Source organism: Brucella thiophenivorans (assembly GCF_002252445.1).
Taxonomy (GTDB): domain Bacteria; phylum Pseudomonadota; class Alphaproteobacteria; order Rhizobiales; family Rhizobiaceae; genus Brucella; species Brucella thiophenivorans.
Map to the genome: position 1 here is coordinate 172156 of NZ_NNRJ01000019.1, position 55417 is coordinate 227572.

Below are 55417 nucleotides of genomic sequence, written 5' to 3' on the forward strand. Positions count from 1 at the left end.
GTGATCTATGATCGCATGCACACTCGTGAAATTTCGGCCTTTGGCGGTCTCGTAAACCGGATGCCGAAATACGCGGTCGCCTTCCTCATCCTGACGATGGCGAATGTCGGTCTTCCGGGTACGTCTGGCTTTATCGGCGAATTCCTCACGCTGTTCGGTGTCTTCCGCGTCAATACGTGGGTAGCGCTGTTCGCAACATCGGGTGTGATCCTGTCGGCAGCCTATGCGTTGTGGCTCTATCGCAACGTGGTGTTTGGTGCGCTGACCAAGGAAAGCCTCAAGGGTATTCTCGATCTCACTCCGCGTGAGAAAGTGATCCTGTATCCGCTTGTAGCTCTCACCATCTTCTTCGGTGTGTACCCGGTTCCGGTCTTCGATGCGACCGCGAGCGCCGTGCATGCACTGGTCACCAATTATGACGCAGCGCTGGCAAATGCCGCTAGCGCTACGCTGGCGCAGTAAGTAAAGGCGTAGGCTTGATGCAAACCGACCTGATTGCTTCCCTGTCTCTCGCAGCTCCCGAGGTTCTCCTCGCGCTGAGCGGACTGGCATTGCTCATGATCGGCGTGTTCTCCGGAGAGCGCGCCTCAACCCTCGTCAATGGCCTTGCTGTTGCTGTTCTGATTGCAGCACTCGCACTCGTCGTTATCTTCCCACACAATGGCAGCGCCTTCGGCGGTGCTTTCGTCAACGATGCTTTTGCACGCTTTATGAAGGCACTGACGCTGATCGGCTCGATCGTGACACTCGTCATGTCTGTCGGTTTTGCGCGTGAAGAGAAATTCGACAAGTTCGAATTCCCTGTGCTGATCGTGCTTTCGACGCTCGGTATGCTCATTATGGTGTCGGCATCGAACATGCTGACACTCTATATGGGTCTCGAATTGCAGTCTTTGGCGCTTTATGTGCTTGCAGCCTTCAATCGTGACAGCGTTCGTTCGACAGAAGCTGGCCTGAAATACTTCGTTCTTGGCGCGCTTTCGTCCGGCATGCTGCTTTATGGTATCAGCCTTGTTTACGGCTATACCGGTCATATCGGCTTTGCAGAAATTGCCAGCGCCATTTCCGGTGGTGAGCGTCAGCTTGGCCTGGTGTTCGGTCTGGTTTTCATCTTGGCCGGTCTGTGCTTCAAGATTTCTGCCGTTCCGTTCCATATGTGGACGCCAGACGTTTATGAAGGTTCACCAACGCCAGTAACCGCGTTCTTTGCGGCCGCTCCTAAGATGGCTGCAATGGCGCTTATCGTTCGTGTTGTGGAAGGTGCATTTGCTCCTGTCACCCAAGACTGGCAGCAGATCATCACCTTTGTTGCAATCGCCTCGATGGTGCTGGGTGCATTTGCTGCAATCGGTCAGCGCAACATCAAGCGCCTGATGGCTTACTCGTCGATCAGCCATATGGGCTATGCCCTTGTTGGTCTGGCTGCCGGTACAGTTATCGGTGTTAAGGGCGTAGCTCTTTACATGGCAATCTATCTCGTCATGACGCTCGGTAGCTTTGCTTTCATTTTGTCCATGCGGACAAAGGAAGGCAATGTCGAGAAGATCGAAGATCTTGCAGGACTGTCGCGCAGCAATCCAGTGATGGCCGTGATCATGACGATCATGCTGTTCTCGCTTGCTGGTATTCCGCCGCTCGCTGGCTTCTTCGGTAAGTGGTATACCTTCGTTGCAGCCGTTGAAGTGGGTCTTTATCCGCTAGCAATCATCGGTATCGTGGCTTCGGTTGTGGGTGCGTTCTACTATCTGCGCATGATCAAGATCATGTGGTTCGATGAGCCGGTGACGACATTCGTTCCAGCAGCAATAGAGCTGCGTCTGGTTCTGCTCGCTTCGGGTGCATTCGTTCTTTTCTATGCGCTCATCGGCGGCTGGCTCGGCGGTTTGGCTGAAACAGCAGCCAAGACATTCTTCTGAGCAAGACAATGAATAAGGCCGCAGGCGAAGACATGGGTTTCACGCTGGCCCCTGCGGCTTTATCTCAAGGTTACAGACTGGAAGCTTTTCCGGTCATCGGTTCCACCAATGCTGAGGCGCTTGATCGCGCCAGTGCAGGTGATGCCGGACATATCTGGTTCGTTTCTCCAAGACAGGAAAGCGGACGTGGGCGTCGTGGTCGCACATGGACCGCACCAGAGGGCAATCTTGCCGCGACGCTCCTACTTGTTGATCGTTTCGATCCCAAAATTGCCGCCACTTTAGGTTTTGTCGCAGGTCTTGCACTTGCCGATGCTGTCGATGCGGTTTTGCCGGAAGCCACTGCATCGCGCGTCAATGTTGCGCTTAAATGGCCCAATGATGTGCTGGTTGATGGTGCAAAACTCTCCGGCATTCTCCTCGAAACTACTCTGCTGCCCGATGGTCGCTTTGGCCTTGCAGTTGGCATGGGCACAAATGTTGTAGCCTTCCCGGAAGGTCTGCCATATCCGGCAACATCTTTGCGCGGACTTGGCGCACACACCGATGCTACAACGCTCTTTCTGGCGCTGTCGGATGCATGGTGCCATTATCATACGATGTGGGATCAGGGGCGGGGATTGGATGAAATCCGTCTGCGCTGGCTCAAGCGTGCGCATGGTCTAGGTCAGGAAGTCGCAATGCGGCTCAATGGTAGGATTGTCGAGGGTGTGTTTGAAACAATCGATAGTGATTGCAGGCTTGTGATCCGGGAAGACGACGGAACACGCACGCCTGTGACAGCGGGTGACGTTTTCTTTGGCACCGCAGCCTCGATTAAATCCCAGCCCTGATTCTAGAGTTGAACATATGTTTTGGCGGCGTTTCAAATAATTAGATTGAACGAATTATGCATCACTGCGCTGTTCCGGGCTTGCAAAGCATCGTTAGGCAGTTCAACAGGAGCATAAATATATTTTAATAGAACAAGGAGGCATTATGCCCCGCTCACCATCCACGCAATTTGTCTTCCTGCCTTTGGGCGGCGTTGGCGAAATCGGCATGAACCTTGCCATGTATGGCTTTGGTCCTGAAGACAAACGCGAATGGATCGTGGTCGACATGGGCGTAAGCTTTGCTGGACCGGAGCATCCGGGTGCGGATTTGATCCTGCCCGACATTCGCTTTCTTGAAGCCGAAAAACACAATCTGCGCGGTATCATCATTACCCACGCGCATGAAGATCATTATGGCGCATTGCTTGATCTTTGGCCGCGCCTGAAAGTGCCCGTCTATGCAACGCCATTCACCGCTGGCCTGCTTGAAGCCAAGCGCCAGTCTGAATTTGGCGCACCGGAAATTCCAGTAACTATCTTCAAGGCTGGTGAGACCTTTGAAGTCGGTCCGTTTAAGATCGAAACTATCGCCGTCACCCACTCGATTCCTGAGCCAGTTTCACTCGCCATCACCACTCCACTTGGCACAGTTGTGCATACGGGCGACTGGAAGATGGATCCCGATCCATCCATGGGGCCATTGATTGACGAAGCGCGTTTCCGCGCAATTGGGGATCGGGGCGTTCTGGCGCTGATTTGTGACTCCACCAATGCGATGCGCGAGGGTGAATCGCCTTCCGAGCGTCAGGTTGGCGACAGCCTGCGCGAGCTGATTGAAAATGCCCGTGGTCGCGTTGCGATCACAACTTTCTCATCCAATGTCGGTCGTATCCGTTCGATCACCGAAGCCGCACGTGACGCTGGCCGTCAGGTGCTCGTTGTTGGTCGCTCGATGAAGCGGACAATCGCGGTGGCTACCGAGCTTGGTTATATGGAAGGTCTGCCCGAGTTCCTCAGCGAAGACGATTATGGCTATATTCCGCGTGAAAATGTCGTGATGATCCTCACCGGCAGTCAGGGCGAGCCGCGTGCGGCGCTTGCCAAGCTTGCGCGTGATGAAATGCGCAGCATTGCTCTCTCGGCAGGTGACACGGTTATTTTCTCGTCGCGTCCTATTCCCGGCAACGAAAAAGCCATTCTTGAAATCAAAAACAAGTTGATTGATCAGGGTATCAAGCTGATCAGCGACGAAGATGCGCTTGTGCATGTTTCGGGCCATCCGCGCCGCAGTGAATTGAAGCGCATGTATTCATGGGTGCGTCCGCGCATTCTCGTGCCGGTGCATGGCGAAGCAGCGCATCTTGTCGCGCAAGGATCGCTCGGTTCCATGGAGGGCATTGAAGAAATCGCGCAGGTTCGCGATGGCGATATGTTGAGTCTGGCTCCCGGTAAGGCAGAAATCATCGACAAAGCGCCAATCGGTCGCATCTACAAGGATGGCAAACTGATCGGCGATGAAGATGAAATCGGCATGGTCGAGCGCCGCAAGCTTGCCTATGTTGGCCATGTCGCCGTTTCAGTGCTGCTTGACCGCGATTTCAAAATTATGGATGAACCTGATCTCGTCTCTTTCGGCGTGCCAGAAGAGGATAGGCAGGGCGATCTCATCGAAGACATCCTGCTTGATGCCGCAATTGAAGCCATTGACAGCATCCCGCGTGCGCGACGTAAGGATCTTGAAGTGGTTCGTGAATCGGTTCGCCGTGCGGTTCGTTCTGCGACAAATGAAGCATGGGGCAAAAAGCCGGTAGTGACTGTATTCGTCAACCGCATAAAGTAGCTCTGTTTTCGGGAGGAGGAAACAAGATGCTTGAACGCCTGAACCATGTGGCAATCGCTGTGCCTGACTTGAACGCGGCTGCGGCACTTTATAGTGCGCAACTGGGTGCGAAAGTCACGGCACCGCAGGCTTTGCCCGAACATGGCGTAACGGTTGTCTTCATCGATGTTGGTAATACCAAGATCGAATTGCTTGAACCTTTGGGCGAGGGATCGCCCATCGCAAGCTTTCTTGAAAAGAACCCATCAGGCGGTATGCATCACCTTTGCTACGAGGTTGCTGACATTATCGCGGCGCGTGACCATCTTAAAGCCGAGGGCGCGCGCATTTTAGGCAATGGCGAACCAAAGATCGGAGCGCATGGCAAGCGTGTTTTGTTTTTGCATCCCAAAGACTTCAATGGGACACTGATCGAGCTTGAGGAGGTGTGAGATGACTATCGTATCTGGTATCGCGATGTACTTTATCTTCTGGTGGATAACCTTGTTTGCGATTCTACCTGTCGGATTACGTACGCAGGCTGAAGAAAACAACGTGACATTGGGAACTGTGGCCAGTGCACCTGCCAAACCGCGAATTGGTCTCGCATTCCTCCGTACAACTATCGTCGCTACGGTGATTTTTGGCATTTATTATTATGTTACAAATGTGCATGGATTTAGTCTTGATGACATTCCACACTTCTTCCCTGACTTGAAATAAGGCTGCCTAATTTTTAAGCATTTTTATTCTGTTGGCTATATCAGCAAACTTAACGTGAATCTAAAATTGAACATTTCGATATAACTATTTGAACTAAAAGAAAATTAGAGATACAGAACACTCTAATTTTGAAGATATTTGCGTTAGATTTATATATGCAAGACATGGCTTATAACGGCACAGCGTAAAAGCTATTCATCGAAAAAATAACCTTCAGTTTCATAGGCTTATCGTAAAATATGTAAGATCGTGTCACAAAATCACATTAAAGCCAAAAAAAAAGCAAGGCTTGCGCCTTGCTAGTTGAATACGCGTTCGACCCGTTTCCATTTTACTGGCGGCAGCGAAAAATCGCGCCTGGATCCATCCTCCCAAGACTTTGACCGCGTTAAACAACGGTTATATTCCGCTGTCAGGCTTATTGATGAAAAAAATAGCGGACTGCACAGGTTTTGTCACCAAAAATCTTATGCAATGTCATATTTCCTTCGTAATTTTTTCTCCTTTAATGTAGCCAATACATAATACATTGAAACTTAATGTAAATTCTTCAAGTCTCGCGCGGAGATACTCAGTATACCAGTGTCCTCCATGGCTGTGGACGGAAAAAATGCTTGCGATCAAAGCGCGGCGAGGCGGGTTTTCAACAGCTGTATAACCCGTTATGAAACCGGCAAGTTTGCTTAATTTTTGCCTGATTCTCCACACACTCGGTTGCTACTCAGGCAATCTCTCTCTTGATCGGTGGTCACGATGCGTCTGTCGCAGTATTTTTTGCCCATTTTGAAGGAAAACCCAAAGGAGGCAGAAATTGTCTCTCATAGGTTGATGCTGCGCGCGGGCATGATCCGTCAGCAGTCGGCAGGCATTTATTCATGGCTCCCGCTGGGCTTGAAAGTGCTCAACAAAGTCTGCGATATTATTCGTGAAGAGCAGAACCGTGCAGGCGCAAACGAAATTCTGATGCCGACCATCCAGTCCGCCGACCTTTGGCGTGAAAGCGGTCGTTATGACGCTTACGGCAAAGAAATGCTGCGCATTCAGGACCGGCAGGAGCGCGAAATGCTCTTTGGCCCGACTAATGAGGAAATGGTCACCGATATTTTCCGGTCCTATGTGCGTTCTTATAAGGACCTGCCACTCAATCTTTATCATATTCAGTGGAAATTCCGCGATGAAGTGCGTCCGCGTTTCGGCGTGATGCGTTCGCGTGAATTTCTGATGAAAGATGCCTATTCGTTCGACCTCGATTATGAGGGCGCGAAAATGGCCTACTATCGCATGTTCGTGTCTTACCTGCGCACCTTTGCGCGCGTTGGTTTGCAGGCCATTCCGATGCGCGCTGACACCGGCCCGATCGGTGGCGATCTCAGCCACGAATTCATCATTCTAGCTGAAACCGGCGAAAGCCAGGTCTATTGCGACAAGGCTTATCTCGATCTGGCCGTTCCGGGCGCAGATACGGATTTCCGTAATGATGAACAGCTGACGGACATCGTCAATCGATGGACAACGCCTTATGCCGCGACCGATGAGATGCACGATGAAGCAGAATGGTCGGCGGTGAAAGCCGATGATCAGGTTTCGGCGCGTGGCATCGAAGTTGGTCATATCTTCCATTTTGGCACGAAATATTCCGAAGCTATGGGCGCAAAGGTTCAGGGACCGGATGGTAAAGACCATTTTGTTTCGATGGGCTCTTATGGCATCGGCCCTTCGCGTCTGGTTGCAGCAGCAATTGAAGCCTTCCACGACGATGCAGGCATTATCTGGCCAAAGTCGATTGCACCGTTCGGTGTTGGTATTGTGAACATGAAGTCAGGCGATGAAGCTTGCGACCGCGTGAGTGAACAGCTTTATGCGGCCTTCACCAAGGCTGGCCTCGACCCGCTTCTCGATGACACCGACAACCGTGCGGGATCGAAATTTGCGACGATGGATCTCATCGGTCTGCCATATCAGGTGATCGTTGGACCACGCAGTGTTGCAGCAGGCGAAGTTGAAATTAAAGACCGCAAGACCGGTGAGCGTCAGAACCTCACAGTTGAAGCAGCAATCAACCTGTTAACGGCTTAAACATGAGCAACGCGGCGGCAGCAAAATCGGACGGCAAGCAGAAGGCATTCAATAAGGTGCCTTCTTCTGGGCCATTCTCAGCCTTTGAGCGCATGATCGCTTGGCGTTATTTGCGGGCGCGTCGCCGCGAGACATTCATTTCGGTGATTGCGGGATTTTCGTTTACTGGAATCATGCTGGGCGTAGCGACACTCATTATCGTCATGGCGGTGATGAATGGTTTTCGCGCTGAGCTTCTAAGTCGTATTCTGGGTATCAATGGCCATCTTATCATGCAGCCGATTGATCGGCCGCTTGATGATTACGCAAGCCTGATAACCCGTATCGACGGCATTTCCGGCGTGCAGTTTGCTATTCCTGTGGTCGAAGGACAGGCCCTTGTTCAGGGCAATATTGGTGCCGGAACCGGCGCATTGGTTCGTGGTCTTCGCGAAGAAGATTTGAATAAACTCAAGCTGATTTCAACCAATGTCAAACAGGGCACTTTGCAAGGCTTTGATCAAAGCGGTGGTGTGGCAATCGGCACGCGCATGGCTGAAAATCTCGGCCTTTCGATTGGCGATACGCTGCGTGTGATTTCGCCTGATGGCGATGTGACGCCGTTTGGCGTTAACCCACGCGTCAAAGCTTACCCGATTGAAGCGATTTTCGAGATTGGCATGTCAGAATATGATGCGTCGATTGTAATCATGCCGCTTTCAGAAGCGCAGCTATTCTTCAATCAGGAAGGCAAAGTGCAATCGCTTGAAATCTTTGTCAATAATCCGGACAAGGTGGATGCTATGCGTGCACCTGTCGAGGAGGTTGCGGCACGCCAGATTTCCATGGTCGACTGGCGACAGCGCAACCAGACGTTCTTCTCGGCCTTGCAGGTTGAGCGAAATGTCATGTTCATGATCCTGACGCTGATTGTCCTTGTTGCAGCCCTTAATATTATTTCCGGCCTCATCATGCTGGTGAAGGATAAAGGCCGCGACATCGCGATCCTCAGAACCATGGGGGCGACGCGCGGTGCCGTTATGCGCATATTCTTGATGACGGGGGCTGCAATCGGCGTCACCGGTACACTGGCAGGTGTCGTTTTAGGCGTTGTCGTATGCCTCAATGTTGAGCGTATTCGACAGTTCTTCTCCTGGCTCTCCGGCACGACGCTTTTCAACCCGGAACTTTATTTCCTGAGCACACTGCCAGCCAAGATGGACGTTGGTGAAACGATTTCCGTCATTGCCATGGCTCTGATCCTTTCTTTTATTGCCACCATTTTTCCGGCCTGGCGCGCTGCCAAACTCGATCCGGTTGAAGCACTGAGGTATGAATAATGGCGGCTGAAGTCATTCTGCGTCTCGAAAATGTCAGCCGCGCCTATAAGGAAGTAGACCGCGAACTTGTTATCCTCAAGGAGGCGAGTTTCACGTTGCATCGTGGGGAAATGGTTGCGCTTGTCGCCCCGTCGGGTGCCGGTAAGTCGACGCTTCTGCATACGGCAGGTCTACTGGAGCGCCCGGATTCTGGAGACGTCATTCTTGATGGCCGCTCGTGCGGTGCTTTATCTGAGGATGAGCGCACAGCTATTCGACGCAATGATGTTGGTTTTGTTTATCAGTTCCATCATCTTCTGCCGGAATTTTCGGCACTTGAAAATGTGATGATGCCACAGATGATCCGCGGCCTACCGCAAAAGGCGGCATCCGCACGTGCGCAACAATTGCTCGACTATATGAAGATCGGACCGCGCGCATCGCATCGCCCGTCCGAACTCTCTGGCGGAGAGCAGCAGCGCGTGGCGATTGCGCGTGCGGTTGCCAATGCACCTCTGGTGCTGCTGGCTGATGAGCCGACGGGCAATCTAGATCCAACGACATCGTCTTATGTCTTTGGCGCTCTGGAGGCGTTGGTACGCCAATCAGGGCTTGCGGCGATGATTGCGACGCACAATCATGAATTAGCAAGGCGTATGGATCGTCGCGTGACCTTGAAAGATGGTAAGGTCGTCGACCTCTAATAGCATCTCATTGAGGTGCTACGTGTCATCTTACGCATCGTAGCAGGATTAGAAATCAGTTCAGTGAACCGATTTCTCTGCGCAGAAGCGTCGCACTTTTGCTGGAACTGCTCTAGTGCCTTGATGTGACGAACGTTTTTCCTTCTCTCGTATCTACTGAACGTCGGTGGCTTAGCTGCCTGCGATTGAATGTTTATATTTCATAAACCTTAAATATACGCGTGGCCGAATTAGGGTGTTGACTTTAGAACATAAATGGAACAAAAAATAAACATACGTGAACAAAGAGGAGTTATCTCAATGACCGATCTCGTCTACGACGTTTTGTCCTTCGTCTCAGTCAGCCTGTTCGTTGCAACTTTTGCCATTTGGGTGAGTGCAATCTGATGACGTGAACGGTGTTCTTCTGTGAACCCTGATAGCAGTAACGGCGCTCTCTCTGGACATCGTTACCGTATTCCCCGAAAATGCCATTATGGGCGATAAGAGTCGCCCGTTACCTTGTGCAAATGTCATATCGTGACGGGCACTCGGATGGCGCTTAAAACATGATTTTGTTATCATGCTTTTGTGGTGCATTTCGCTCTGCAAAGATCGGGGAAATAGTATGAATGATACAGCAAGCACTGAAGCGGGCGGCGTTAAGTCGTCACCTCGTTTCATTCATCTGCGCGTACATTCTGCCTATTCCTTGCTCGAGGGCGCATTGCCTGTCGGCAAGATCATCAAACAAGCGATTGCCGATCAAGCACCGGCCATCGCGATAACGGATAGCAATAATCTGTTCGGTGCTCTGGAATTCGCCCAAAAGGCATCCAAAGATGGCCTGCAGCCTGTTATTGGCTGTCAGTTGGATGTCGGTTTCAGTGATCACAACGACAACAGCCGCAGCGCCAATCGCCGATTGGTTCTTGATCTGGCACCTGTGGTTCTGCTTGCTTCGACCGAAGAAGGCTATGCCAATATCGTTCGACTTGTCAGTCGGGCTTTTCTCGACACACCGGCGGGCGATCCCGTTCATGTCGATGCAAGCTGGTTGTCTGGCCTGTCCGAAGATGTAATTCTTTTATCCGGTGGACCACTTGGCCCAATCGGGCGTGCATTCGCTGCTGATCGTGCAGACCGCGCCGAGACGCGGCTTGGTTTTTTGAAGGAAGCGTTCGGCGATCGGCTTTATGTCGAGTTGCAGCGTCAGGCGGGTTATGATCGCGCGCTGGAAGCAAAGACTGTCGAACTCGCCTACGCACTGGATTTGCCGCTTGTTGCAACCAATGAAGCCTTCTTCCTCAAGGCAGAGGATTTTGAAGCGCATGATGCACTGCTCGCCATTGCAGAGGGACAAATCCTTTCCAATGATGATCGTCGTAGACTTACGCCGGATCATCATCTGAAAAGCCGCGCAGAAATGGTGGAGCTTTTTGCGGATCTGCCTGAAGCGCTCGACAATACGATTGAGATTGCGGAGCGTTGCAGTTGGTTCACCCAGACGCGTGATCCGATTCTGCCACGATTTACCGGAGATTCGGATGACCCGGCAGCAGCTATTCAGGCCGAAGCTGATGAATTGGCACGTCAAGCGCGTGAAGGTCTCAAGATGCGGCTTGAGACGGCTGGTCTGGCTGAAGGATATACGGAACAACAATATGCCGAGCGTCTTGATTACGAGATTGGCATTATCACACGCATGAAGTTTCCGGGTTACTTCCTGATCGTTGCGGACTTTATTCAGTGGGCAAAACAACAGGGCATTCCCGTCGGGCCAGGCCGTGGTTCCGGTGCTGGCTCGCTTGTTGCTTATGCGTTGACTATTACCGACGTAGACCCGTTACGCTTTTCGCTGCTGTTCGAACGCTTCCTCAATCCGGACCGCGTATCGATGCCCGATTTCGATATCGACTTTTGTCAGGAGCGCCGCGAAGAAGTCATTCGTTATGTGCAGGGCAAATATGGACGCGATCAGGTAGCGCAGATCATCACCTTCGGAACGTTGCAAGCGCGTGCTGTGCTGCGCGATGTGGGACGTGTTCTTGAAATGCCTTACGGGCAGGTGGATCGTCTTTGTAAACTCGTGCCGCAAAATCCGGCCAATCCGGTTTCTCTGGCACAAGCAATTGAGACAGAACCCAAAATTAATGAAGAACGCGAGAAGGAACCGGTTGTTGGTCGTCTTCTCGATATGGCGCTCAAGCTTGAAGGGCTTTATCGCCACGCATCGACTCACGCCGCCGGTATCGTCATCGGTGACCGTCCGCTTTCTGAACTGGTGCCGATGTATCGCGATCCGCGTTCGGATATGCCGGTTACCCAGTTCAATATGAAATGGGTTGAACAGGCGGGGCTGGTTAAGTTTGACTTTCTGGGCCTAAAAACCCTGACCGTGCTTGAAACAGCTGTCAAGCTCGTGGCCCGCAAAGGCATCGAGATTGATTTGACGCGTCTGCCACTGGATGATGAACTGACCTATGAAATGCTTTCGCGTGGCGAAACGGTCGGCGTGTTTCAGGTGGAAAGCGCGGGCATGCGTAAGGCGCTGCTTGGCATGCGCCCGGACCGCATCGAGGACATTATTGCGCTCGTAGCGTTGTATCGTCCGGGTCCGATGGAAAACATCCCGACCTATAATGCGCGCAAAAATGGTGAAGAGGAAATTGCTTCTATTCACCCGAAGATTGATGGCCTGATTAAGGAAACGCAGGGCGTTATCGTTTATCAGGAACAGGTGATGCAGATCGCGCAGGTACTTTCCGGCTATTCGCTCGGTGAGGCTGATTTGCTGCGCCGCGCGATGGGCAAGAAGATCCGCGAGGAAATGGATAAGCAGCGCGTCCGTTTTGTGCATGGTGCGATTGAAGGCGGTGTCGAGAAGGCACAGGCGAATATGATCTTTGATCTGCTCGCTAAATTTGCTGACTATGGCTTCAACAAATCCCACGCCGCAGCCTATGCAATTGTTTCTTATCAGACCGCTTATATGAAGGCGCACTATCCGGTCGAGTTTCTGGCTGCATCGATGACCTATGATATGTCGAACGCCGATAAGCTTAACGACTTCCGCCGCGAGGCAAATCGTTTGGGTATCGATGTGGTCACACCATCGGTTATGACCTCATTTCGTCCATTTGAAGTGGGTGAGCGCAAGATTTTTTATTCGTTGGCTGCAATCAAGGGGGTGGGCGAGGCCGCGGTTGATCACATCGTCAGTATGCGCTCTGAAAAGCCGTTTGAAAGTCTTGAGGATTTTTGTGAACGAATTGATCCGAAAACGGTCAACCGCCGTGTGATGGAAAGCCTGATCAACGCCGGGGCTTTTGATTGTTTTGGTCGTGATCGTGCTGCGATGAGTGCAGGTATGGATCGCATGATGGGCTTCGCGCAGCGTACACAAGAAAATGCGGCTAGTGGCCAGTCGGATATTTTCGGGCTTTCTGGCGCCCCAAAAGAACAGTTGATCTTGCCGCAAGCCGCTCCATGGCTGCCATCTGAAAAGTTGCATCGCGAATTTCAGGCTGTGGGTTTTTATCTTTCTGCACATCCGCTGGATGAATATCGTCAGGTGCTTGATCGCATGCGCGTTCAAAGCTGGGCTGATTTTTCGGCAGCTGTCAAACGCGGTGCCAACGCTGGTCGTCTGGCGGGAACGGTGACAACACGGCAGGAGCGCAAGACGCGCACTGGCAATAAGATGGGCATTGTGCAATTATCGGATGCCAGCGGCCAGTTTGAGGCCGTGCTTTTCTCCGAAGGCCTTGCGCAATATCGCGACCTGCTCGAAAGTGGCAAATCGGTCGTGATCACGGTTGCCGCAGAAAACCGTCCGGAAGGGATCGGCCTGCGTATTCAGACGGTGCAATCGTTGGAAGATCGCGCTTGTGCAATGCAAAAAGCACTTCGGCTTTATCTTCGATCTGCCGAATCTTTGAAATCCATCGTCTCGCATTTCAATACGCGCGGCGATGGCGAAGTGAGCTTTATCGTGATCAAGGAAGACGGGCAGCGTGAGGTTGAGATCGAACTTCCGCATCGCTATCGCGTCAGCCCGCAGATCGCGAGCGCTATGAAGGCTATTCCGGGTGTTGTGGACGTGGAACTGGTTTAGTTCAAAAGCCGGCGAATTCTAATTGGCCGGCTTTTTGCGATTCAGAGCGCATTTCGATTTGATAGTATCAGATCAGCGCTTTAATACGCGGCCGTAAAGCGCTTGCGGATATGCTTGTTCTGTTCGGCTTCGTCCACAATCGCTACTGCTAGATCATCGACAGAAATCTTGCTTTCGCCCTTGTCATCAAAAACGGGTTCGTCAGCGCCAAGACGATATTTTCCTGTGCGTTCGCCGGGTTCGAGCATGATTGCTGGAGAAACAAACGTCCAGTCGAGGTCGTTTTCTTCACGCAGATCATTGAGAGCCTGACGAGCGCCCAGCGCGCCTTCTTTCCACTCTTTCGGGAATTCTGGTGAGTCTACGAGCTGATGCCCCTTGATTTCAAGGCTGCCAGCGCCGCCAACTGCGATAAGGCGCTTAACGCCAGCTTTTTTCGCAGCTTCATTGATTGAGCGGCTGCCCTTGATATGGTTGTCGCGAATATTCGCGTCGGTCCAGCCGGGATTGTATGCCGAAATAACAATGTCATGGCCTGCAATCTGCTTAGCAAGCGCATCGGTGTCGAACACATCGACTGTTACAGCTTTAACATTATCGAGCTTTGCCACCTTATCTGTATTTCGGACGAGGGCTGTGACGCTGTGGCCACGCGATTGCGCTTCCTTGAGGACTGCTGCGCCTACAAAGCCGGTAGCGCCAATAAGTGCGATTTTAGTCATTTCATGTTCCTTTCAAATCGACCATTGAAGTGATGTTTAATAATCAGGTTCTTTATGGTAACTAGGTAGCCGATGCGATGAACCTTGTGAAGAACGCACTTTTTCATGATTAGGGTACATGGAAGTAACTGCATATTCGGCAAGGTGGCTTGGAGAGCATTGCGGAAATTGTGAAACGGTTCCCGGGCACCATGCGCGTTAAAACAAAAGAATTTGAACGCTGATCGGATAGGCGCTCTAAGGAAAACAAAATGAAAATCGCGGCTCAACCGGATGCGAATACGCCACTCTTGTCATCGACGGACGCCTTCCAGTCAGATCAGGAATGTGAAGGCTCATGCCCCATTCGCGAAGTGCTCGACAGGGTAGGCGATACATGGAGCATTCTAGTGGTACTCAATCTGCAAATGGGATCAATGCGGTTCAATGCATTGCGCCGTTCGGTTGAAGGCATCTCACAAAGAATGCTGACCGTTACGCTGCGGTCTCTTGAACGCGACGGGCTTGTCGCGCGGCATGTCCGCCCGACATCGCCGCCAGAAGTCACGTATTCGCTGACCGATCTTGGTCATTCACTTGCCGTTCCGATTGATGTTCTGGGACAATGGGCGGTCAAAAATCGTGAGCAAATGCGCAATGCGCGTCTACGCTTCGATGCAGCGGTGGATAGATAAGGAACTCGATGTTGAAATGACCGTTAACCCTTTCATCAAGGGAGTAACGGACATGACAGCAAAATCAAAAGCACAGCAAAAAGCAGCCGGTTCAGCACTTTCCGCAAAGCGCGGTGAGATAAAGAAGAGTAAACTCGTTGGCGCTTCAAAAGAAATGTATGAATCGATGACCGAGAGCGAACTGGAAGAGTTTGCGGAGACAAAGCACAAAGGTCTTCCAGAGCATGTGCCAGATAAAAAGAGCAGCTGACGCTTAATCAGCTGCGCTCTGATTGGTCTGTCGGGTACCTATTTCGTACCTTTAGAGGATGCAAACTCGATTGCTTTGAGTTTGCCGCCAGTAATGCCGCAGCGTAAGGTAATCGTATCCCATTGCGCTCCGCCATTTTTACGCCGTGCTTCGCCGGGAACAGAGATTACTGCCGAAACTTTTCGGGCGTCTTGTATGCTGAATTTGGCCGATTTGTCGTTGGTTGTAGCGGTTGAAATATCGTCTTTGGTAAAGCCAAGGCGATCATATTTCTTGCTCTTTTTTACGTAATCATAGGCACTAGCAACGCAATCAGCGACTTGTGGTGATGCCTGCTGATCTTTGACCAGTGTCTGATAATTGGCGGTAAAATCTTTTGAGCGCTTTGGCACGCCATCTGCATGGGCTGCACCTGCCACACCAAAAGCGATAATTACAGACAGTATAATCTGGGGCGACTTCATGAATTGCTTCCTTAAAAAATCCACCGCGCAAAACGGCGATGAGCAAAATCGATAATGAAGATACATTATAAGGCAGTTTTTTGTTCCCAATCCGCTTGTAGAATATATCACTGGCAGATTCGGGCAAGACAGGATTTTCCATGGCATCCCTGATCGAGATGCATGTTTGTAAGGTGTGCTGCATCACCATCCGGGCCGATTACAGTCATGAAAAGCTTGCAGCTCGCGTCATGAACCGCACGCCAGAAAGCCTTTTCCTTTTCTGATCCATTCCAGCCGCTTTCAAGCTCTGTCTTGGAGCCATCAGAAAATTTGAACGACATGATGTCCAGCGCATTGGCAAAGGCATGTTCTGAAACACGCCCCTCAGATGCGCCATTGACGTTGCGACACTGATAATCGGAGCCTGTGCCAATTTCTGTTATTTTGACGCTGTCGCCATAGACCTTGCTGGCAGCGCCACTGACATCTGTCGACCATTTGGCAAGCGTAAAAGCCATTGCGCAATTTGTTGTCACTGGATTTGCGAATTTCAAAGGCCGTGTCTTTCCAATCGCGGTCAGCGACAGTGGCGATTGTGCACTGCATTGCGGACCGTCATTAATTGGTGGTGAGAGCGTTCCCTGCACCTCGCCTTCCATCAGTGCCGGGCAGGATACCTGATAAATGCGCTCGCTCTTCTTTGGTTCAGGCTGTTCAACCGCAGGCTTGGCTGGTTGTGTGGACTGCTCAGGCTTTTTTTCGGGGACAGGGGCAGTGTCTGCCGGTGTTGGTGCTGGTTCAGGGGTCGGAGTTGGTGGCGATGTCGGCTTTTGTGAGGAAACCTCTTCGCGTCCGGGTGCGGGTGTTGGGATGGGAATCGCTGTGGTGGGCGCAGACTGTTCCTTTGATTGTTGCTGTTTGGTATTGCGCTTCTTCTTGGTGCGTTTTTGAGGCGTGGTCTTCTTTGCATTGCCACTCAGCACTCTTTCAATAAGATTCTGGGCATTTGCGGTAGAACTCCCGAACCAGTTTTCTCCGGGCACGAATATGAGCGCAAATGCGAGGAGACAGGTGGTCATAGCTTTTTGAATGAAAGACAAAGAAACGGCCATGTTCACCTCTTTTGATAATGAGCGCTATGTTCTAATGTGTGAGATGCACTTGTCGTTCCTTCACGCTTGATGGCATGCGTTTATAAATGGCCAAATAGCGCAAAATCCGGGCTTTAGCCTTGACAAGATGACACACTAATGACTAAAAGCCGCCATCGCTGGAGCTTCAACGCTCCGGCGTTTCATTTGACGTGTCCCGTGGATGAAGATCGCAGCTGCGCGCTTCATTCTGTCAGTCTTTGGAAATCAAGGGCAGAGGAGGGCGCGTTTCCTGTCTGCACCGCAAGGTGCATCAACTTTTTAAAGGAAATGCGATGAGCAAGCGCGAATCCGCTAAGTACAAAATCGATCGCCGTCTTGGCGAAAACATCTGGGGCCGTCCGAAGTCCCCTGTAAACCGTCGTGAATATGGCCCAGGCCAGCACGGTCAGCGCCGTAAGGGTAAGCTGTCCGACTTCGGTGTACAGCTCCGCGCAAAGCAGAAGCTCAAGGGCTTCTACGGCGACATCTCGGAAAAGCAGTTCCGCAAGACCTATGATGAAGCAGCACGCCGCAAGGGCGACACCGGTGAAAACCTCATCGGCTTGCTCGAATCGCGTCTGGACGCTGTTGTGTACCGCGCAAAGTTCGTTCCAACGATCTTTGCTGCACGCCAGTTCATCAACCACGGTCACGTGAACGTAAACGGTCGCCGCGTCAACATTCAGTCGTTCCGCCTCAAGGCTGGTGACGTTGTTGAAGTTCGCGAAAAGTCGAAGCAGCTCGTTGTTGTTCTCGAAGCTGTTTCGCTCGCAGAACGTGATGTTCCTGACTACGTTGAAGCAGATCACAACAAGATGGTTGCGACCTACTCCCGCGTTCCAACTCTTGCTGACGTTCCATACGCAGTCCAGATGGAACCAAACCTCGTCGTCGAATTCTATTCGCGTTAATTCTGAGCTTTCGTTCAGAAATAAAAATAAATGGCCGCCCTTGGTTTTCCCAGGGGCGGCTTTTCTGTATGTAGATTTAAATTCCTCTTATTCGCAGGAAGCACTATGAACGCTTTCGATCCTAGTATTGCGGAAGATTCGGGCACGGATGGTTGTCATCCTCTTTTCCGCGATGTGCCAGCTTCCGTCGAATTCAACAAGCTGCGCAAACGGCTGCTGCGTCAGACGCGTCAGGCGATAGACGATTTTGCAATGGTAAAGCCCGGCGAGCGCTGGATGGTTTGCCTGTCAGGCGGTAAGGATTCTTATGGTCTTCTGGCGCTGTTGCTCGATTTGAAATGGCGTGGCCTACTTCCCGTTGAGCTGATTGCAGTCAATCTTGATCAGGGACAGCCGAATTTTCCAAAGCATGTCCTGCCCGATTTCCTGAATCAGTATGGCATTGAGCACCGTATCGAATATCAGGACACTTATTCGATCGTGACCGAAAAGCTGCCCGAAAACAGCACCTATTGCTCGCTTTGCTCGCGCCTGCGTCGTGGAAATCTGTATCGTATTGCGCGCGAAGAAGGCTGCTCGGCAATTGTTCTTGGGCATCATCGCGAAGATATTCTCGAAACCTTTTTCATGAACCTGTTTCATGGTGGTCGTCTTGCGGCGATGCCGCCAAAGCTCCTCAATGATGAGGGCGACCTGATGCTGTTTCGTCCGCTGGCTTACGCTGCGGAAGAAGATATGGAAAAATTTGCGAACGCAATGCAGTTTCCAATTATTCCTTGCGATCTCTGCGGCAGTCAGGAAGGGCTTCAGCGCAATGCCATGAAGGCGATGCTATCCGATATTGAAAAGCGGATGCCTGGCCGCAAGGACACGATGATCCGCGCCATGACCAATGTGCGTCCGAGTCATCTGCTTGATCGAAAGCTGTTTGACTTTGCGGGTTTGATGGCAAATTCCGATGTGGAGAATGACAGTGCAGTTTGATGAAAAGCAGATCGATTGGTTGGCTGACCTTCTGGCGGAGGCAGCAAATCAGGAGATCATGCCGCGTTTTCGGCAGTTGGGGCAGGGCGACATTCGCCAGAAAACCTCTGCTGCTGATCTTGTCACTGAAGCGGATGTGAATGCGGAACGCTATATCACCGCGCAACTCAGGGAGCTTTTTCCAAGCGCCCTCATCGTTGGTGAAGAAGCCTGTTCCGATGATGAGAGCCTGTTGAATGGGCTTGGAGAAGCCGATCTCGCATTCACCATTGATCCGGTGGATGGCACATTTAATTTCGCATCCGGCGTTCCGCTTTTCGGCGTGATGCTTGCCGTTGTTTCCAAAGGCGAAACGGTTGCCGGTATTATTTACGATCCGGTAGGCCGCGACTGGATACTGGCTGCAAAGGGCAGCGGTAGCCGTATTCGCCAGGCTAATGGCTCAACAAGCCCTGTGAAGATTGCGGATGCTGCGGATATTTCGCAGATGACGGGTTCTGTTTCATGGCAATATACTGCCGAGCCGATCCGCTCACGTTTGGCGCGCAATCATACGAAGTTTTTGTCCCAGATCGGTTATCGTTGCGCTGCGCACGAATATCGCATTATCGCAACCGGTGGCGCGCATTTCGCGTGTTACAATAAGCTGATGCCATGGGACCACTTGCCCGGTGCACTTATCCATCAGGAAGCGGGTGGCTATCTCGCGCGATGGGATGAAAGCCCTTATCTGCCATCGCATACGGGCGGCGGACTTCTGGTGGCACCTGACAAGGAAAGCTGGAAAGAAATTCAGGCAGCCCTTTTTGCAGAATGAAAAAAGCCCGGAGATGTCTCCGGGCTTTTACTTTTTAATATTTAGGTCGGCTTGTTATGGGGCTTAAATAGCTTGCCGCGTTCAGCAATCAACACGCAGATAAATGCGATGAAGCCGAGCACACAGTAGCCTACCGCAACGGGTGTTGTGGTTCCATCAAATGCCTGACCGATGACCGCGCCGAGTGCTGCACCAATCACCGTCTGGGCAAAGCCAAGTACAGATGAAGCCGTGCCTGCCACTTCACCGAGCGGTTCCATGGCGAGTGCATTGAAATTGGAAACCACAAGGCTGAACGAGAACATGATGGTCATGTAGATCACCATCAGGATCCAGAACGGCACAGGTCCGGTAAAGCTCAACGAAAGTACGACCCACAACAAGCTGAAGCCGACGAACACTAGCAACATAGTCTGAGAAATGCGGCGCATTCCATAACGCCCAACCAGGCGCGAATTCAGAAATGACGCAAGGGCGAGTGTCATTGCCACGGCTGCAAAAGCGAGCGGGAACATTGTGCCAAGATCATAAATGCCGACGAAAATCTGCTGTGCTGAGTTGATGTAGCCAAACAGTGCGCCGAGAATGAACGACGTCCCAAACATGTAGAAAAGCGCCACACGATTGGAGAGGACGATACCAAAACCTCCTATGACGCTTTTCACGGTCAGCGCACGGCGGTGATCGACGGGCAGGGTTTCTGGCAGGCGTATATAGGCCCATATACCCACAACAGCGGCCATAATAGCCATAGACAAGAAAATCAGGTGCCATTCCCCAAACAGCATAATCAACTGTCCGGTGGCCGGTGCAATGACCGGAAGGATCATGAACACCATCATGACGAGCGACATCACTTCCGCCATCTGACGTCCGGCAAAGCGGTCGCGCACGACGGAGACGGCGATAACCCGTGTCGAGGCAGCACCCAGACCTTGCAGTACGCGCAGGATAATCAACGTTGTAAAATCAGTCACAAAGGCAGCACCAAGTGCGGCAAGGATATAAATCAGCAGGCCAGCAAACAGGGGCGCGCGTCTGCCGAAACGGTCACTTAATGGGCCGTAGAAAAGCTGAGAAACACCAAAACCAAGCAGATAAGCCGTGATTACATATTGAACGTGATTTTCCGACACAATGCCAAGGCTTGCGCCAATCTGCGGCAGGCCGGGCAACATAATGTCGACAGCCAACGCATTGATGGCCATGATTGCAGCAATAAGTGCAATAAATTCGCCACGCGGACGTATAGCTGTCTGTTGGTCCGACGAACCCTTTTGAATATCAAGCGGCATTAAGGAAGTCCTTGATCGAGCAACGCACCGGCAAACGTCTAGGCGATGCAATAGGTAGCGCATTTCCAGCAAAAGTGTGAAGCGGTTTTGCGTAGGATAATGCTTAAAAACAAAGGGATAGAGCGGTTTCTACGATTTCGCTTCAACAGGAACTGCTCTACAGTTTTAAAAAGTAGGCCAGAAAGTTAAAATGACCAGTTATGTGCCAAAATATCAGGCAATATAAAAAGGCGCCATTGAACGGCGCCTTTTAGAAAAGGTGAGCTGTAAAAGCCGTTTTAAGAGTAATTAATCCTCAAGCGGCTTTGGTAGCAATACCTTTATCGGCAAAAAGTGTCTGCAATTCGTTCGACTGGAACATTTCGCGCACGATGTCACAACCGCCGATGAACTCACCCTTTACATAAAGCTGTGGGACGGTTGGCCAGTTGGAATAATCCTTGATCCCCTGACGGATTTCGTCGGAGGCCAGAACGTTGACGCCCTTATAGTCGACGCCAATATAGTCGAGAATCTGCACGACCTGACCGGAGAAACCGCATTGTGGAAAACCTGGGGTGCCTTTCAGAAACAGCACGACATCATTGGTTTTCACTTCATTGTCGATAAAATCGTTAATTCCGGTCATTTTATTTCCTTTCAGGACACCGGTTCAAATCCCGGCCCGCGTAGGGAGAGGTTGTGCCTCTATATAGGTGGCTGTAACTTGGTAATCACCCTCTAAAGGTGAAAGCAAGTCAAATTAGCGCGAAAACCGTGAACTGTGGGGGCAACATCTTGCCGCAGGAAGATAATCACTGAGCAAAAAGTGGGTTTTCGCGCTTGTTACACTTATTCCGGTATGCTGGTCTGAAGTGCTAATGCATGAAGCACGCCACCCATATTCCCCTTAAGCGCATCATAGACCATCTGGTGCTGCTGTACGCGCGACATGCCGCGGAAGCTTTCCGCAACCACTTCGGCAGCATAATGATCTCCGTCACCGGCAAGGTCGCGGATCGTCACCTTTGCGCCGGGAATACCTTCGCGTATCAGTTTTTCGATCTCATGAGCGTCCATAGCCATGCAAACTCTCCTGCCGTTTTGGGCTTTTTCATATTATAGAATCGTAACGTACCAACATGATACGCCAATTCTCAACTATTTAACGTTTAAATTGCTCTCAAGCAAACCGCCCGGCGCGGGGTTTCCGGGCCGGGCGGCAATTCGTATCAGCTAGTCACAGATGATCAGTTATCGACCGCTGCTTCACCGCTCATGAAGTTCGGGAACCAACCTTCAAAAGCAGCCGTAAGATCTGCAACCGAAACATCGACTGTCGAACCGAATGTCAGACGGTCGCCGCCGACCGTGCCGAGAAGACGGAATGCAATACCAGCGCCTTCCGCATTGAGTGCGATCAGCTTCGCCATTTCAGGCGTGGCCGAGACGACATAACGTGCCTGATCTTCACCGAAAAGCGCTGCATGTGGCAGACCGTCACCAGCATCCAGCGTTGCACCTTTGCCCGACTTGATTGCCATTTCAGCAACCGCAATCGCAAGACCGCCATCGGACAGATCGTGACAAGCCGTCACCTGACCGTTGCGGATCACCGAGCGAACAAACTCGCCCGTACGCTTTTCAAGTGCGAGATCAACGGTCGGTGCCGGACCATCAGCGCGATCAAACAGATCACGCAGATAGATCGACTGACCAAGATGTGAACCGTCAACGCCAAGCAAAACCAACGTGTCGCCATCCTGCATGCCGCCGATCTTGGCCATTTGCGACCAATCCGGGATTAGGCCGACACCGGCAATGGTCGGGGTTGGCAGGATCGCCTGACCATTGGTCTCGTTGTAAAGCGAAACATTGCCCGAAACGATCGGGAAATCGAGTGCACGGCAAGCTTCACCAATGCCTTCAATGGCCTTGACAAGCTGTCCCATGATTTCCGGCTTTTCAGGATTACCGAAATTGAGATTGTCGGTTGAAGCGAGTGGTTCTGCACCCGTTGCCGTGATGTTGCGCCAGCATTCGGCAACAGCCTGCTTGCCGCCTTCAAATGGATCCGCTTCGCAATAGCGTGGCGTCACGTCAGAAGAGAAAGCCAGCGCCTTGGTAGCATGGCCTTCGACGCGGACAACGCCGGCGTCGCCACCTGGGAGCTGCAACGAATTGCCCTGAATGAGTGTGTCATACTGCTCATAGACCCAGCGGCGTGATGAGCCATCAGGCGAGCCTATGAGCTTCAAAAGCGCTTGGGAATAATCTTCAACCTGTTCGACATTGCTGGCAGGCAGCGGAGCGTGCTTGCCCGGCTCCATCCACGGACGATCATATTCAGGAGCCTCATCACCCAGTTCCTTGATCGGCAGATTGGCGACTTCTTCACCCTGATGAATGACACGAAAACGCAGATCATCGGTGGTTTTGCCAACGATTGCGAAATCAAGGCCCCACTTGCGGAAGATTGCCTTGGCTTCTTCTTCCATTTCGGGCTTGAGAACCATGAGCATACGCTCCTGGCTTTCCGACAGCATCATTTCATAAGCTGTCATATTCACTTCACGAACCGGAACATGGTCGAGAATAAGTTCAATACCAAGATCGCCCTTGGCGCCCATTTCAACAGCCGAGCAGGTCAGACCAGCCGCACCCATATCCTGAATAGCGATAACCGCACCCGAAGCCATTAGCTCAAGGCAGGCTTCCAGAAGGCACTTTTCGGTGAATGGATCGCCAACCTGAACGGTAGGACGCTTTTCTTCAATTGATTCGTCGAATTCGGCTGAGGCCATTGTGGCACCGCCGACGCCGTCACGTCCCGTCTTGGCACCGAGGTAGACAACTGGGAGTCCAACGCCCTTGGCTTCCGACAGGAAAATGCCGTCATGCTTTGCAAGGCCCGCCGCAAATGCATTGACGAGGATGTTTCCATTGTAGCGCTTGTCGAAGTTGACTTCGCCGCCAACAGTCGGAACGCCAAAAGCATTGCCATAACCGCCGACGCCCGACACAACACCTGACACGAGGTGGCGGGTCTTTGGATGATCAGGCTCACCAAAGCGAAGGGCATTCATGGCTGCGATCGGGCGCGCGCCCATGGTGAAGACGTCACGCAGAATGCCGCCAACGCCAGTTGCCGCACCCTGATAAGGCTCAATGTAAGACGGGTGATTATGGCTTTCCATCTTAAAGACGACGCAATCGCCATCGCCAATGTCTACAACACCGGCATTTTCGCCGGGGCCCTGAATAACGCGAGAGCCAGTTGTCGGGAGCGTACGCAGCCACTTCTTCGAGGACTTATAGGAACAATGTTCGTTCCACATGGCCGAGAAGATGCCGAGTTCCGTAAAACTTGGTTCCCGTCCGATCAGGTCGAGAATACGCTGATATTCATCGGGCTTGAGGCCGTGGGATTGGATGAGTTCCGGCGTGATGTCGCGCTTATTGGAAATAGTCATGGAGATGAGGAACCCCGTCGCAGGCTGCGGTACCCGGAAACTTCTGCCGAAGGGCGGACACCTAAGGTTTTAAGGCGTCTCTTTAACCTAACTCTGTTAGAAGCGCGACAGGAAAATGCCGATTTCCCGGCTCAAATGCTGCCTTCATAGCCAGCTCGTTCATTTTCCAGCAATTGCCGCAATGTTTCGAAGCCATTTTCGACATGTTTGCGGTCAGTGGGAGATGAAAAAGCAATCCGAACCCGGTGGTCTGTCCGGTCAACACGCCCGGCTTTGAACTCATCTTCATCGTCAATGAGAAGCCCGTTTTCATAAGCAGCCGCCTTGAATGTTCCCGCAAGCCATGGTTCTGGCAGTTTCAGCCAAAGAATGGGCACATAAGGTGATGACACAAGATCGTAACCTTTAAAGATTTTGCGTGCGAGTTGTTCCCGCCATTCTATCTCTGTTGAACATTGAGCTAGCAATTTCTCAGCCTGTCCTGAAAGCACCAATTGTGCGGCGGTTTCAGCAAGCAAAAACGAAACGCCCCCCGTCATCAGCTTATGCGTGACACGCAGACGTTGGGCACAATGCGGAGGGCAGGCGACCCAACCGCAGCGCAACCCGGCGGTGACTGCTTTTGAAAGGCTACCCAGCAGGAAGGTGCGTTCAGGCGCGATGTCAGCGATTTTCGGTATGTTTGATCGCGTCATTACCCCGTATGTGTCGTCTTCAATAAGCCAGACATTGTGCCTCGCTGCGATCTTGGCAATTGCTACCCTGCGCTCATAGGGCATGGTCGCAAGTGTTGGGTTGTGAATGCTTGGCATAAGAAATGCCATGGTTGGGTGCTGCTGATTGCAAACTCGCTCAAATTCTTCAGGGATCATGCCATGTTCATCGCTCGCAGCAATTGCGATGCGTCGCCCGGTAATTCGAACGGAGCGGCTGATCTGAGTATAGGTCAGATCTTCAAAAACAATCCTGTCGCCAGGTGCGGTGAAGGCTGTGATTGCTGCAATAGCACCTGCATGGGCACCGTTGGTGACAACGATATTGCTTGCGTCAGCGGGAGCGTGTTCCTGATTGAGCCATTGCCGGCCGGCCTCAAGCCAATGATGCGGGAAATGCCGTGTGTAATTGACAATTTCATGGGGGAAGTTGCGGATAACAGACGCAATCAGCGGCTCAAGCACCGTGTTTTGCCCAACGTCGGGAGCGGCGGTTGTGTCAAAACGTCCTTTATCCAAGGGTGCATCCTGAATGCGTGTGCCTGCAATACCGTCGCTGGAATAGGCGGCAGACGCATTCTTAGGGTCGTGCTTTGCAAGCACGTAAGTACCGCGACCCACTTCGCCCGTTACAAGCCCACGCTCATGGGCCAGCGCATAGGCGCGGCCGATTGTACCGATTGTCACCTTAAGATCGAAAGCCAAGTTGCGTTGCGGCGGTAACTTCTCCCCTGCAGGCAAAGAATTGTCCGTGATTGCTTCTTCAATCGCATCGGCGAGCTGAAGATAAAGCGGGCCGGTCTTTCCGGTGATGTCGGGGAGCCAATTTGTCATGGTCACAATATAAGCATTGTATCGATATTCGAGTCAATTGTATTTACCGCATGCAGATAAATTACCTCAAAAATGGCGCATTAGCCAGTAATGAAGGTTTGTTGCTATGGCATTTATACCCGTTAATCAGGATGAAATAGATACAATTGCTACAATCCGTGTGCGGGAGCGGTGCGTCGCCGCTGTTTCACGCTCGCTTTGGCAGCGATTTGCGGATTGGTTCGCCTTGCGCCTTATGTTGCGCCGCAGCCGCATCGAATTGATGGACCTGACAGATGAACAACTTCTCGATATAGGCATAACGCGGTCTGCGGCAGACAAGGAAGCACGTAAAGTGCGCTTCCATATCCGTTAATGTCATAACGCCTTAATCAGCAGTCTTTTTCACCTTCTGCCCAGCGATTAATGTCCTTGGCAATGCGGCTGCCATTGCTTTGCTGCATCATCGGGCCAAAAGCCTCTATCCGCGCCGGGTTACCTTCTGCTTGCACGACAAGCAGGGGGCGCCCCCCCAGATTACGCGCAGGCACGACCAGAAAACGTGGACGTCCGGTGAAAGAGTTTAGTTCAGGGGCCAGTGCGTAGCCGCGGAAATCCTTGTCTTTTGACTTGAACCAGCAGCTATTGGCACCCACAGCAATGCGCTCCATCGTGGGAAGCGCTGCTTTGTTGGTATTAATGGAAACTGGGCCGGGGGCAGGCTTTGGCGCACAGGCGGCAAACAATGCCAGCGCCGGGAGTGCTGCAAGCGCGATGGTTTTAATCTTCAAGGAAGGCTCCATAAGAGCATTTCCGGCAAGGGTAGCCTGCCGGAAATGCATAGAAACTGGATTAGATAGTTGGATCAGGCGAGTTGCGGCATAAAAGCCTTCAGCCCGTCATTCATCTCATTCCAGATGAGTTCGAACACCGGGTCCTGCTTTGCTTTCACTGCATATGTGTCGAATTTGGGGTATGCATTGAGCAAATCTGCCTTGCCTGAAAGCTTCTCAAGCGGCTCCAGAAGGAAGCGTATTGGCAGAAGCCATGCATCGGCAAGCGTTGGCGCATCGCTAAGGGCAAAGCTCTTGTCGGAAAGGCGCGATTCGACCACGCTTAGCCCTCTGTTCAGCTTCGCAAAAAGCCGATCGATCGAAGCGTCGTCTCGTTCGGATTTGCTCAAAAGAATAAACAGCTTCATTGCCGGTCCAAGCACTTCCAACTCAGCCACGCGTGCCAAAAGCCGGATCAATGCGCGCTCGCGCGGGCTACCGGGCAGAACGGGCGTTTCTGGAAAATGATCTTCCAGATATTCGGCGATGACGGCTGCTTCATAAAGGGTCTCGCCAGAGCCTGTAATCAGTACAGGTACGCGCTTGAGCGGGGTTACCTGCGCAAAGTCTGCCGGATATGGATAGGGTAGGTTGATGGGTTTGAACGGCAGTTCCTTGATGTAAAGAATGCTGCGTACAAAAGCGGAATAGGGGGAGAGTAGGCGGGAATATAATTGCATCGATCGTTCCCCGATTCGGTTGCCGTAGGAAGTATTCGCTTAGAGCGCGATGCAGCTATATGGCTGCACAAAAGACGCTCTAAATTATGTATCTACGCATCATGCTTACCAAAAATCGAATCTAATTTTTGGGTCGATGCTGGCAAGCTGACACGAATTTCTGCATGACGCCAGTGGATTGCGTTTTGTGACAGAACTGAACCAATCACAGCAGGCGCAACAAAAAACGGCCTCCGCTTAAGACGAAGGCCGTTCATGATGTGAAAATGGAATCGCTTGTTTAAGCTGCAATTCCCAAAGCACCTGCAAAAAGCGCACGGCCATCATCGCCGCCATGTGCACCTTCAATCAGGTTTTCAGGATGCGGCATCATGCCAAGCACATTGCCGCCTGCGTTGACGATTCCTGCAATGTCGTTGACCGAACCGTTGGGGTTTGTGCCTTCAGCATAGCGGAACACAACCTGACCTTCGCCTTCGATACGCTTGAGCGTTTCCGCATCGGCAAAATAGTTGCCATCGTGATGCGCGACCGGGCAGCGAATAATCTGGCCCGGCTGATAACCACGTGTGAACGCAGTGTTTGCGTTGCTGATTTCGAGCTTCACTTCACGGCAGACAAATTTCAGCGAGGTATTGCGCATCAAGGCACCCGGCAACATTCCGGCTTCGACGAGAATCTGGAAACCGTTGCATACACCGATAACCATCACGCCCTTGTCGGCCTTCTCGCGAATGGCCTGCATGATCGGCATACGCGCTGCAATCGCTCCGCAACGCAGGTAATCACCGTAGGAAAAACCGCCGGGAATCAGGATCAGATCCACATCGTCGGGAATGCTGGTATCCGTTTGCCAGACGGTGACAGGTGCTTGTCCGGAAATCTTGGTGATGGCCGCAATCATGTCGCGGTCACGGTTGAGGCCGGGGAGAAGAACGACAGCTGCTTTCATGGCGTTTTATGTCTCTTTGAATCTGAGGGCCTCAGAGCGCGTGGTGCGTTCTGAAAGCGCGCAAAAAATACCTGCTGAGCGCAGTGCGTCAGGCGATGACGATTGCGTAGTCTTCAATAACCGTGTTTGCGAGCAGCTTCTCGCACATGGCTTTGATTTCGGCTTCAGCTTTAGCTTTGTCCGAACCTTCGACTTCAAGATCGAAGACTTTGCCCTGGCGGACAGAATTGACGCCTTCGAAATTCAGGCTGCTGAGCGCGCCGACAATAGCTTTGCCCTGCGGGTCGAGAACGCCGTTTTTGAGTGTAACGGTGACGCGTGCCTTGATCACTGAGTAGTTCCTACTGATCTTTAATCACTAACAATGAAAACAGCCCGGAACGCGAGTTGCCGGGCTGTGCGGATTTTACTTCACAAGGGTCGGACCTGCGGGACGCGGCGTTTCGTTCTCGTTCATGATTCCGAGACGGCGCGCCACTTCCTGATAGGCCTCAACCAGTCCGCCCATATCGCGGCGGAAGCGGTCCTTATCGAGCTTGTCATTGGTGTTGACATCCCAAAGGCGCGCTGAGTCTGGCGAAATTTCGTCAGCGACGACGATACGCATCATGTCGCCTTCGAACAGACGTCCGCATTCCATCTTGAAATCGACAAGCTGAATGCCAATGCCCAGAAATAGACCTGTGAGGAAGTCGTTGACGCGAATGGCGAGAGCCATGATGTCGTCGATTTCCGCAGGGCTGGCCCAACCGAAAGCAGTGATATGCTCTTCGGTGACCATTGGGTCATTGAGGGCGTCTGCTTTGTAATAGAACTCGATAATCGAGCGAGGCAGAACAGTGCCTTCTTCGATGCCGAGGCGCGTGGACAGCGAACCCGCCGCAACGTTACGGACAACGACTTCAAGCGGGATGATTTCCACTTCCTTGATCAGCTGCTCACGCATGTTGAGGCGGCGGATGAAGTGGGTTGGAATACCAATGCGATTAAGCTGGGTAAAAATGTGCTCGGAGATGCGGTTGTTCAACACGCCTTTTCCGTCAACAACTTCATGCTTCTTCGCGTTGAACGCGGTCGCGTCATCTTTGAAGAACTGGACAAGAGTACCGGGTTCAGGGCCTTCATAAAGAATCTTGGCCTTGCCCTCGTAAATACGGCGGCGACGGTTCATGGCTTTTCTCGGATTTCCAAAAATGTGATGATCGGCATTTGCCGCTATTCTCGCGGGCTACGTATAGCAATTGTGGGCTTTTAACAATCCTGCTTTGTACCCGTTCCCCCGTTTTAAACGTTTCAGAGCCAGATAAATCAAGAAAGTGACTTTTGGCTCTTGTATAATCTTGCGCCCCTTGCCAGCTTTAGGCAAGAGAACGGTTGACGATCTCACATAACTTGATGTCCTGCATAACTTAATTTTCTGGGAGTTGTATGAATGGCCACTGGCATGGATGATCGCCGCAATGCTTTCGAAAGCAAATTCGCACTCGATGCTGAATTGCGTTTTAAGGCTGAAGCCCGCCGCAACAAGATTCTCGGTCTCTGGGCGGCAGAACTTCTCGGTAAGCATGATGCGGATGCAGACGCCTATGCGCGTGAAGTTGTTGCCGCTGACTTTGAAGAAGCAGGCGATGAAGACGTATTCCGCAAGCTGCGCGCTGATTTTGACGCCACCAGCGTGAGCATTACGGATGCAACCATTCGTGAAAAGATGTTCGCTTTCCTTGAGGAAGCGATCCAGCAGGTTCAGAAAGACTAACGTAATAAAGGGCGGAAATGCAAAATGCGTTTCCGCCCTTAGTTTTTGTAACGCAGGGGAATAAGCATGTCTTTGTCTTCGCGTCTTCGTGCCGGAGAAACAATTCTTTCCGCTTGGTCATCTTTGCCGGAAGCCCTTACCGTCGAAGTTCTGGCGCATAGCGCATTTGACGCTGTAACACTCGATATGCAGCATGGCGGCCACGACGAGCAGAGTGTGTTGCGTAGTCTTGGACTGATCCTGAATGCAGGCAAGCCGCCAGTCGTTCGCATTCCAGTCGGACGCTTTGATATGGCAAGCCGGGCGCTCGATTTCGGTGCGCAGGCCGTGATTGCGCCAATGATCAACTCTGTCGAAGATGCACGCAAATTTGCAGCCTCAATGAAATATCCGCCAATCGGCGAGCGTTCATGGGGCGTGTTCCGCGCTAATGCCGATTACGGCACGCCGGGCTCGAACGATTATCTCGTTACTGCAAATCAGGACACGCTGGCTTTTGCGATGATCGAAACGCGCGATGCCTATGATGCGCTGGATGCAATTCTCGATGTGCGTGGCATTGATGGCGTTTTTGTTGGTCCTGCCGATTTCTCTATTGCGTGGAGCAATGGCCGCGAAGCTAACCCGGATTCCGAAGCCATAGTTGAACCTATCAGCACTATTGCTCGTAAGGCTGCTGCCGCTGGCAAGTTCGCTGGAATCTATTCGCCATCAGCAGAATTTGCACGGCGCTATATCCCGCTCGGCTTTCAGTTTTTAACGCTTGCCAGTGACGGCGGCTATATGCGCCTTGGTGCTAAAACACTCGTTGATGCCATTCGCGCATAAAAAATAAAGCGGCAGATGTTTCGTCTGCCGCTCCGCAAGGTTATCTGAATCTATTTCATCAGCAATTTATATAACACTTTGATTTAATGCGATTTTGGCGGCTGAAGTTTAGTCATAAACTCAGCAAATACCATCGAGCCTTCTGGCCATGGTCCATGCCCTGACTCCGAATTGATATGCCCCGCATCACCAGCATCAATCAGCAATGCGCCCCAATCTTTTACGATCTCTTCGGCTGCTTCATAGCTGGAGAAGGGATCATTGCGGCTGGCCACGGTGATCGTCGGAAATGGCAGACGTTCACGCGGATAAGGGCCGAATGTCATCAGGTGCTTGGGCCTGATCTTCTCATTCGAGACATCTGGGGGAGCAACAAAGAATGCACCTGCCACCTTATGCTGGATATGCGGCATTGCATGGAGTGCGGTTGCGACACCCAGCGAATGGGCCACAAGCACGATTGGCTTTGTCGCTTCATTGGCGGCTTTAACCAGTTGCGCTACCCAATCGTCTTTGACGGGCTTGGACCATTCAGCTTGCTCAACGCGTCGCGCCGTCGAGAGTTTGCTCTCCCAACGGGTCTGCCAGTGATCAGGGCCGGAATTGGTGTAACCGGGAATGATGAGAATATCGGAATCTTTAACTTTCATGATCCCTATTTAGAGCCGTTTCAAAGCATCTTCAAGGTGAGCTATAGCGCTGGCGGGTGAACGCAGATGATGCAAATGATGCAAATGATGAACAGCTTGTTCGCAGATCGCTATCTTGTGAAACGCTCTCTAAATTGTGATCTTTAGCGGGAAGATAACACCAAAGAGGATCTTGCGACTATGGCCATCAGCAGAAGAACGATACTCGGAACTGCGGGTGCTGCCGTCATGAGTAATATTCTTTCCGCACGTGCGGAAACGCCGTCGAAGGAGAATGAAATGATTGAAACTGAAAACAAAGTAGCCAATCAGAAAGTGGCTTCAAATGCTCTTTTACCATTTGCAATGACGACTCCTGTTCGGGTGGCGCGCATTGGTTTGAAGGCGCGTGATGCTGAAACTCTGGCCGAATACTACCGCGATGTTGTCGGCCTTCGCGAGATGACGCGCCGTGGGGCTTCGATTGTGCTTGGTGCTGGTGATCGCGAACTGATGGAAATCGAACAGTTTTCTGCTGCGAAAGCAGATGACCCTCGCAGTGCTGGTTTATATCACACGGCATTTCTGCTGCCGACACGCGGCGATTTGGCGCGCTGGTCGCGCCGCGCCATCGACAAGCAGCTGCCCGTTGCTGGTGCATCAGATCACAACGTCAGCGAAGCGATTTATCTCACCGATCCCGAAGGCAATGGCATCGAAATCTATTCTGACCGCCCGCATAAGACATGGCAGTGGAATGGTGACCGCGTTGTCATGGGTACGGAAGCGCTCGATGTGAAAAACCTTCTCGACGTTATTGATCGCGAAGGTGGTGAATGGAACGGTGCACCACAGAATACGGTTGTCGGCCACGTTCACCTGCGCGTTGGCAATGCGAAGGATGCCGAAGCCTTCTGGAACAAAGAACTAGGCTTTAATACCGTGCAGACCTATGGCGATAAGGCTGTGTTCCTATCGACGGGCGGTTATCACCATCACATCGGTGCAAATGCATGGCAGAGCTCAGGTGCTGGCTTGCGCGATAAAGACCGGACGGGTCTCGCATGGGTTGAAATGGAAGACACACGTGGTGGCAATAACCACGTCTTTGAAGACCCATGGGGCAATGTGATCAACACGATCAAAAAGAGCGCCTAAGTTAGAATAGAAAAAGCCCCATGTTTACAAAAACATGGGGCTTTTTTCGGACTCAATTTATGAAGGCTAATATTTAGCCGAAGACGCGTTTGAAAATCGTATCGACGTGTTTTGTGTGGTAGCCGAGGTCGAACTTTTCGCGGATCTGTTCTTCTGAGAGCGCAGCACGCACTTCCTGATCAGCCAGCAGTTCTTCGAGGAAGTCAGCTCCCTGTTCCCAAACGCGCATCGCATTGCGCTGTACGAGACGGTAGGAATCTTCACGCGAAACGCCAGCCTGTGTGAGCGCCAGCAGTACGCGCTGCGAATGCACGAGACCGCGGAACTTGTTCATGTTCTTGAGCATGTTTTCCGGGTAGATCACCAGCTTTTCGATGACGCCAGCCAGACGGTTCAGCGCAAAATCAAGAGTGATGGTGGTGTCTGGGCCAATCGCACGTTCAACGCTTGAATGCGAAATATCACGTTCATGCCAGAGAGCGACGTTTTCCATAGCAGGCACAACCGACATACGAACCAGACGAGCGAGACCAGTCAGGTTTTCTGTCAGAACTGGGTTGCGCTTGTGTGGCATTGCCGACGACCCCTTCTGGCCGGGCGAGAAGAACTCTTCTGCTTCCAGAACTTCCGTGCGCTGCATGTGGCGGATTTCGATTGCAACATTTTCAATCGACGAGGCGATAACGCCAAGCGTTGCAAAGAACATGGCGTGACGGTCGCGCGGGATAACCTGCGTGGAAACTGGCTCTGCTTCGAGGCCGAGCTTTTCGCAGACATATTCTTCAACGCGTGGATCGATATTGGCGAATGTGCCGACAGCACCCGAAACTGCGCCGGTCGCGATTTCGGTGCGTGCCGCAACGAGACGGGCGCGGTTACGCAGCATTTCCGCATAGAAACGCGCGAAGGTCAGCCCCATCGTGGTTGGCTCGGCATGGATGCCATGGCTGCGGCCAATACGAACTGTATCTTTGTGTTCAAACGCGCGTGTCTTGAGCGCTGCAAGAACACGGTCCATGCCGACGAGAAGCAAGTCAGATGCGCGAACAAGCTGTACATTGAGCGTGGTATCAAGCACGTCTGACGAGGTCATGCCCTGATGTACGAAACGACTGTCCGGGCCGATAAACTCAGCAAGATGCGTTAGGAACGCGATAACGTCATGCTTGGTAACGGCTTCGATTTCATCAATGCGCGCAACGTCGAATTTCGCAGCATCGCCCTTTTCCCAAATGGTCTTTGCAGCTTCCTTGGGGATTACGCCCAGTTCGGCAAGCGCCTCACATGCATAGGCCTCAATTTCAAACCAGATGCGGAATTTGGTTTCGGGAGACCAGATGGCGACCATTTCTGGTCGGGAGTAGCGCGGGATCATGGGCATATCCTGTTTTGGCGGCCCGTCTTGCGGGCTGCAAGTCTTGGGTAAAGGGAATGCGCGGTGTTTAGCAGAGCATGGCGCTCTGCTCAACGCACAAAAGCCGCTTATCTTGCTGCTTCTGCGGCTTCGCGAATGGCTTTGATGTTGGCGGCATAGCTCTCGACAGAGTTGCCTTTGTAAACAGCAGAACCCGCAACGAGAATATTGGCACCGGCTGCAACAACCGATCCGGCAGTCTCAGGCGTGATGCCGCCATCGACTTCAATGTCAATCGGGCGGTCGCCAATCATGTCACGCACGCGCTTGATCTTATCCAGCATCGGCGCGATGAACTTCTGACCACCAAAGCCCGGGTTGACCGTCATGACGAGAACGAGATCAACGTCATCAATGACGTTGGTCAATGCTTCGACAGGGGTTGCCGGATTGAGCGCCAGACCAGACTTTTTGCCCAAAGCGCGGATGCTCTGGAGCGAACGGTGTGTATGCGCACCAGCTTCTGCGTGGATTGTAATGAGATCGCAGCCCGCATCCGCAAATGGTTCAAGATATGGATCGCAAGGCGCGATCATCAGATGAGTGTCGAAGAAAGCCTTGGTGCGTGGACGAATTGCTTTCACAACCTGCGGACCGAACGTGATATTCGGCACGAAATGACCATCCATGACGTCGATGTGAATCCAGTCGGCACCGGCTTCAAGCACGGCATCAACTTCTTCTCCCAGGCGCGCAAAGTCGGCGGAAAGGATGGATGGGGCGATTGCGATAGGACGCATGGTTGTCTCCCTTGGCAAGCATTTGCCTTATTCAAACAAAAAAAGCGTCCGGCCAGTTCTGACTGAACGCATATATTGAGTTTAGCCCCAGCGCTTGTGGAACCACATCCACTGGCCGGGATATTCACGCACCCATCCTTCAACGGTATCGTTGAGAAGCTGTGCGGTTGCAGCGATATCAATCTCGCCTTTGTCGTCGCGTGGCAATTCCATGCGCTCTTTCAACTCAAGGCGGTAACGGCCACCGGGAAGGCGGATACAGCGCGCCGGATAAACATCGCAATCATACTGACGCGCAAGCTTTGCCAGCAGTGGATTGGTTTTCACCGGACGATTGAAGAACGTCGAAGGTACGCCACGCTGGAACTTCTGATCCACCAGCATGCCGACATTGCCACCATTATCCAGAACACGCGCTAACGACCATGCAGCTCCGGCCTTGGAAGGCACCAGATGGCCCATATTGGTCTTACGTGCTTTTAAAACGGTCTTGGCGATATAGGGATTATTCGGCGGGCGGAAGAGGGCGGTAACATCAAGGCCGAACGTACCCGCACAAATCGGCAGAAGCTCGAAATTGCCTGTATGCGCGGTGAAGAAAATGTGCGGCTTAGTCTCGTTGCGGAGACGCTCGAAAATCGGAATGCCTTCAACTTCGATCAGGCCCGGCTCTGTCGCATTGGGATCAAAATCGAAGATCGCATCGAGGAAGATATATTCCGCGAAAAGACGCGCCATCGAATCCCACATCTCGATGGCGATCTTTTCAATTTCAGCATCGCTCTTCTCAGGATAGGCAAGACGCAGATTGTTGGTTGCAACCTTATGCCGTGGTGTGAGTGGCCCCACTTTGCGCGCAAACCATGCGGAAAAGCGGATCGCGCTTTTTGCTGGCAGCAAACGCAGCAGTGCCAGCGCGATAAACACAGCCTGCGCCCAAAGCCAGTAATTAAACTGCTTGAGCTTACGCGACCACTTGAAGAGAAGAAGCTTGAACTTGAACATCAAATGCTTAGTCGATCTGCAATACGATCTTGCCGAAGACGTCGCGGCCTTCCATGCGCTTTAACGCAGTGCCGATGTCATCAAAGCCCACGATAGTGTCGATAACCGGATGAACAACACCCTGCGCCATTTTCTGCATCGCATCAGCCATGTTTTCCATGCGGCAACCAAAGGAGCCGAGGATTTTAAGCTGCTGCTGGAAAAGCTGCATCAGGTTCATGTTGGTTGAAACACCGGAGGTCGAACCGCAGGTGACAAGACGTGCGCCGCGCTTCATGCAAAGCATTGACCCTGCCCAAGTATCTGCACCGACATGCTCAAACACAACGTCGACGCCCTTCTTCTTGGTGAGCTTGCGCACAACACCTTCAAAGCGGTCAACACGGTAATTGATCACGTGATCAGCACCGAGCGCCTTGGCCTTTTCGATCTTGTCGTCTGAACCAACGGTGGTGATGACCGTGCAGCCCATCTTTTTTGCAAGCTGGATTGCTGCCGAACCAATACCCGAACCACCGGCCTGAACCAGAACTGTTTCGCCCGGCTGGAGTTTCGCATTGTCAAACAGCATATGCTCGACTGTACCGAAGGTTACAGGAGCAACAGCAGCGCCAATGGCATCAACACCGGGGGGTGCTGGAACGAGCAAACGTGCTGGCAGATTGACGGCTTCGCAAGCAAAGCCATCAAGGTGAAAGCCATGGACGCCACCGACATGTTCACAGAGATTGTCGCGACCTTCACGGCATGCTTTGCAAAGACCGCAAGTGCGTGCGCCATAGATCGAAACGAGCTGGCCGGGAAGCACGTTGGATACGCCGGGGCCGATTGCATCGACCACGCCCGAAGCTTCCGCGCCGATGATGAGCGGCATCTTACGCTTGGCAAATGCCATGCCGCGCCAGCCCCATACGTCGATGTGATTGAGCGCAACGGCCTTGATCTTCACTGTTACTTCGCCATTTCCGGGGGCGGGTGGCGGAGCAATATCTGTCATTTCGAGACGACGATCATCAAGAAGCTGCAAGGCGCGCATGAATTTATCCTTTTCAAGACATAATCCCGGAGAGCATTCGGCCTTCCGGGATTACCGAGAATGTATAATTTTTATCAGTCCGATTAATTCGGATTTGCCGTCAAAACAAGGCTGGCATTTTGTCCACCAAAACCAAATGAGTTGGAAAGTACAGCGGAAACCTGTCCGTCGCGCTTCACATTTGGCACCACATCCAGCGGAATCGCCGGATCGGGATTGTCGTAATTGATGGTTGGCGGCAAGGTGCCGGTCTGAATTGTCAGAAGTGAAAACACGGCTTCAATTGCACCGGCAGCAGTAAGTGTGTGGCCGATCATCGATTTGTTCGACGAAACCGGGATCGACGCGATCTTCTCACCAAAGACAGTTGAAAGAGCAAGATATTCCATCTTGTCATTTTCAGGCGTCGAGGTGCCATGTGCATTGACGTAGGAAATCTGATCTTCCGTCAGGCCTGCATCTGCAAGGGCTGCACGCACAGTACCAATCGCAGGTGAGGCGTCCGGCTTGGAGCGGGTGCGGTGGAAGTCGTCAGCTTTTTCGCCACAACCGGCGAGAATGCCAAGCACCTTTGCACCGCGTGCAATGGCGCTTTCGAGCGATTCCATAACCAGCGCGCCCGAACCCTCAGCCATTGCAAAACCATCACGGTCTTTGGAGAATGGCTTTGAAGCCTTTTCCGGCTTGTCGTTCTGCGTGGAGAGTGCTGAGAGCAGCGAGAAGCGAATGAGAGATTCAGCCGACACGGAACCATCCGTGCCAATTGAAAGCACTCGGTCGCTTTCGCCGCGACGAATGGCTTCAACGCCAAGCTGGATAGCTGTTGCACCGGAAGCACAAGCCGTTGAAAGTGTTACAGGCAGGCCGCGTGTTCCGAAAATCTCAGACAATCGCTCGGCGATATAGCCAAACTGCGTTGTGTTAAAAAGCTCATCCTGACGCGCGCGACGGCAGGCTTCGAGCAGAAGCTGATAACTCGCAGGGCCTTCATCTTTGACGCTTGCATCAAGCGCAAAGCGGCTTTTCCAGTCGAGTTCAACCGGAGGTGCCGCAAGGAAAAGTGGACCAGCAAAATCTTTGACCGACAGGCCCGATTGAGCAATAGCTTCTTCACCTGCAAGACGCGCCAGCGCTTCCGAAAGTGCAGACGAGCCAACATTGCTTTCCGGCAGAAAGTCGACCGTGCCGGAAAAGCGTGTTTTCAGGCTTTCTGTTGGAAAACGGGTAATTTCATGAATGCCGGAGCGTCCGCTAGTCAGTGCGGCCCAGTTGTCTTCCTTGCCTTGTCCAAGCGATGAAACAACGCCTGCACCGGTAATGGCAACGATAGGACGGCCGAGATGGTCGGTAAATGTGGTCATCTTATGCTCTCACCAGCTTTGCAGCACCCTCAGCGCGCGTTGCGCCGATGGTTGTGACAATGGCTTCGTTGATCGCTTTGTCCACGACATTTTCGGATGGATCGCGAGAGGCAAATGCCTCACCTTTCCAGACAGAAATGGCGGCAAGGGCAAGGGCCAACGGAAACTGTGCTTCGCGCAAATGCCCGGTTAGACCGGATATGCCGCGATAGGCTGTGGAAATTTCGTCAAGAACGGCTTTTTCTGCAGAGGTTGCCGCATGTGCGCCGGAAGCGCCCGAAACAACATAATCAGGATTTGCGCCACCATTGGCTGCCAGCACGAGTTCGCGCACGGCTTTCGCAAGATCATCCTTATCACGATTGATCTGCGCACTCTCGATCTGTGCGATTTCCGCATAGGCACGCGCGCCGCGCTTTTGCGCATGTTCAGCGCTTTCAAGCACTAGAAACACGCCGCCAGAGCCTGAAATCATGCCACCACCGGCCTGACCTTCACGCGCCCAGAGCTCTGACCAGCCATCATGTGCGAGCAGCCCGCCCAGCTCATGGCCGAGAATCATGTCGAAATGTTCAGCATTGTAAGAGCCACCCACCAGCGCATGGGTACTTTGGCCAGAGCGAATACGTGCGGCAGCGGTCTCAATAGCCGAAATGCCGGAACCTTCTTCGCCCATGAATGTGCGCGAAGAGCCTGTGACCTTGTGAACAATGGAAATATTGCCAGCCAGCAAATTGGAAAGCTGGGCAAGAAACAGGGTAGGGCGCAACTCGGTCGAAAGTTTCTCGTTGAGCATTTTTCCACGCTCATTGTCCTGATCGCTATAGGTACGACCTTCTTCGAGAATCTGCATATCGACGGTGATGTCGCGTTCGCCACCACCGGCGCCCACGATCATATCCATGCTTGTGCAAAGCGCTTCGTCATCCTTGATACCGGCATCTTCAAGGGCCAGACCAGCTGCATACGTGCCAAGCCGCTGCCATGTTTCCATCTGGCGCTGATCGCCGCGCTTGGGAATTTGCAAACCCCAATCGACTTCGCCCAGCGGATGAACCGTATATGGCGCAAAGGCTTGCTTTTCGAGGCGCGGCTGACCGTCTGCCGTTGAAAAGGCATTCCAATGCGCTTCTCCCCCTTCGCCAAGCGAAGAGATGATGCCAATGCCGGTAATGACGACTTTATTGCTCTGCATGGTTTGGCTCTGCCCGTAAATGCTGTGCTTGTGGATGCGATGCATGATCCAGAAACGGAATCAGGGCGAACACGAATGTTCACCCTCTCATACCGTCAGCTTGCGTGGCTAATCAGCCCTTTTTGGCTGCAACCAGCTCGTCGATTTTGGCGCAGAGATTCTTCAGAACGAAATATTCTTCGGTCGGCGCTTTGCCTTCGTTGACTTCCTGCGTCCACTGTTCAAGCGGAATCTTGATGCCGAATTCTTTGTCGATTGCGAACACGATGTCGAGAAAATCGAGGCTGTCGATGCCGAGATCATCAATGGTATGGCTTTCCGGCGTGATGGTGTCACGGTCGATTTCGCTCGTTTCGGCAATGATGTCGGCGACTTTGTCAAAAGTAGAGGACAAGTTTCGATTCCTTTAATTCTTGCGATGCCGCAATGGGCATGCATCTGAGTATCTGCGCGTATCTAGCGTTTTTCCAGTGACAGGGAAAGTCATAATAGCTCGACCTTCACCGGCATTTTGCTCAAGTTTGATTGCGCATATAAGGTGCACAACTGGTGAAGCGCAACATAAAGCCAATTACAAAATTTTGAAATGCTCTCATTTGAGGTCGTTCGGAACGGTATTAATCGAAGATTTCGGACGAAACCGAGCCGAGATATTTCAGCCTTTTAAAGATAGTCTCTTGCACCATTGTTACTATGCGGATTTGATACAGCTCTCAAAAATGCATCAAAATGGGCGAACAAATTGACATCGGAAATTTTTGGATATGCACCGGACGGGCAGGCGGTTCATCGGTTGACCATTGCAAATGGTCCGCTTGAGGCAAAGATCATCACATGGGGTGCAGCCATTCAGGACCTGCGCATGGAAGGACACGATGCGCCATTGGTCATCGGCTATCGTGATTTTGCCGATTATCCGGCGCATTCGCCGCATCTGGGCGCGATTGCTGGTCGCTTTTCCAATCGCATCCGCAATGCCCGCTTCGAGCTTGATGGCAAGACTTTTGAGGTCGAACCGAATTATCAGGGCATTCATAATTTGCATGGCGGAAGTCATGGTCTTGGCAACCGCGTCTGGAAAGTCACAGCTTCCGGTGCCGATTTTGTGACGCTTGCAACCCTTGCAGCCGATGGCGAAATGGGTTTTCCGGGCAATCTCAATGTAAGCTGCACCTATATGCTCAACGCGAACGGCACATTGATCGTGCGCCTTGAAGCAGTCACCGACAAACCAACACCCTGCAGTCTTCTGCATCACAGCTATTTCAATCTCGATGATGGTGGCGAGGGTGATATTCTAGATCACCACCTCAAGATCGAAGCTGATGCTTACATGCCTGTTGATGAAGCTCTGATACCAGATGGACGCGTTCTGCCGGTCAAAGACACGGCCTATGATTTCCGCGATTTCCGTCCGATCCGTTTTGATGAAAACGGCGAGCAGCTCGAATATGACAGCAATTTCTGCCTGACGGCAGCGCGTGGTCCATTGCGTCCCTGTGCCTCCGTCAAGGGCGCTCGCTCCGGCATTCGTCTTGATATTGCGACCACCGAACCCGGCGTTCAGTTCTATGCGGGTAATACGATGGCCAATGATTGCATTGGCTTGACCGGGAAACGCTACGGCAAACATGCAGGTTTTTGTCTGGAGCCGCAGTTATGGCCCGGCTCGCTGGAATATTCCTATGTGCCGCAGTCGATCCTGCGTCCGGGCGAGGTTTACGCCCAGACGAGCCATTTTACATTTACGCGGGACTAGATTCATTACGATAAGCGGCGCGCGCAATCTCCATTGGAGCAAGCGCGCCGCGACTTTCAACAACGCGAGCAGCAACCGCGTGTGCTTTGCGCGCAGCCTTCACAGGGGGCAGGCCTTCAAGGCGTGCCGCCAGATAGCCCCCGTTAAAGCTGTCGCCAGCGCCTGTCGTATCAACCGCATTGGCTTTGACCGAAGGCACAAGCGCCTGTTTTCCGTCAGCTATAACCAGCGCAGGCTCCGTGCCGTCTTTCACGACGATTTCCTTTACACCCAGACCGATAAGCCGTTCGGCACAGGCCTGTGCAGTCTCGTCGCCAAATAGCGCCTGCTCATCAGGAAAGGTCGGTAGCGCAATATCGGAAATCTGCATCGCTTCGCTGATGATCCTTTGGGCGGCTTCGCGATCTGGCCAAAGCTGATGGCGGAAATTCGGATCAAACGCGATAAGCGCACCATTGGCCCGACATTCGCGCAGAACCTCGAACAATGTTTCGCGATGTTCGGGAAACACGATGCTGACCGAGATACCGGAAAAATAGATCATATTGCGGCCAGCGAGGCTTTCGCGTAGCGCATCCTTATCGCTTGCAAGGCGCTTTGCTGCGGCGTCACTGCGCCAATAGGTGAAGGAGCGTTCGGCACCGTTAAGCGTAATTGCATAAAGACCCGGATGAACACCCTTTATGATAGGGCTGTGGGCAATGCCAATACCGTTGGCAGCCAGAAAGTCACGCTGTTTTTGCGAGAATTCGTCTTCGCCAAATGCACTGACATAATCAACCGCAAAGGTCGGATTCGTGAGTGCGCGCGCATACCAGGCTGTATTGAGCGTATCGCCAGCATATCCCATGCGCCATTGATCGTCACCGCTGCCCGAAAGCTCGATCATGCACTCACCGATCGACGCAAAACCACCCATAATCATCTCCTCATTTTTATCCGAGACTACGCCTATACGAATTTGTCGGGATGTAAAATATTGATGTGATCACCCTTTTATCGACTTGCCACAATCGGCGTGTAACGATCCCGGCAAAAGAGGAATCACTATGCGTTACGCTATTTATTTCACGCCGCCATCGGGGGATGCGCTTTTGAAAGTAGCTGCAAACTGGCTGGGCCGCAGTGCATTCAGTGGAGAGGCAGTGAAGGTTCCTGCGATTCGCACACTCGCAGCCGAAGATATTGCTGCTTTGACCGCAGAACCGCGCCGCTATGGCTTTCACGGAACGCTCAAAGCGCCTTTCAGTCTTGATGCTTCCTATGAGGAAAGCGATTTGCTTTCGGCGCTGATGTATTTTGCATCATCGACCCGGCCTTTTATGATTCCACGTTTGCAGGTGCAGGGTATCGGCCCGTTCTTTGCGCTTGTCCCGGAAGAGCCGGTTGCAGAGCTAAACCAGCTTGCCAATGATGTTGTGGTTTCATTTGATCGTTTTCGTGCACCTTTGCGCGATGCTGAAATTGCAAAGCGTCGTCCCGAACGCTTAAGCGAAGCGCAGCGACAAAATCTCGATCGCTGGGGTTATCCCTATGTTTTCGACGAGTTTCGTTTTCACATGACCCTCACCGGACCCGTCGATGAAAAGCAACGCCCACAGGTCGAGCGCGCGCTTGATGATTTCTTCGCACCTGTTCTGGATGATGCTGTCGAGATTGCCAATCTTGCTTTGTTTGTCGAACCTGAAAAAGGTGCGCCTTTTGAGATTCATTCGCTACATCCGATGACTGGTGGTAATAAGTTTTCCAAACGGTCCTCGCGGGCCGTGGGGAGGCCTTGAAGAATGACGACGGAATTAATTTTGAAAAATGCGAATATCGTTCTGCCGGATGAACTCATCAGCGGCACGGTAAAGATTGTCGATGGTATCATTGTTGATATTGCTTCCGGCGCGTCTGTTTCCGGCAAGGATATGGAAGGCGATTATCTGACGCCGGGACTGGTGGAATTGCATACCGACCATCTTGAGGGGCATTATGCGCCGCGCCCCAAAGTGCGCTGGAACCCGATTGCCGCTGTGCAAGCCCATGATGCGCAGATTGCAGCATCTGGCATTACAACCGTATTTGATGCCTTGCGCATTGGCTTTGACGAAGAAGCTGCCACTGGCGTTGAAGATATGCGTAAGCTTTCCTCTGCCATCGCAGAGGGCCGTGAAGCCGGACGGCTGCGCGCTGATCATTATCTGCATTTGCGCTGCGAGGTTTCGGCCCCTGATTGCCTGAGTGCTTTTGAGCGTTTTGGTGTTCATCCGCTGGTCAAACTTGTATCACTGATGGATCACGCGCCCGGTCAGCGTCAGTTTACCGATATTGAGACCTATAAGCTTTATTACATGAGCAAGCTTAAGGTCTCCGAAGAAGAGTTCATCAGCTATTGCGAAAAGCGTATGGGCCAGTCTCAGCAGCATTCGGCATCAAACCGGACTGCGATCTCAGGGGCCTGTAATGCTCGAGGAATTGTGCTTGCCAGCCATGATGATGCAACTGCAGATCATGTCGCGGAAGCAAAGACGCAAGGCATTCGCGTTGCAGAATTTCCAACCACGCATCTTGCTGCGAAGACCTCAAAGGATTCCGGCATGTCGGTTCTGATGGGCGCGCCCAATGTGGTGCGCGGTGGCTCGCATTCTGGCAATGTTTCGGCGCGTGAACTGGCTGAGGCTGGACATCTTGATATCATTTCGTCGGATTATATCCCGGCAAGCATGATGCAGGCGGCATTTTTTATGGCTGATGTGATGGACGAAATCACGTTGCCGCAGGCAATGCGGTTCGTGTCCACCAATCCTGCAAAGGCTGTCGGTCTTAATGATCGTGGTGAAATTGCCATTGGCAAGCGCGGCGATTTAGTGCGGGTACAAATTGCCGAGCATGTGCCGATTATTCGCACGGTCTGGCGTGAAGGACGGCGCGTGATTTAACACGCGCCTTTCAATTTTATATCAGATTGAAGCGTCACTCAGCGACAGGATGCCTGTCTCGGGGTCAACCGACAGTTTCAGTTCATTGTAGCTATTAATACTTTTATGAGCGGTTTCCGGCGAATGTGGATGTGTTGCCGTCACGACGATCACATGAGCGCCCGCGGTTTCCCCTGCAACAATACCGGCAGGTGCATCTTCAAAAACCAGACAATTATGCGGGTCAAAACCAAGCCGCTTTGCACCGAGCTGAAAGCATTCGGGGCTCGGTTTGCCGCGCTCAACATCTTCTGCTGAAACGACGATTTTTGGCAGAGCAATACCCGCAGCCTCAAGTCTACGGCGCGCCAGTTCAATAGGCGCAGACGTGACAATTGCCCAACGATCCTCTGGCAATGATTTGAGGAAATCAATTGCACCCTCAATGGCCTTAATTCCATCCAGATCGGCCATTTCCGCATCAAGCAGAATTTTGGCTTCGGTATCCGGGTCCAGATGCGGCAGACCAAGCCTGCGCACTGTATCTACTGCACGCACGCCATGAATGGTTGGAACGAACGTCACCGGATCAATCCCATGACGAGTGGCCCATTGTCCCCAGACGCGTTCCGTCGCAGCAATGGAACTCAGAACAGTGCCGTCCATATCAAACAGAAAGGCATCGAACGACTTATTGAAGGGGGACAGGTCGGTCAAAATATGGTCCTCAAATTTTGGTATCAAGAATCGCGTATGATGATCTTAATGCGTAATAAGCGTGAAAGTCACAGTTTTCGTTGATTTGAACGCTCTCGTGGCCTCAAAACTTGATCATTCGTGTTGTTTGTGGCTTTTTGCGCGACTAAAGCACGGCGATCGATCTCAAGCTCTCATGCTTACATGAATCGCATTCTCAGGATTGTTGTTTAAATGACTGAAATAAAGATTAAAAATAGCAATTATCCTGACCATCGGTTTTCCGTGGCACCTATGCTGGATGGGAACTGTTTTTCTAATTAGATATAAATAAAACAACTAGTTAATGCATGTTCTGGCAGGGATGTTGTACCGTTTAAGGTACAACATTATCCGTGAAATTGTTTGTATTCTCGCATAGCAGCCGTCCGTCGATCATCCAGATACGTTGCCAGATCATTAATATGAACGCCCTTCGCGGCCTTTTGACTTTCTTCGATTCGTACAAGTGGGATCTTGATGTCGCCGCAAGTCACTTTGCGTACGAATTTTTCAGGCGTGAGGTGAGGGAAGTAATCACGGCAAAGGTCATCCACCGGGATTATAGCTTTGCCGCTGTATTGAGCCATTAGAAGGAAAGCGGTGTTCATTTCTGCACCTCGTAAGGCTTAAGGAAGCAAATCCAGTGCGTATTCGCCTGCTTGCCAGACACATGCCCGACGACAGGCCGAACATCAGTAAGCGCGAGTATTTCCCGCACTTTGATCTGCGTTTCGTTCCATTTGAAAATCAGTGTGCCGTTTGGTTTCAAGACGCGGAAAGCTTCAGAAAAACCCTGCCGAAGATCCTCGCGCCAAGTTGCGCGGTTCAACGCACCATATTTTGCGCGAAGCCAACTTCTCTCACCGGCATTGACCAGATGCGGCGGATCAAAGACGGCAAGGCTGAATGTCTCGTCGTCAAACGGTAGGTTTCGGAAGTCGATAACGCGGTCTGGCGAAATGATTAACTCGCGGCCGTCGCAAAGAACGTGGCTTTCTTCGCGAATGTCGCCAAACACAGCTCGGTCATCCGTCTTGTTAAACCAGAACATGCGGGATCCGCAGCACAAGTCGAGGATGGGCTTCATGCTGCTTCCTTTCGGGCGATGAGGTTTTCGCAATTTGCGGATACGAGCGCGGCGGCAACGGGCGGGCAAACACTGTTGCCGCAGCATGAAACCTGTACTGATTTTGAAAATGTCTGTCCGTCTGGACCGCGTTCGATCTCATAACCTTCTGGAAAGCCCTGAGCGCGGTAAAGCTCGCGCGGCACAAGCATGCGCATGCCGATATCGACAATGATGTAAGTCACGCCACCGGATTCGATGGTGACGAATTCACGATGATCCCAGAAACCAAACGACCTAAGAAAATCAGCCACCGTGCGGGCGCCCACGGCCTGTTCCGGCGTAAATGGTGGAACATCAAGCGCAGCCTCAACATGGCCGTGACGATCTTTGGTTGTCACCGTGCGCACTGGCTCGTTTTCGGCACCGCCGTCGCCAGTGCCATAGTATGCTTGGAGGAAGGGTGCGACGATGCCTTGCTGGCTTCCCGTCTGCGTGACAGTCGATAGCGGCTCGCTCACAGATCTTCCGGGATTGACACCACCGGCACGACGGCTGTCGTTGTTATGCTGCGCCACATAGGCGGCAATCAGCTGCGACTTGCCTGCGCCGTCTGCCATTACCGTGTGAGTCGGCTCTTCAATACTATGGCCCGTAGATGTCCCAAATTGGCGAGCGATGAATGTAGAGGCGACGGCGTGTTTGATACCGCCTGCAACAGCGGTTCCCAATGGTTGTTCGATATCCAGTGCGCGCGGTGCTTGCGCTTTGCGCTCGCCATAGCCGATCTGCACTAATGTCGGTGCAATGACGCTGTTCTGATCCTTGCGGCTGGCCGTGATTGTGTGCGACGGTGCATTGATTGGCCTGTTGGATCCACCGTGCTGTGCAGCGGTCAGAATAGGCGCGATAACTGCATGGCGATTTTCTGTAACTACCGTGGCGATAGGCGCGTCAAGCTTCGAAACTCGCTCTGATCTTTCGTTGCCGTGCCCGTAGTATGATGCAAGGTGAGGCGCGATGATGCCTAGTGGCGCAGCGCCTCCCGGTCTTTTGATGTAGCTGTTGGAGGTAATGGTCGATAGCGGCTCGCGAAGATCCTGACCTGTCGCACCCGTATTAAAGCGAATGATTGATGGTGCAGCGAGATTGACCAGAAATGGCGCCTCTGCATCCAGCACATATCGCTTCATGCCACGCGCCACGCGGGCCATGGTATTGTGCGCCAGCGGACGAATGGCGCGGAGGCCATGCTTTTCCATGATGTCTGCACCTGTGTCGAAGATTGAAGGGCAGGGCAGTGACCAGTCAATGATTTCAGCTGCGGTACGCCATGGCTGCTTTTTGCCTGCCATAACGTCTTTATCGTCGGGTGCGCCGTGGGTCGGTTCTGGCCATACAATTGGCTCGCCATCAAAGCGCATGATGACGAAGAAGCGCTTCCGGATTGTGGGCGCACCATAGTCGCATCCTCGGATCTCGCGCCATTCAATCTTTGCGCCAAGCCGCTTGAGCTTTTTGCACCAACGCTGGAAATCTTCGCCCTTGCGCTCTGGATCTGGCATTAGGCCGGCTGATGTTTCAATCAGCGGTCCCCAGTCGCGGAACTCCTCGACGTTTTCGAGAATTGCAACATCCACCTTGCCGCCACTTTTCTGAATGCGTTCGATCCAGCCCGGAATGATCCATGCCAGATCCCGGATATTGCGCTCGACAGTCTTACCGCCTTTCGCCTTGGAAAAGTGCTTACAGTCAGGCGAAAACCACGCCAGCCCGACATGAGCACGTTGCAGGTAGTCAAGTGGATCAATCTTGTAGACGTTCTGCGAAACATGGAGCGTCTGCGGGTGGTTTGCTTCGTGCAATGCCAGCGCCGCCGCATTGTGATTAATGGCAATGTCAGGCGAACGGCCAAGGGCCATTTCAATGCCGGTGCTGGCACCGCCGCCGCCTGCAAAAGAATCAACGATGATGGGCTGGCTTGTTTGCATAAGTCAGCCCCAAAGAATTTGTGCGCCGAGGATGGACGCGATGCTGACGCTGGCAATGAGGGACGCCATGGCAACTTTTTGATTAAGCTGCCGAACGTGAGAGGTATAAGCGGCTGGCAGGTGAAAACCGCCGCATTCAACTTCTGTTTTGAATTTTGGCTCATCAAGCATGGCTGTCGATCCTCTTAACGGAAAGACGACGAGCTTGTGCTGCTGCACGGGTTCCTAGTCTTGATACAACGTCACTTGTGAAGCCGTACCGTTCCAGTGTTTCGGGCGTGACGTTGTCGCCCGAAAAGGCGAGTTCGCGCATGGCGTCAGCCATTCTCGTCGTTAATTGGTCAATGCAAGTTGCAGGAGTGACGGTCTGGGCAGGTTTTGGCTTAATATTGATCATCATGGTTACCTATTTGTCTAAGCGGCAATTTTAACAGGCTGATAGCCATTAAAATTGCCAAATAGGCAAAGTCAGTCAAGTGAAAAATTGACAAATAGGCAAAATAAAAAATGGCAAAAATAAAACCCACCGTATTGGTGGGTTGAAATTATGAATATTATGTAGGCCTTCACGCCATCTTCGACAATTCATGATGCCCGAACGATTTGGGCAATTTTCGCCATTGTCCGATACGGATTACAGATTGGACTGCTGCTATCCATGTCAATTCAACGTTTCTGATAGGCGGAGCATTATGACTCTCTAAATCAAATGTCCCTGGTGTGCCGCCGCGTAGAATCCTTTTTAGAAATCTACGACCGTCTGAAGTTTTAACCGCGGCTTCCCACCCAATGACTTCATTTGCCGCGATTCCCTGTCGATAGCATATGATAACGTCTCCCTCGTCATATCTTGGATACATCGAGTCGCCCGCAACTTCGAAAGCGATTGCATCGTCTGGAATCGGAAATGGTGTCTCTATCTCATACAGCCCCTCAGGGGGTATCTGTTCTTCATCGGGTGAAATTTCAGCGCCTGCTCCTATTCTACCCATAATACTCACCACGTTACTCTTGGGTTTAGGGCTGGAAAGTAGATCCTGAGGTTGAACCTTTAGCGCGTGAGCGAACAAATTCATGTTTCGCACCGAAAGGTTTCGCCCACCGCTTTCCAGTCTTGAAATATAAGAAACCGACAGACCAGTCTCTTCTGCGAGCTTCTCGATGGTCATATCGTGAGCTTCGCGGATTTCACGAATGCGATTTGGTAAAGATTTGTCCATATGGCAAAAGTCTGTTATTTTTTGATTGTTGACCATGGCCAAATAGGCAAAATTACGCTTGACGTGAGTTTGCCTATTTGGCAAGTTGCTTTTCATGACAACGCTCCATTCATATCTGGAAGTTCAGAACGTTTCTCTTTCGGCATTTGCTCGCAGTATTGGAAGATCTGCGAGTACTTTGACGAGAGCGTTATGCGGTCAGCGGGCACCAAGCTTTAGTTTGGCACTCGATGTCGAACGAGGAACCAGCTCTATTGTTACCGCTGAAGAGTTCCTTAGTATCTGCATGATTGCGCATCGGTCTCTGTATTATCCTGACCGTGATCGAACATTGTCTTCTTCTCCCGTCAGTTCCTCTGCGGGAGATGTTGCCGGAGCGCTCGTTACGCCCCCCGCCCAAAAACGCGCTCCGGCAAGCCTTTCTAATTCGCCTGAAGTCCTCTCATCGGGCGACGCCGGGGCGCAGTCTATGGGCATTGGCTGCGCCCCTGCATCCGTTCGCAGGGAGGTGGTTCGATGATCTGGCGAGGTTGCGATCCATGACTTCAATTTCCTGATGCCGTTCTAACGGTCTGAAAATCTCAAATCTTTGATCTTCCCGCTACGGGAAACAATTGCGGCTTTTCCCGCCACGGGAAAGCCTTGTCTTTTTTGGAGCTTTCCATGGCTTTGTATGCCGGTGATGCATGGTTCTATCGTGTGAAAAGCGCACAGACAGAACTGATCAAAAAGAATGGCGGTATCAACTGCGCTGCCGATGTTGCTGATTTCAGCAAGTCCGTTGTTGGGCGCTGGAATGCCAAGACATCGCCTGACCTGATGTGTCTTCCTGCAATTGTTAGACTGGAAAGCGCATTTGGTGAGCCGATTGTTTCTGCTGCATTGCAGGAAATTGCTGCTGATCTCGCCGCCGATAATGCGGTTCCAATTATGCCGCGCGCGTCCATCATGGATGTAATTTCCAGCTTTTTTGAAGCCAAAAGCGATCTCAGTCAGAAGTTCACCATGGCTGCGATCGACGGGTTTCTGTCGGTTAATGAGGCAGATGTTTTAGATCCGGCAATTAGCGAATTGCAGGCGGTTCTTGATGACATGAAGCGCATGACCGCTGAAGCTCGCGCCAAGGGCGGTCTGCGCGTGGTGAGCAAGCCATGATTTCAGGTCGCGCGTTCAAGTTTCTTATCATCGATGAGCTGGGTCAACCGGAAGCACCACGCTGGCGGTATCCGTTTTCGCGCTTTGGCTGCGAGCGCTCGCGCAAACTCGTTTCCCGCTTTCCACATCAGGCTGACCGCATTGCGCGCCGTTCTGTCGAGGCGGGTTCACCTCTCACTAAAAAGCTAACACCCACAGTCTTAGGAGGACTTCAATGAGCCGGGTTATGCGTTCGTTCCGGGAAATGCTCGGACTGCTGTCGCGTGGTGATTTCACGCACAAACTTGATGAAGAAATGGCGCTTGCAATCGAGGCATTGGAAAACATGCCCGGTGATAAGGGCAAGGCCACGATGACCGTGACCATCGATTTTAACTATGAGCTGGGCCGCATCGACATTGATCCAAAGGTCAAGGTCAAGCTGCCCGATACTGCCAAGTTCATGAAAACACCGTTCTGGTCTTTGGACGGTGCACTGAGCATCGAGCATCCAAGCCAAGTTGACATGTTCCTTCGTGACGCCGGGCCAACGTCAAGCGCCGCCGCCGAAGGCTGATCTTTTTTAACCGGAGAGTAAAACCATGGAAGATACGAAATCCATTGTCGGCCTCAATGCCGCAATTCTCACACTAACCGGGCTGGCCAATAAGGCCAGTGATCCGGAGATCGTAAGTGTTTCCACGAAAGGCTTGGCCAAAGGGCTGGCCGACGAAGTGCCGCTGGCGTTTGATCGCAACAATCAAAAGTTTGCCTCGGTCAAAAACCTGCTTGAAGAGCATCGCATTGCGCCAGAACGCCGCCGCGGTACTGCGCATACCGATGTTCTGGCAAGCTTCATTGATCTCACGAACCGTCACAAGGATGACGGCTCAGTCATCTTCGGCAAAGCCAGCTGGCCCAATCCGAAACTCACATCGATCATTGATTACCATGATCTCGATAATGAGCCCCGCTTTGGTGAGCATCGCGTCGAATACGCATTCCCGGTAACGGAAGAATTCACCGCGTGGGTGAAGAACAATGCGCAGCCGATGGAACAGGCGGAATTTGCGCTATTCCTTGAAGAGCATTCCGTTGAATTGTGCGCACCGACCGATGGTGAACGGACTGAGTGCGAACGGCTCTTCAACGAAAAGATGGCGACACCTTCCGAGCTGGTCATGCTCGCCCGTCATCTGGAAGTATTTGTCAGCGCAACAGTCAAGCAAGGCACGCGGTTGCAGACCGGCGAACGCACTGTTGAGTTTAAGGAAGAGCATCAGAATGCCAAGGGTGAGCCGGTCGTTATTCCGGGCATCTTTATGATTTCGGTGCCTGCCTTTGTCGATGGTGACAAAGTCCGCATTCCGGCGCGCCTGCGTTATCGCATCAAGGGCGGCGATATTGTCTGGTTCTATCAGCTTTATCGTTGGGAGAACGTTCTTCGTGAGCAGGTCCAGCGCGATCTTGCAGAAGCTGCCGCAAAAACCGGCCTTCCATTCTTCGAAGGCTCGGCAGAACGCTAATGTTTTACGCTTCCTCGCGCCGCACAGAAAGCAATCCGATAACTGCCGCAGCTATGCGCGCGCAGCGCTTGCGCGAGGAAGCACGCAAAGCTCCGGTGGTGCCAAAGCTGGCACCACCGGTTGAGGTCGCGTCTGTCGTTACCACGGATCCCGCGTCACCGAAGAAAACGCGGCCTAAGAAGTTAAGCAATGCCATCGCCGATGACGTCATCCTTCGTCGGGTGAATCGCAAATGGGTTCAATTTTTTGCTGAGTTGGCCAAAGCGGGTGTTTTGCCAGTTTCTGATCTTTATCGCCCCGATCTCGTCACCATTATTCGCCGCATATGTCGCGCCTTCTCCATATCGCCCCGCGATGTCCTTTCAAAATCGCGTCGTGTTGATCTCATTCTGCCTCGTCAGGCGATCTATTACTGGGCGCTTCGTTTGACCCCACTTAGCAGTGTCGAAATCGGCGTGAAGCTTGGCGGACGCGACCATTCAACAATTATTTATGGCGTCCGTAACTATCGCAAAAAGCGCCAACAGAGCGGCCGCTTCCTTCGCACAGTGAGGCGCGCACGATGAATGATCGTCTATCGCCACGCGAAACTATTTTGATCATCATCATCGCTGTTCTGGCTGAAACGCCAGTCGCAGCTTTCCTCGTTTACATCATTTGGTTCGCAGGAGAGCGCTGACATGCGTGAGTACGATCCCGCTGACGATTCCAAAAAATGCTATGACCTTGCTGTCCAAGTGAAGCGCGAGCGTGGCGATACGCATTGGCCGCAACGCGATCCGCATGAGCGCAAGGTCGTCATCGGCAATTGCACGCTCTATCTCGGTGACTGCAACGCGATTGTTCCCACGCTCGGAATGATCGATGCCGTTGTCTCGGATCCTCCATATGAGTTTGAAACATCGGGCGGCGGCAAGTTTCGCTCAAAACGGCCGAACATGGACCTAATTGCGGCGGGCGGTCTTGATCAAGGCTTTGATCATAGCGTTTTCACTAGCAAGCAATTCGGCTCTGCTGTGTTTTTCGCGCACAATGATCAGTGGGCTGATCTACTGCCGTATCTCGCGTCACAGTATGATCGCTATGCAATCATTCCATGGATGAAGCCGAATGCCATGCCGGTGGCGAATAAGCATTATCGGCCCGATATCGAAATATATGTTCATGCCTGGAATAGCGGTTTCCACCCGGTCGGCGATCTTCATCAGAAAAAGCGCTTCATCATCGCCAAGAATGGCCAAGACAGCGATGTCGCGCATCCGACGGTCAAGCCCCAGACCGTCATGTCGAAAATCATCTGCAATGTTGCAGGGCAGGTGGTGCTTGATCCGTTTATGGGCAGTGGATCAACCGGCGTTGCTTGCGTGAGCGCTGGCCGCTCTTTTATCGGCATAGAACGCCATGAGCCTTATTTTGAGATTGCATGCGAACGCATTCGCAAGGCTCATGCACAGTCCGACATGCTGGTTTCCGCGCCGCCGCTATCCGCGCCTGCAAAGCAGGAGGGCTTTCTGTGACCGCAAGCCCGAACCTTATCGGCGGCATGAACGATAACATTCTGCCAATCTTGCAGGGCATAATCTGTGCTACAAATGACGCCGACCGCGCATTGGTACTGCTCGTTTGCCCTATCCGTATCATGATCCAGTATCAGCCATTCTTGGAGCGCACATGCTCTGAGCAAGGCTTTGAGGCTGGCTGCGAATATCTCACGTGCTTTTACGCCGCCATGAACCAGACGCGCCGCAATGGCGAGATGGTCAATTCAGCGCTCGATCAAGCACGCCAAACGCTACTTCTTCTTCTTACACAAAATGACGGGGGTGACGCATGAGCGATAAGCTTATTCGCCAGTCTGTCAGCGTGCGCGATGCAACCAGATCCACTGGTCGGCGCATCATGCAGGGATATGTCAGCAATGGACTGGCTATCGTTGCGCATGAAATCGTTGACGAACTGAAAACTGATCAAGCGATAGCGCGCTGGATTGACGGCGGTCGCAGGGGCGAGCGTCCCGGCGAACAAGTCTCGGCTGGCTTTATCCTCGTCCATGAAAATAGCGGCTATGTGCTGACACCTGTAGGTTGGCTTTTGCCAACCCGCGATGCGGCGGCAACTTGCGTTCGACGCCTTGTGAACCGCTTTGGCAATCTGTTTGAGGGCGGCGTGAATAGCATCCAGTCGCTATCCAGTGCGGTTTGTCAGGCGCAGCGTGACGCTGGCGCGCTGACCGGCAGGCATCATCATTTGCGCCAGATGGATGCTCTTTTTGATGAGGCCGAGTATCAGCGCAAGCTAGCCGAATTGCGCGCCATTAAGCAGCCCGCTCACCATGGCGTGTCTGCCTATCAGGAGGCGGCGGAATGAAGGAAGAGGCAACAATCCGCCGTGGCGCTCGAAACGCGCGTTATGCGGCAATTCCTAATCATGTGTTCGAGGAAGTGCGTCTCTCAATGGAGGCTCGCTGGCTTCTTGGTTATCTGCTGTCCAAGCCGGATAACTGGACGGTGGTGCTGCGCGACATCATCAATAAGGGCAATTGCGGTCGCGACAAGGCGCGCCGAATGGTTGCTGAACTTGTCGAGCTTGGCTATGCGCAGAAAGAGCAGGCGAGGGACGGCGGACGTTTTAGCGCCTTGTCACTTGTCATCTATGATGAGCCGTTTGCAGTCGAAGTGACTGAAAGTGTTGCATCTTTACCGCAGACTGAAAAACCGTCGACGGTAAATCCGTCAACGGAAAAACCGGCGCCGGTAAATCCCCCCCTAGTAATAACTGATAATCTAGAAAATACAGATAATAGATCTGAGAGAGGCGCGAGCGCGAATGATCAGGAAGATCGAAAGAAAATAGAGAAGGCTTACTGGAAGCTGGTTCGGTCATGGCCAAAGCTCGATGGAACACCGCAGGCCAAGTGGTTCGATTCATGGCTGGCACTAACGCCGGAAGAGCGCATTCTTGCCGCTGAAAAGCGCGATGCGTGGGTTGAGTTACTTCGCTCCAATGGTCGCGATCATATCCACGTTCCCGGTACTTACTTCGAAAACAAGCTTTGGGAGCAAGTGCCAGACGCCCCGACGGTATCAACAGATCAACCAGCTCGCCTCGAAGCCAAGCCGTTCGGTAAGCTGTTCGCTATCGAGGTCTATCGGAATTTCTTGACAGTCTCGCCGGGGATGATTTCTGCGCCTACGGCTTTTGAGCGTGCACAGATCGAACGTTGTGAGCGAATCGAAGGCGACATCTATCGCGAAAAGCTGGTGAAACAAGGATGGACCGATGTCGAGGGCATGTTTGAGCGTGCCGCGACGGGCCGTTCTGTTGTGGTCTCTGGTCGTTTGGCTGGCCTTGCCGATCGGATGGAATCAATCAGTGTCGGCAGTGAACGTTGGCTTGCATGGAAAGCATACCACGAAGATCGTGGCTGGCGTTGGTATCCATCTCCTGACTGGTTGAAATGGGTTTGTTTCCCATCAGGTGGCCCAGATGGAATGAAAGACTTTGAAACAGCTTTGAGGGGAATTGGTGATGATGATGGCAGATAAGCGTCTCACTGACCAGGCAGAAGAAATTGACCTCACACGGTGCTATGCAAAGCTGGATCGGTTCATGGATGAACGTAAGCGCAGGCGTGCTGCAATTGAAAAGGCCGCTGTTCGCGGCGATAGTGATTCGCCTTGGATGGTGCTTCAAGTCAGCACTGGTAGGGAAATAACGGTGCATGATACGCTTATCGGTGGTGGAATAGAAACGATTGCCCCCATGAAAATGGGGAAGAAAATACATCGAAGAGGGCACGTTTTACCGGCAAAAAAGGTACCAATTTTCATCGGTTA

At 52.3% G+C, this 55417-nt stretch carries 61 protein-coding genes (2 of these 61 running past the window's edge); 32 read left to right on the forward strand and 29 right to left on the reverse strand.

The window, feature by feature from the left end; genetic code table 11:
* From CEV31_RS10300 to dnaE, 10 genes are all read left to right on the forward strand, one after another.
* Nucleotides 1–462, forward strand: partial view of an NADH-quinone oxidoreductase subunit M gene (locus CEV31_RS10300; RefSeq protein WP_094506967.1) — the 3' portion only. Its footprint begins 1047 nt before the window's first position; 462 of the gene's 1509 nt are visible here — the last part of the coding sequence; its start codon lies beyond the left edge, outside the window; the stop codon is at nucleotides 460–462.
* A 17-nt stretch (nucleotides 463–479) separates the two neighbouring features.
* Nucleotides 480–1916 carry an NADH-quinone oxidoreductase subunit NuoN gene (gene nuoN, locus CEV31_RS10305; protein ID WP_094506968.1) on the forward strand — a complete coding sequence of 479 codons (1437 nt, stop codon included), beginning with the start codon at nucleotides 480–482 and terminating at the stop codon, nucleotides 1914–1916.
* 32 nt (nucleotides 1917–1948) lie between these two features.
* On the forward strand, nucleotides 1949–2749 hold the full coding sequence (locus CEV31_RS10310; RefSeq protein ID WP_094507314.1) for a biotin--[acetyl-CoA-carboxylase] ligase: 801 nt from the start codon (nucleotides 1949–1951) through the stop codon (nucleotides 2747–2749).
* Between the two features lie 145 nt (nucleotides 2750–2894).
* On the forward strand, nucleotides 2895–4571 hold the full coding sequence (locus CEV31_RS10315; protein ID WP_094506969.1) for a ribonuclease J: 1677 nt from the start codon (nucleotides 2895–2897) through the stop codon (nucleotides 4569–4571).
* A gap of 26 nt (nucleotides 4572–4597) precedes the next feature.
* Entirely contained in the window at nucleotides 4598–5002 is a 405-nt protein-coding gene (mce, locus tag CEV31_RS10320) for a methylmalonyl-CoA epimerase (RefSeq protein ID WP_094506970.1), read from the forward strand.
* Nucleotide 5003: 1 nt separating this feature from the next.
* Complete coding sequence (locus tag CEV31_RS10325; protein ID WP_094506971.1) at nucleotides 5004–5273, forward strand: DUF1467 family protein; 270 nt, start codon at nucleotides 5004–5006, stop codon at nucleotides 5271–5273.
* A 753-nt stretch (nucleotides 5274–6026) separates the two neighbouring features.
* The gene (gene proS, locus CEV31_RS10330) at nucleotides 6027–7349 is read left to right on the forward strand and encodes a proline--tRNA ligase (protein ID WP_094506972.1); all 1323 of its coding nucleotides are present in this window, start codon (nucleotides 6027–6029) and stop codon (nucleotides 7347–7349) included.
* A gap of 2 nt (nucleotides 7350–7351) precedes the next feature.
* The gene (locus CEV31_RS10335; RefSeq protein WP_094506973.1) at nucleotides 7352–8668 is read left to right on the forward strand and encodes a lipoprotein-releasing ABC transporter permease subunit; all 1317 of its coding nucleotides are present in this window, start codon (nucleotides 7352–7354) and stop codon (nucleotides 8666–8668) included.
* Complete coding sequence (locus tag CEV31_RS10340; protein ID WP_094506974.1) at nucleotides 8668–9351, forward strand: ABC transporter ATP-binding protein; 684 nt, start codon at nucleotides 8668–8670, stop codon at nucleotides 9349–9351. Before CEV31_RS10335 ends, CEV31_RS10340 begins: the two co-directional genes overlap by 1 nt.
* A gap of 607 nt (nucleotides 9352–9958) precedes the next feature.
* Nucleotides 9959–13447: a DNA polymerase III subunit alpha gene (gene dnaE, locus CEV31_RS10345; RefSeq protein ID WP_094506975.1), complete on the forward strand. Its 3489-nt coding sequence runs from the start codon at nucleotides 9959–9961 to the stop codon at nucleotides 13445–13447.
* Between the two features lie 80 nt (nucleotides 13448–13527).
* Here the strand turns inward: dnaE and CEV31_RS10350 are convergent, their stop codons facing one another.
* The gene (locus CEV31_RS10350) at nucleotides 13528–14169 is read right to left on the reverse strand and encodes an NAD(P)-dependent oxidoreductase (RefSeq protein WP_094506976.1); all 642 of its coding nucleotides are present in this window, start codon (nucleotides 14167–14169) and stop codon (nucleotides 13528–13530) included.
* Between the two features lie 251 nt (nucleotides 14170–14420).
* On the opposite strand from CEV31_RS10350, the gene CEV31_RS10355 reads away from it, so the two are divergent.
* Complete coding sequence (locus CEV31_RS10355; protein WP_094506977.1) at nucleotides 14421–14843, forward strand: winged helix-turn-helix transcriptional regulator; 423 nt, start codon at nucleotides 14421–14423, stop codon at nucleotides 14841–14843.
* Nucleotides 14844–14895: 52 nt separating this feature from the next.
* On the forward strand, nucleotides 14896–15093 hold the full coding sequence (locus tag CEV31_RS10360) for a DUF3008 family protein (RefSeq protein ID WP_094507315.1): 198 nt from the start codon (nucleotides 14896–14898) through the stop codon (nucleotides 15091–15093).
* 38 nt (nucleotides 15094–15131) lie between these two features.
* Here CEV31_RS10360 and bspC read toward each other — a convergent pair whose 3' ends face one another.
* A complete protein-coding gene (gene bspC / locus CEV31_RS10365) occupies nucleotides 15132–15557 on the reverse strand; it encodes a type IV secretion system effector BspC (RefSeq protein WP_094506978.1) in 426 nt (141 codons plus the stop codon).
* Between the two features lie 107 nt (nucleotides 15558–15664).
* Nucleotides 15665–16651, reverse strand: a complete 987-nt coding sequence (locus CEV31_RS10370; RefSeq protein WP_235818070.1) for an extensin-like domain-containing protein — start codon at nucleotides 16649–16651, stop codon at nucleotides 15665–15667.
* Between the two features lie 314 nt (nucleotides 16652–16965).
* Between CEV31_RS10370 and rpsD the strand changes: the two genes are divergently transcribed.
* The 3 genes from rpsD to CEV31_RS10385 all read left to right on the forward strand — a co-directional run bounded on the left by rpsD (nucleotide 16966) and on the right by CEV31_RS10385 (nucleotide 19384).
* Complete coding sequence (gene rpsD / locus CEV31_RS10375) at nucleotides 16966–17583, forward strand: 30S ribosomal protein S4 (protein WP_094506979.1); 618 nt, start codon at nucleotides 16966–16968, stop codon at nucleotides 17581–17583.
* Nucleotides 17584–17688: 105 nt separating this feature from the next.
* On the forward strand, nucleotides 17689–18567 hold the full coding sequence (gene ttcA / locus CEV31_RS10380; RefSeq protein WP_094506980.1) for a tRNA 2-thiocytidine(32) synthetase TtcA: 879 nt from the start codon (nucleotides 17689–17691) through the stop codon (nucleotides 18565–18567).
* On the forward strand, nucleotides 18551–19384 hold the full coding sequence (locus CEV31_RS10385; RefSeq protein WP_374846879.1) for an inositol monophosphatase family protein: 834 nt from the start codon (nucleotides 18551–18553) through the stop codon (nucleotides 19382–19384). The genes ttcA and CEV31_RS10385 overlap by 17 nt, the downstream gene beginning before the upstream one ends.
* Nucleotides 19385–19425: 41 nt before the next feature.
* On the opposite strand, the gene CEV31_RS10390 is transcribed toward CEV31_RS10385, so the two are convergent.
* The 5 genes from CEV31_RS10390 to CEV31_RS10410 all read right to left on the reverse strand — a co-directional run bounded on the left by CEV31_RS10390 (nucleotide 19426) and on the right by CEV31_RS10410 (nucleotide 25678).
* Entirely contained in the window at nucleotides 19426–20679 is a 1254-nt protein-coding gene (locus tag CEV31_RS10390; protein ID WP_094506981.1) for a multidrug effflux MFS transporter, read from the reverse strand.
* 295 nt (nucleotides 20680–20974) lie between these two features.
* Nucleotides 20975–21307 carry a Grx4 family monothiol glutaredoxin gene (grxD, locus tag CEV31_RS10395; RefSeq protein WP_094506982.1) on the reverse strand — a complete coding sequence of 111 codons (333 nt, stop codon included), beginning with the start codon at nucleotides 21305–21307 and terminating at the stop codon, nucleotides 20975–20977.
* A 203-nt stretch (nucleotides 21308–21510) separates the two neighbouring features.
* Nucleotides 21511–21744, reverse strand: a complete 234-nt coding sequence (locus CEV31_RS10400) for a BolA/IbaG family iron-sulfur metabolism protein (protein WP_094506983.1) — start codon at nucleotides 21742–21744, stop codon at nucleotides 21511–21513.
* A gap of 164 nt (nucleotides 21745–21908) precedes the next feature.
* A complete protein-coding gene (purL, locus tag CEV31_RS10405; protein ID WP_094506984.1) occupies nucleotides 21909–24131 on the reverse strand; it encodes a phosphoribosylformylglycinamidine synthase subunit PurL in 2223 nt (740 codons plus the stop codon).
* A 131-nt stretch (nucleotides 24132–24262) separates the two neighbouring features.
* The gene (locus CEV31_RS10410; protein ID WP_094506985.1) at nucleotides 24263–25678 is read right to left on the reverse strand and encodes an aminotransferase-like domain-containing protein; all 1416 of its coding nucleotides are present in this window, start codon (nucleotides 25676–25678) and stop codon (nucleotides 24263–24265) included.
* Nucleotides 25679–25784: 106 nt separating this feature from the next.
* On the opposite strand from CEV31_RS10410, the gene CEV31_RS10415 reads away from it, so the two are divergent.
* Nucleotides 25785–26033, forward strand: coding sequence for a DUF1127 domain-containing protein (locus tag CEV31_RS10415; protein WP_094506986.1), 249 nt, complete (start codon nucleotides 25785–25787; stop codon nucleotides 26031–26033).
* 16 nt (nucleotides 26034–26049) lie between these two features.
* Here the strand turns inward: CEV31_RS10415 and CEV31_RS10420 are convergent, their stop codons facing one another.
* The 5 genes from CEV31_RS10420 to purC all read right to left on the reverse strand — a co-directional run bounded on the left by CEV31_RS10420 (nucleotide 26050) and on the right by purC (nucleotide 29293).
* Complete coding sequence (locus CEV31_RS10420) at nucleotides 26050–26448, reverse strand: hypothetical protein (protein WP_094507318.1); 399 nt, start codon at nucleotides 26446–26448, stop codon at nucleotides 26050–26052.
* 74 nt (nucleotides 26449–26522) lie between these two features.
* Nucleotides 26523–27170, reverse strand: a complete 648-nt coding sequence (locus CEV31_RS10425) for a glutathione S-transferase family protein (protein WP_094506987.1) — start codon at nucleotides 27168–27170, stop codon at nucleotides 26523–26525.
* 280 nt (nucleotides 27171–27450) lie between these two features.
* Nucleotides 27451–28122, reverse strand: coding sequence for a phosphoribosylformylglycinamidine synthase subunit PurQ (gene purQ / locus CEV31_RS10430; protein ID WP_094506988.1), 672 nt, complete (start codon nucleotides 28120–28122; stop codon nucleotides 27451–27453).
* Between the two features lie 88 nt (nucleotides 28123–28210).
* The gene (gene purS / locus CEV31_RS10435) at nucleotides 28211–28453 is read right to left on the reverse strand and encodes a phosphoribosylformylglycinamidine synthase subunit PurS (RefSeq protein WP_094506989.1); all 243 of its coding nucleotides are present in this window, start codon (nucleotides 28451–28453) and stop codon (nucleotides 28211–28213) included.
* Nucleotides 28454–28528: 75 nt separating this feature from the next.
* Entirely contained in the window at nucleotides 28529–29293 is a 765-nt protein-coding gene (gene purC / locus CEV31_RS10440; protein WP_094506990.1) for a phosphoribosylaminoimidazolesuccinocarboxamide synthase, read from the reverse strand.
* Nucleotides 29294–29554: 261 nt separating this feature from the next.
* Here purC and CEV31_RS10445 point away from each other — a divergent pair, with 261 nt between their 5' ends.
* Nucleotides 29555–29878 carry a DUF1476 domain-containing protein gene (locus CEV31_RS10445; RefSeq protein WP_094506991.1) on the forward strand — a complete coding sequence of 108 codons (324 nt, stop codon included), beginning with the start codon at nucleotides 29555–29557 and terminating at the stop codon, nucleotides 29876–29878.
* A gap of 60 nt (nucleotides 29879–29938) precedes the next feature.
* Nucleotides 29939–30706: an HpcH/HpaI aldolase family protein gene (locus tag CEV31_RS10450; RefSeq protein ID WP_210190915.1), complete on the forward strand. Its 768-nt coding sequence runs from the start codon at nucleotides 29939–29941 to the stop codon at nucleotides 30704–30706.
* An 83-nt stretch (nucleotides 30707–30789) separates the two neighbouring features.
* On the opposite strand, the gene CEV31_RS10455 is transcribed toward CEV31_RS10450, so the two are convergent.
* Nucleotides 30790–31356, reverse strand: a complete 567-nt coding sequence (locus CEV31_RS10455) for an RBBP9/YdeN family alpha/beta hydrolase (RefSeq protein ID WP_094506993.1) — start codon at nucleotides 31354–31356, stop codon at nucleotides 30790–30792.
* A 279-nt stretch (nucleotides 31357–31635) separates the two neighbouring features.
* Here CEV31_RS10455 and CEV31_RS10460 point away from each other — a divergent pair, with 279 nt between their 5' ends.
* On the forward strand, nucleotides 31636–32493 hold the full coding sequence (locus CEV31_RS10460) for a VOC family protein (RefSeq protein WP_094507319.1): 858 nt from the start codon (nucleotides 31636–31638) through the stop codon (nucleotides 32491–32493).
* A gap of 73 nt (nucleotides 32494–32566) precedes the next feature.
* On the opposite strand, the gene purB is transcribed toward CEV31_RS10460, so the two are convergent.
* From purB to CEV31_RS10495, 7 genes are all read right to left on the reverse strand, one after another.
* Nucleotides 32567–33868, reverse strand: coding sequence for an adenylosuccinate lyase (purB, locus tag CEV31_RS10465; RefSeq protein WP_094506994.1), 1302 nt, complete (start codon nucleotides 33866–33868; stop codon nucleotides 32567–32569).
* A gap of 107 nt (nucleotides 33869–33975) precedes the next feature.
* Entirely contained in the window at nucleotides 33976–34647 is a 672-nt protein-coding gene (rpe, locus tag CEV31_RS10470; protein WP_094506995.1) for a ribulose-phosphate 3-epimerase, read from the reverse strand.
* 81 nt (nucleotides 34648–34728) lie between these two features.
* Nucleotides 34729–35655: a lipid A biosynthesis lauroyl acyltransferase gene (locus CEV31_RS10475; protein ID WP_094506996.1), complete on the reverse strand. Its 927-nt coding sequence runs from the start codon at nucleotides 35653–35655 to the stop codon at nucleotides 34729–34731.
* Between the two features lie 4 nt (nucleotides 35656–35659).
* Nucleotides 35660–36688, reverse strand: a complete 1029-nt coding sequence (locus CEV31_RS10480) for a zinc-binding dehydrogenase (protein ID WP_094506997.1) — start codon at nucleotides 36686–36688, stop codon at nucleotides 35660–35662.
* An 83-nt stretch (nucleotides 36689–36771) separates the two neighbouring features.
* Nucleotides 36772–38049: a beta-ketoacyl-ACP synthase gene (locus CEV31_RS10485; RefSeq protein WP_094506998.1), complete on the reverse strand. Its 1278-nt coding sequence runs from the start codon at nucleotides 38047–38049 to the stop codon at nucleotides 36772–36774.
* 1 nt (nucleotide 38050) lies between these two features.
* A complete protein-coding gene (locus tag CEV31_RS10490) occupies nucleotides 38051–39244 on the reverse strand; it encodes a beta-ketoacyl-ACP synthase (protein ID WP_094507320.1) in 1194 nt (397 codons plus the stop codon).
* 112 nt (nucleotides 39245–39356) lie between these two features.
* The gene (locus CEV31_RS10495; protein WP_094506999.1) at nucleotides 39357–39638 is read right to left on the reverse strand and encodes an acyl carrier protein; all 282 of its coding nucleotides are present in this window, start codon (nucleotides 39636–39638) and stop codon (nucleotides 39357–39359) included.
* Between the two features lie 348 nt (nucleotides 39639–39986).
* Here CEV31_RS10495 and CEV31_RS10500 point away from each other — a divergent pair, with 348 nt between their 5' ends.
* Nucleotides 39987–41003, forward strand: coding sequence for an aldose epimerase family protein (locus tag CEV31_RS10500; protein ID WP_094507321.1), 1017 nt, complete (start codon nucleotides 39987–39989; stop codon nucleotides 41001–41003).
* Here CEV31_RS10500 and CEV31_RS10505 read toward each other — a convergent pair.
* Complete coding sequence (locus CEV31_RS10505; RefSeq protein WP_094507322.1) at nucleotides 40990–41922, reverse strand: sugar kinase; 933 nt, start codon at nucleotides 41920–41922, stop codon at nucleotides 40990–40992. The genes CEV31_RS10500 and CEV31_RS10505 overlap by 14 nt on opposite strands.
* A gap of 130 nt (nucleotides 41923–42052) precedes the next feature.
* Between CEV31_RS10505 and CEV31_RS10510 the strand changes: the two genes are divergently transcribed.
* Nucleotides 42053–42784, forward strand: a complete 732-nt coding sequence (locus CEV31_RS10510) for a DUF1045 domain-containing protein (RefSeq protein WP_094507000.1) — start codon at nucleotides 42053–42055, stop codon at nucleotides 42782–42784.
* 3 nt (nucleotides 42785–42787) lie between these two features.
* Entirely contained in the window at nucleotides 42788–43927 is a 1140-nt protein-coding gene (locus CEV31_RS10515) for an alpha-D-ribose 1-methylphosphonate 5-triphosphate diphosphatase (RefSeq protein ID WP_094507001.1), read from the forward strand.
* Between the two features lie 21 nt (nucleotides 43928–43948).
* Here CEV31_RS10515 and CEV31_RS10520 read toward each other — a convergent pair whose 3' ends face one another.
* From CEV31_RS10520 to CEV31_RS10545, 7 genes are all read right to left on the reverse strand, one after another.
* Nucleotides 43949–44623 (reverse strand): HAD family hydrolase, encoded by a 675-nt coding sequence (locus tag CEV31_RS10520; protein WP_094507002.1) that lies wholly within the window; start codon nucleotides 44621–44623, stop codon nucleotides 43949–43951.
* Nucleotides 44624–44991: 368 nt separating this feature from the next.
* Nucleotides 44992–45252: a pyocin activator PrtN family protein gene (locus tag CEV31_RS10525; RefSeq protein ID WP_094507003.1), complete on the reverse strand. Its 261-nt coding sequence runs from the start codon at nucleotides 45250–45252 to the stop codon at nucleotides 44992–44994.
* Complete coding sequence (locus tag CEV31_RS10530; protein WP_094507004.1) at nucleotides 45249–45731, reverse strand: class I SAM-dependent methyltransferase; 483 nt, start codon at nucleotides 45729–45731, stop codon at nucleotides 45249–45251. The genes CEV31_RS10525 and CEV31_RS10530 overlap by 4 nt, the downstream gene beginning before the upstream one ends.
* Nucleotides 45728–47701 (reverse strand): DNA cytosine methyltransferase, encoded by a 1974-nt coding sequence (locus CEV31_RS10535; RefSeq protein WP_094507005.1) that lies wholly within the window; start codon nucleotides 47699–47701, stop codon nucleotides 45728–45730. Before CEV31_RS10535 ends, CEV31_RS10530 begins: the two co-directional genes overlap by 4 nt.
* A 3-nt stretch (nucleotides 47702–47704) precedes the next feature.
* The gene (locus tag CEV31_RS21095) at nucleotides 47705–47872 is read right to left on the reverse strand and encodes a hypothetical protein (protein ID WP_169717333.1); all 168 of its coding nucleotides are present in this window, start codon (nucleotides 47870–47872) and stop codon (nucleotides 47705–47707) included.
* Entirely contained in the window at nucleotides 47865–48014 is a 150-nt protein-coding gene (locus CEV31_RS21280; protein WP_235818071.1) for a hypothetical protein, read from the reverse strand. The genes CEV31_RS21095 and CEV31_RS21280 overlap by 8 nt, the downstream gene beginning before the upstream one ends.
* Nucleotides 48015–48267: 253 nt before the next feature.
* On the reverse strand, nucleotides 48268–49017 hold the full coding sequence (locus tag CEV31_RS10545; RefSeq protein ID WP_235818072.1) for an XRE family transcriptional regulator: 750 nt from the start codon (nucleotides 49015–49017) through the stop codon (nucleotides 48268–48270).
* 567 nt (nucleotides 49018–49584) lie between these two features.
* Between CEV31_RS10545 and CEV31_RS10555 the strand changes: the two genes are divergently transcribed.
* The 10 genes from CEV31_RS10555 to nusG form a co-directional block, all read left to right on the forward strand.
* Nucleotides 49585–50076: a hypothetical protein gene (locus tag CEV31_RS10555; protein WP_094507009.1), complete on the forward strand. Its 492-nt coding sequence runs from the start codon at nucleotides 49585–49587 to the stop codon at nucleotides 50074–50076.
* Nucleotides 50073–50294, forward strand: coding sequence for a hypothetical protein (locus CEV31_RS10560; protein ID WP_094507010.1), 222 nt, complete (start codon nucleotides 50073–50075; stop codon nucleotides 50292–50294). Before CEV31_RS10555 ends, CEV31_RS10560 begins: the two co-directional genes overlap by 4 nt.
* The gene (locus CEV31_RS10565) at nucleotides 50291–50632 is read left to right on the forward strand and encodes a hypothetical protein (protein ID WP_094507011.1); all 342 of its coding nucleotides are present in this window, start codon (nucleotides 50291–50293) and stop codon (nucleotides 50630–50632) included. Before CEV31_RS10560 ends, CEV31_RS10565 begins: the two co-directional genes overlap by 4 nt.
* A 25-nt stretch (nucleotides 50633–50657) precedes the next feature.
* Nucleotides 50658–51581 carry a DUF2303 family protein gene (locus CEV31_RS10570; RefSeq protein WP_094507012.1) on the forward strand — a complete coding sequence of 308 codons (924 nt, stop codon included), beginning with the start codon at nucleotides 50658–50660 and terminating at the stop codon, nucleotides 51579–51581.
* The gene (locus CEV31_RS10575; protein ID WP_094507013.1) at nucleotides 51581–52147 is read left to right on the forward strand and encodes a helix-turn-helix domain-containing protein; all 567 of its coding nucleotides are present in this window, start codon (nucleotides 51581–51583) and stop codon (nucleotides 52145–52147) included. Before CEV31_RS10570 ends, CEV31_RS10575 begins: the two co-directional genes overlap by 1 nt.
* A 114-nt stretch (nucleotides 52148–52261) precedes the next feature.
* Nucleotides 52262–53098, forward strand: coding sequence for a DNA-methyltransferase (locus CEV31_RS10580; RefSeq protein ID WP_094507014.1), 837 nt, complete (start codon nucleotides 52262–52264; stop codon nucleotides 53096–53098).
* On the forward strand, nucleotides 53095–53415 hold the full coding sequence (locus CEV31_RS10585) for a hypothetical protein (protein ID WP_094507015.1): 321 nt from the start codon (nucleotides 53095–53097) through the stop codon (nucleotides 53413–53415). The genes CEV31_RS10580 and CEV31_RS10585 overlap by 4 nt, the downstream gene beginning before the upstream one ends.
* Nucleotides 53412–53948, forward strand: coding sequence for a hypothetical protein (locus tag CEV31_RS10590; protein WP_094507016.1), 537 nt, complete (start codon nucleotides 53412–53414; stop codon nucleotides 53946–53948). The genes CEV31_RS10585 and CEV31_RS10590 overlap by 4 nt, the downstream gene beginning before the upstream one ends.
* A complete protein-coding gene (locus tag CEV31_RS10595; protein ID WP_094507017.1) occupies nucleotides 53945–55126 on the forward strand; it encodes a helix-turn-helix domain-containing protein in 1182 nt (393 codons plus the stop codon). Before CEV31_RS10590 ends, CEV31_RS10595 begins: the two co-directional genes overlap by 4 nt.
* A protein-coding gene (nusG, locus tag CEV31_RS10600) for a transcription termination/antitermination protein NusG (protein WP_094507018.1) crosses the window boundary here: on the forward strand, nucleotides 55110–55417 show its 5' end (the start). Its footprint extends 346 nt past the window's final position; only the first 308 of its 654 coding nucleotides appear in the window; its start codon is at nucleotides 55110–55112; its stop codon lies beyond the right edge, outside the window. The genes CEV31_RS10595 and nusG overlap by 17 nt, the downstream gene beginning before the upstream one ends.

Excerpts from the sequence above, each read along its gene's own strand:
- CEV31_RS10355 (WP_094506977.1), top strand. The coding sequence starts at position 14,421 with ATGAAAATCGCGGCTCAACCGGATGCGAATACGCCACTCTTGTCATCG.
- purC (WP_094506990.1), bottom strand. The coding sequence starts at position 29,293 with ATGAACCGTCGCCGCCGTATTTACGAGGGCAAGGCCAAGATTCTTTAT.
- grxD (WP_094506982.1), bottom strand. The coding sequence starts at position 21,307 with ATGACCGGAATTAACGATTTTATCGACAATGAAGTGAAAACCAATGAT.
- CEV31_RS10335 (WP_094506973.1), top strand. The coding sequence starts at position 7,352 with ATGAGCAACGCGGCGGCAGCAAAATCGGACGGCAAGCAGAAGGCATTC.
- CEV31_RS10360 (WP_094507315.1), top strand. The coding sequence starts at position 14,896 with ATGACAGCAAAATCAAAAGCACAGCAAAAAGCAGCCGGTTCAGCACTT.
- CEV31_RS10400 (WP_094506983.1), bottom strand. The coding sequence starts at position 21,744 with ATGGCTATGGACGCTCATGAGATCGAAAAACTGATACGCGAAGGTATT.
- CEV31_RS10510 (WP_094507000.1), top strand. The coding sequence starts at position 42,053 with ATGCGTTACGCTATTTATTTCACGCCGCCATCGGGGGATGCGCTTTTG.
- CEV31_RS10560 (WP_094507010.1), top strand. The coding sequence starts at position 50,073 with ATGATTTCAGGTCGCGCGTTCAAGTTTCTTATCATCGATGAGCTGGGT.
- rpe (WP_094506995.1), bottom strand. The coding sequence starts at position 34,647 with ATGCGTCCTATCGCAATCGCCCCATCCATCCTTTCCGCCGACTTTGCG.
- bspC (WP_094506978.1), bottom strand. The coding sequence starts at position 15,557 with ATGAAGTCGCCCCAGATTATACTGTCTGTAATTATCGCTTTTGGTGTG.
- nuoN (WP_094506968.1), top strand. The coding sequence starts at position 480 with ATGCAAACCGACCTGATTGCTTCCCTGTCTCTCGCAGCTCCCGAGGTT.
- CEV31_RS10370 (WP_235818070.1), bottom strand. The coding sequence starts at position 16,651 with ATGGCCGTTTCTTTGTCTTTCATTCAAAAAGCTATGACCACCTGTCTC.
- CEV31_RS10505 (WP_094507322.1), bottom strand. The coding sequence starts at position 41,922 with ATGGGTGGTTTTGCGTCGATCGGTGAGTGCATGATCGAGCTTTCGGGC.
- CEV31_RS21095 (WP_169717333.1), bottom strand. The coding sequence starts at position 47,872 with ATGCTTGATGAGCCAAAATTCAAAACAGAAGTTGAATGCGGCGGTTTT.
- CEV31_RS10315 (WP_094506969.1), top strand. The coding sequence starts at position 2,895 with ATGCCCCGCTCACCATCCACGCAATTTGTCTTCCTGCCTTTGGGCGGC.
- CEV31_RS10350 (WP_094506976.1), bottom strand. The coding sequence starts at position 14,169 with ATGACTAAAATCGCACTTATTGGCGCTACCGGCTTTGTAGGCGCAGCA.
- CEV31_RS10595 (WP_094507017.1), top strand. The coding sequence starts at position 53,945 with ATGAAGGAAGAGGCAACAATCCGCCGTGGCGCTCGAAACGCGCGTTAT.
- CEV31_RS10310 (WP_094507314.1), top strand. The coding sequence starts at position 1,949 with ATGGGTTTCACGCTGGCCCCTGCGGCTTTATCTCAAGGTTACAGACTG.
- CEV31_RS10535 (WP_094507005.1), bottom strand. The coding sequence starts at position 47,701 with ATGCAAACAAGCCAGCCCATCATCGTTGATTCTTTTGCAGGCGGCGGC.
- CEV31_RS10390 (WP_094506981.1), bottom strand. The coding sequence starts at position 20,679 with ATGCCGCTTGATATTCAAAAGGGTTCGTCGGACCAACAGACAGCTATA.
- CEV31_RS10515 (WP_094507001.1), top strand. The coding sequence starts at position 42,788 with ATGACGACGGAATTAATTTTGAAAAATGCGAATATCGTTCTGCCGGAT.
- CEV31_RS10555 (WP_094507009.1), top strand. The coding sequence starts at position 49,585 with ATGGCTTTGTATGCCGGTGATGCATGGTTCTATCGTGTGAAAAGCGCA.
- CEV31_RS10460 (WP_094507319.1), top strand. The coding sequence starts at position 31,636 with ATGATTGAAACTGAAAACAAAGTAGCCAATCAGAAAGTGGCTTCAAAT.
- rpsD (WP_094506979.1), top strand. The coding sequence starts at position 16,966 with ATGAGCAAGCGCGAATCCGCTAAGTACAAAATCGATCGCCGTCTTGGC.
- CEV31_RS10485 (WP_094506998.1), bottom strand. The coding sequence starts at position 38,049 with ATGACCACATTTACCGACCATCTCGGCCGTCCTATCGTTGCCATTACC.
- CEV31_RS10340 (WP_094506974.1), top strand. The coding sequence starts at position 8,668 with ATGGCGGCTGAAGTCATTCTGCGTCTCGAAAATGTCAGCCGCGCCTAT.
- CEV31_RS10445 (WP_094506991.1), top strand. The coding sequence starts at position 29,555 with ATGGCCACTGGCATGGATGATCGCCGCAATGCTTTCGAAAGCAAATTC.
- proS (WP_094506972.1), top strand. The coding sequence starts at position 6,027 with ATGCGTCTGTCGCAGTATTTTTTGCCCATTTTGAAGGAAAACCCAAAG.
- CEV31_RS10565 (WP_094507011.1), top strand. The coding sequence starts at position 50,291 with ATGAGCCGGGTTATGCGTTCGTTCCGGGAAATGCTCGGACTGCTGTCG.
- CEV31_RS10480 (WP_094506997.1), bottom strand. The coding sequence starts at position 36,688 with ATGCGCGCCTTGCAGCTTCTTGATGATCGTCGTCTCGAAATGACAGAT.
- purL (WP_094506984.1), bottom strand. The coding sequence starts at position 24,131 with ATGACTATTTCCAATAAGCGCGACATCACGCCGGAACTCATCCAATCC.
- CEV31_RS10325 (WP_094506971.1), top strand. The coding sequence starts at position 5,004 with ATGACTATCGTATCTGGTATCGCGATGTACTTTATCTTCTGGTGGATA.
- CEV31_RS10545 (WP_235818072.1), bottom strand. The coding sequence starts at position 49,017 with ATGAAAAGCAACTTGCCAAATAGGCAAACTCACGTCAAGCGTAATTTT.
- CEV31_RS10590 (WP_094507016.1), top strand. The coding sequence starts at position 53,412 with ATGAGCGATAAGCTTATTCGCCAGTCTGTCAGCGTGCGCGATGCAACC.
- CEV31_RS21280 (WP_235818071.1), bottom strand. The coding sequence starts at position 48,014 with ATGCGCGAACTCGCCTTTTCGGGCGACAACGTCACGCCCGAAACACTG.
- CEV31_RS10425 (WP_094506987.1), bottom strand. The coding sequence starts at position 27,170 with ATGCAATTATATTCCCGCCTACTCTCCCCCTATTCCGCTTTTGTACGC.
- purB (WP_094506994.1), bottom strand. The coding sequence starts at position 33,868 with ATGATCCCGCGCTACTCCCGACCAGAAATGGTCGCCATCTGGTCTCCC.
- mce (WP_094506970.1), top strand. The coding sequence starts at position 4,598 with ATGCTTGAACGCCTGAACCATGTGGCAATCGCTGTGCCTGACTTGAAC.
- CEV31_RS10575 (WP_094507013.1), top strand. The coding sequence starts at position 51,581 with ATGTTTTACGCTTCCTCGCGCCGCACAGAAAGCAATCCGATAACTGCC.
- CEV31_RS10455 (WP_094506993.1), bottom strand. The coding sequence starts at position 31,356 with ATGAAAGTTAAAGATTCCGATATTCTCATCATTCCCGGTTACACCAAT.
- purQ (WP_094506988.1), bottom strand. The coding sequence starts at position 28,122 with ATGAAAGCAGCTGTCGTTCTTCTCCCCGGCCTCAACCGTGACCGCGAC.
- CEV31_RS10525 (WP_094507003.1), bottom strand. The coding sequence starts at position 45,252 with ATGAACACCGCTTTCCTTCTAATGGCTCAATACAGCGGCAAAGCTATA.
- ttcA (WP_094506980.1), top strand. The coding sequence starts at position 17,689 with ATGAACGCTTTCGATCCTAGTATTGCGGAAGATTCGGGCACGGATGGT.
- dnaE (WP_094506975.1), top strand. The coding sequence starts at position 9,959 with ATGAATGATACAGCAAGCACTGAAGCGGGCGGCGTTAAGTCGTCACCT.
- CEV31_RS10410 (WP_094506985.1), bottom strand. The coding sequence starts at position 25,678 with ATGACAAATTGGCTCCCCGACATCACCGGAAAGACCGGCCCGCTTTAT.
- CEV31_RS10385 (WP_374846879.1), top strand. The coding sequence starts at position 18,551 with ATGACAGTGCAGTTTGATGAAAAGCAGATCGATTGGTTGGCTGACCTT.
- CEV31_RS10580 (WP_094507014.1), top strand. The coding sequence starts at position 52,262 with ATGCGTGAGTACGATCCCGCTGACGATTCCAAAAAATGCTATGACCTT.
- CEV31_RS10415 (WP_094506986.1), top strand. The coding sequence starts at position 25,785 with ATGGCATTTATACCCGTTAATCAGGATGAAATAGATACAATTGCTACA.
- CEV31_RS10490 (WP_094507320.1), bottom strand. The coding sequence starts at position 39,244 with ATGCAGAGCAATAAAGTCGTCATTACCGGCATTGGCATCATCTCTTCG.
- CEV31_RS10530 (WP_094507004.1), bottom strand. The coding sequence starts at position 45,731 with ATGAAGCCCATCCTCGACTTGTGCTGCGGATCCCGCATGTTCTGGTTT.
- CEV31_RS10570 (WP_094507012.1), top strand. The coding sequence starts at position 50,658 with ATGGAAGATACGAAATCCATTGTCGGCCTCAATGCCGCAATTCTCACA.